The 57,671-nt window shown below is 58.6% G+C and carries 48 protein-coding genes and 2 pseudogenes (1 of these 50 running past the window's edge); 40 read left to right on the forward strand and 10 right to left on the reverse strand.

The window, feature by feature from the left end; all coding sequences use genetic code 11:
- Positions 1-85 precede the first annotated feature (85 nt).
- Positions 86-1,480: a class II fumarate hydratase gene (locus IRZ56_RS15520; RefSeq protein ID WP_196145735.1), complete on the reverse strand. Its 1,395-nt coding sequence runs from the start codon at positions 1,478-1,480 to the stop codon at positions 86-88.
- Positions 1,481-1,634: 154 nt separating this feature from the next.
- Here IRZ56_RS15520 and IRZ56_RS15525 point away from each other — a divergent pair, with 154 nt between their 5' ends.
- The 7 genes from IRZ56_RS15525 (at position 1,635) to IRZ56_RS15555 (ending at position 9,517) form a co-directional block, all read left to right on the forward strand.
- Positions 1,635-2,162 (forward strand): DUF2059 domain-containing protein, encoded by a 528-nt coding sequence (locus tag IRZ56_RS15525; RefSeq protein WP_196145736.1) that lies wholly within the window; start codon positions 1,635-1,637, stop codon positions 2,160-2,162.
- Positions 2,163-2,172: 10 nt separating this feature from the next.
- Positions 2,173-2,469 (forward strand): BolA family protein, encoded by a 297-nt coding sequence (locus IRZ56_RS15530; protein ID WP_196145737.1) that lies wholly within the window; start codon positions 2,173-2,175, stop codon positions 2,467-2,469.
- Positions 2,470-2,686: 217 nt separating this feature from the next.
- Positions 2,687-3,619, forward strand: coding sequence for a rhodanese-related sulfurtransferase (locus tag IRZ56_RS15535; RefSeq protein WP_196145738.1), 933 nt, complete (start codon positions 2,687-2,689; stop codon positions 3,617-3,619).
- A 4-nt stretch (positions 3,620-3,623) separates the two neighbouring features.
- Positions 3,624-4,256, forward strand: a complete 633-nt coding sequence (locus tag IRZ56_RS15540; RefSeq protein WP_196145739.1) for a DsbA family protein — start codon at positions 3,624-3,626, stop codon at positions 4,254-4,256.
- Entirely contained in the window at positions 4,249-6,081 is a 1,833-nt protein-coding gene (locus tag IRZ56_RS15545; protein WP_196145740.1) for an ABC transporter ATP-binding protein, read from the forward strand. Before IRZ56_RS15540 ends, IRZ56_RS15545 begins: the two co-directional genes overlap by 8 nt.
- A 149-nt stretch (positions 6,082-6,230) precedes the next feature.
- Positions 6,231-8,687, forward strand: coding sequence for an EAL domain-containing protein (locus tag IRZ56_RS15550; protein WP_196145741.1), 2,457 nt, complete (start codon positions 6,231-6,233; stop codon positions 8,685-8,687).
- Positions 8,688-8,731: 44 nt separating this feature from the next.
- Positions 8,732-9,517 carry a TenA family transcriptional regulator gene (locus tag IRZ56_RS15555; RefSeq protein WP_196145742.1) on the forward strand — a complete coding sequence of 262 codons (786 nt, stop codon included), beginning with the start codon at positions 8,732-8,734 and terminating at the stop codon, positions 9,515-9,517.
- Between the two features lie 99 nt (positions 9,518-9,616).
- Here IRZ56_RS15555 and IRZ56_RS15560 read toward each other — a convergent pair whose 3' ends face one another.
- The 4 genes from IRZ56_RS15560 to IRZ56_RS15575 form a co-directional block, all read right to left on the reverse strand.
- A complete protein-coding gene (locus IRZ56_RS15560) occupies positions 9,617-10,357 on the reverse strand; it encodes a YciK family oxidoreductase (protein ID WP_196145743.1) in 741 nt (246 codons plus the stop codon).
- A gap of 63 nt (positions 10,358-10,420) precedes the next feature.
- Positions 10,421-11,092 (reverse strand): N-acetylmuramic acid 6-phosphate phosphatase MupP, encoded by a 672-nt coding sequence (gene mupP, locus IRZ56_RS15565; protein WP_196145744.1) that lies wholly within the window; start codon positions 11,090-11,092, stop codon positions 10,421-10,423.
- A gap of 2 nt (positions 11,093-11,094) precedes the next feature.
- On the reverse strand, positions 11,095-11,793 hold the full coding sequence (gene ubiG, locus IRZ56_RS15570; protein ID WP_196145745.1) for a bifunctional 2-polyprenyl-6-hydroxyphenol methylase/3-demethylubiquinol 3-O-methyltransferase UbiG: 699 nt from the start codon (positions 11,791-11,793) through the stop codon (positions 11,095-11,097).
- Positions 11,794-11,854: 61 nt separating this feature from the next.
- Entirely contained in the window at positions 11,855-13,177 is a 1,323-nt protein-coding gene (locus IRZ56_RS15575) for a TRZ/ATZ family hydrolase (protein WP_196145746.1), read from the reverse strand.
- A 109-nt stretch (positions 13,178-13,286) separates the two neighbouring features.
- Between IRZ56_RS15575 and mtnA the strand changes: the two genes are divergently transcribed.
- The 28 genes and pseudogenes from mtnA to IRZ56_RS15715 all read left to right on the forward strand — a co-directional run bounded on the left by mtnA (position 13,287) and on the right by IRZ56_RS15715 (position 46,974).
- On the forward strand, positions 13,287-14,363 hold the full coding sequence (gene mtnA / locus IRZ56_RS15580) for an S-methyl-5-thioribose-1-phosphate isomerase (RefSeq protein WP_196145747.1): 1,077 nt from the start codon (positions 13,287-13,289) through the stop codon (positions 14,361-14,363).
- A 288-nt stretch (positions 14,364-14,651) separates the two neighbouring features.
- Positions 14,652-17,423 (forward strand): DNA gyrase subunit A, encoded by a 2,772-nt coding sequence (gyrA, locus tag IRZ56_RS15585; protein ID WP_196145748.1) that lies wholly within the window; start codon positions 14,652-14,654, stop codon positions 17,421-17,423.
- Positions 17,424-17,665: 242 nt separating this feature from the next.
- The gene (serC, locus tag IRZ56_RS15590; RefSeq protein ID WP_196145749.1) at positions 17,666-18,751 is read left to right on the forward strand and encodes a 3-phosphoserine/phosphohydroxythreonine transaminase; all 1,086 of its coding nucleotides are present in this window, start codon (positions 17,666-17,668) and stop codon (positions 18,749-18,751) included.
- A complete protein-coding gene (gene pheA / locus IRZ56_RS15595) occupies positions 18,751-19,845 on the forward strand; it encodes a prephenate dehydratase (RefSeq protein ID WP_084854915.1) in 1,095 nt (364 codons plus the stop codon). Before serC ends, pheA begins: the two co-directional genes overlap by 1 nt.
- A gap of 334 nt (positions 19,846-20,179) precedes the next feature.
- Positions 20,180-22,387 (forward strand): bifunctional prephenate dehydrogenase/3-phosphoshikimate 1-carboxyvinyltransferase, encoded by a 2,208-nt coding sequence (locus IRZ56_RS15600; protein ID WP_328311697.1) that lies wholly within the window; start codon positions 20,180-20,182, stop codon positions 22,385-22,387.
- Positions 22,384-23,070 carry a (d)CMP kinase gene (gene cmk / locus IRZ56_RS15605; RefSeq protein WP_196145751.1) on the forward strand — a complete coding sequence of 229 codons (687 nt, stop codon included), beginning with the start codon at positions 22,384-22,386 and terminating at the stop codon, positions 23,068-23,070. Before IRZ56_RS15600 ends, cmk begins: the two co-directional genes overlap by 4 nt.
- A gap of 124 nt (positions 23,071-23,194) precedes the next feature.
- Entirely contained in the window at positions 23,195-24,871 is a 1,677-nt protein-coding gene (rpsA, locus tag IRZ56_RS15610; RefSeq protein WP_084854918.1) for a 30S ribosomal protein S1, read from the forward strand.
- Between the two features lie 324 nt (positions 24,872-25,195).
- Positions 25,196-25,498: an integration host factor subunit beta gene (gene ihfB / locus IRZ56_RS15615; RefSeq protein WP_196145752.1), complete on the forward strand. Its 303-nt coding sequence runs from the start codon at positions 25,196-25,198 to the stop codon at positions 25,496-25,498.
- 20 nt (positions 25,499-25,518) lie between these two features.
- Positions 25,519-25,782 carry a LapA family protein gene (locus IRZ56_RS15620; RefSeq protein ID WP_196145753.1) on the forward strand — a complete coding sequence of 88 codons (264 nt, stop codon included), beginning with the start codon at positions 25,519-25,521 and terminating at the stop codon, positions 25,780-25,782.
- Between the two features lie 560 nt (positions 25,783-26,342).
- Positions 26,343-27,800, forward strand: coding sequence for an MBL fold metallo-hydrolase (locus IRZ56_RS15625; protein ID WP_196145754.1), 1,458 nt, complete (start codon positions 26,343-26,345; stop codon positions 27,798-27,800).
- Positions 27,801-27,998: 198 nt separating this feature from the next.
- Positions 27,999-29,063, forward strand: a complete 1,065-nt coding sequence (locus IRZ56_RS15630; protein ID WP_196145755.1) for an LPS O-antigen chain length determinant protein WzzB — start codon at positions 27,999-28,001, stop codon at positions 29,061-29,063.
- A 177-nt stretch (positions 29,064-29,240) separates the two neighbouring features.
- Positions 29,241-30,590, forward strand: a complete 1,350-nt coding sequence (locus IRZ56_RS15635) for a Wzz/FepE/Etk N-terminal domain-containing protein (RefSeq protein ID WP_196145756.1) — start codon at positions 29,241-29,243, stop codon at positions 30,588-30,590.
- Positions 30,591-30,735: 145 nt separating this feature from the next.
- A complete protein-coding gene (locus IRZ56_RS15640) occupies positions 30,736-31,197 on the forward strand; it encodes an adenylyltransferase/cytidyltransferase family protein (protein WP_196145757.1) in 462 nt (153 codons plus the stop codon).
- A gap of 114 nt (positions 31,198-31,311) precedes the next feature.
- The gene (locus IRZ56_RS15645; RefSeq protein ID WP_196145758.1) at positions 31,312-32,529 is read left to right on the forward strand and encodes an oligosaccharide flippase family protein; all 1,218 of its coding nucleotides are present in this window, start codon (positions 31,312-31,314) and stop codon (positions 32,527-32,529) included.
- 11 nt (positions 32,530-32,540) lie between these two features.
- A complete protein-coding gene (locus tag IRZ56_RS15650; protein WP_196145759.1) occupies positions 32,541-33,698 on the forward strand; it encodes a CDP-glycerol glycerophosphotransferase family protein in 1,158 nt (385 codons plus the stop codon).
- A gap of 11 nt (positions 33,699-33,709) precedes the next feature.
- The gene (locus IRZ56_RS15655; RefSeq protein ID WP_196145760.1) at positions 33,710-34,960 is read left to right on the forward strand and encodes an O-antigen ligase family protein; all 1,251 of its coding nucleotides are present in this window, start codon (positions 33,710-33,712) and stop codon (positions 34,958-34,960) included.
- Entirely contained in the window at positions 34,957-35,772 is an 816-nt protein-coding gene (locus IRZ56_RS15660; RefSeq protein ID WP_196145761.1) for a hypothetical protein, read from the forward strand. Before IRZ56_RS15655 ends, IRZ56_RS15660 begins: the two co-directional genes overlap by 4 nt.
- The gene (locus IRZ56_RS15665; RefSeq protein ID WP_196145762.1) at positions 35,769-36,458 is read left to right on the forward strand and encodes an acyltransferase; all 690 of its coding nucleotides are present in this window, start codon (positions 35,769-35,771) and stop codon (positions 36,456-36,458) included. The genes IRZ56_RS15660 and IRZ56_RS15665 overlap by 4 nt, the downstream gene beginning before the upstream one ends.
- Before the next feature lie 2 nt (positions 36,459-36,460).
- Entirely contained in the window at positions 36,461-37,537 is a 1,077-nt protein-coding gene (locus tag IRZ56_RS15670; RefSeq protein ID WP_196145805.1) for a glycosyltransferase family 4 protein, read from the forward strand.
- Between the two features lie 8 nt (positions 37,538-37,545).
- On the forward strand, positions 37,546-38,661 hold the full coding sequence (locus IRZ56_RS15675; protein ID WP_196145763.1) for a DUF1972 domain-containing protein: 1,116 nt from the start codon (positions 37,546-37,548) through the stop codon (positions 38,659-38,661).
- Positions 38,662-38,940: 279 nt separating this feature from the next.
- Positions 38,941-39,793, forward strand: a pseudogene (locus tag IRZ56_RS15680) (IS5 family transposase).
- Between the two features lie 238 nt (positions 39,794-40,031).
- The gene (locus tag IRZ56_RS15685; protein ID WP_230381222.1) at positions 40,032-41,411 is read left to right on the forward strand and encodes an undecaprenyl-phosphate glucose phosphotransferase; all 1,380 of its coding nucleotides are present in this window, start codon (positions 40,032-40,034) and stop codon (positions 41,409-41,411) included.
- Between the two features lie 24 nt (positions 41,412-41,435).
- Positions 41,436-42,683 carry an O-antigen ligase family protein gene (locus tag IRZ56_RS15690; protein WP_196145764.1) on the forward strand — a complete coding sequence of 416 codons (1,248 nt, stop codon included), beginning with the start codon at positions 41,436-41,438 and terminating at the stop codon, positions 42,681-42,683.
- Positions 42,684-42,738: 55 nt separating this feature from the next.
- Positions 42,739-43,284, forward strand: coding sequence for a dTDP-4-dehydrorhamnose 3,5-epimerase (gene rfbC, locus IRZ56_RS15695; protein ID WP_196145765.1), 546 nt, complete (start codon positions 42,739-42,741; stop codon positions 43,282-43,284).
- Positions 43,285-43,588: 304 nt separating this feature from the next.
- Entirely contained in the window at positions 43,589-44,659 is a 1,071-nt protein-coding gene (gene rfbB, locus IRZ56_RS15700) for a dTDP-glucose 4,6-dehydratase (RefSeq protein WP_196145766.1), read from the forward strand.
- Positions 44,656-45,552 carry a dTDP-4-dehydrorhamnose reductase gene (rfbD, locus tag IRZ56_RS15705; protein ID WP_196145767.1) on the forward strand — a complete coding sequence of 299 codons (897 nt, stop codon included), beginning with the start codon at positions 44,656-44,658 and terminating at the stop codon, positions 45,550-45,552. The genes rfbB and rfbD overlap by 4 nt, the downstream gene beginning before the upstream one ends.
- Positions 45,553-45,557: 5 nt before the next feature.
- Positions 45,558-46,439, forward strand: coding sequence for a glucose-1-phosphate thymidylyltransferase RfbA (gene rfbA / locus IRZ56_RS15710; RefSeq protein WP_196145768.1), 882 nt, complete (start codon positions 45,558-45,560; stop codon positions 46,437-46,439).
- Positions 46,440-46,626: 187 nt separating this feature from the next.
- Positions 46,627-46,974: a ComEA family DNA-binding protein gene (locus IRZ56_RS15715; protein WP_196145769.1), complete on the forward strand. Its 348-nt coding sequence runs from the start codon at positions 46,627-46,629 to the stop codon at positions 46,972-46,974.
- A 46-nt stretch (positions 46,975-47,020) separates the two neighbouring features.
- Here IRZ56_RS15715 and IRZ56_RS15720 read toward each other — a convergent pair whose 3' ends face one another.
- Positions 47,021-47,188, reverse strand: a complete 168-nt coding sequence (locus IRZ56_RS15720; protein ID WP_084854939.1) for a DUF2897 family protein — start codon at positions 47,186-47,188, stop codon at positions 47,021-47,023.
- 182 nt (positions 47,189-47,370) lie between these two features.
- Between IRZ56_RS15720 and pyrF the strand changes: the two genes are divergently transcribed.
- Entirely contained in the window at positions 47,371-48,072 is a 702-nt protein-coding gene (pyrF, locus tag IRZ56_RS15725) for an orotidine-5'-phosphate decarboxylase (protein ID WP_196145770.1), read from the forward strand.
- A gap of 501 nt (positions 48,073-48,573) precedes the next feature.
- On the opposite strand, the gene IRZ56_RS15730 is transcribed toward pyrF, so the two are convergent.
- Positions 48,574-49,575 (reverse strand): NADP-dependent oxidoreductase, encoded by a 1,002-nt coding sequence (locus IRZ56_RS15730; RefSeq protein ID WP_196145771.1) that lies wholly within the window; start codon positions 49,573-49,575, stop codon positions 48,574-48,576.
- A 270-nt stretch (positions 49,576-49,845) separates the two neighbouring features.
- Here IRZ56_RS15730 and IRZ56_RS15735 point away from each other — a divergent pair, with 270 nt between their 5' ends.
- Positions 49,846-50,607 (forward strand): SDR family oxidoreductase, encoded by a 762-nt coding sequence (locus tag IRZ56_RS15735; RefSeq protein ID WP_196145772.1) that lies wholly within the window; start codon positions 49,846-49,848, stop codon positions 50,605-50,607.
- 3 nt (positions 50,608-50,610) lie between these two features.
- Here the strand turns inward: IRZ56_RS15735 and IRZ56_RS15740 are convergent, their stop codons facing one another.
- Both IRZ56_RS15740 and IRZ56_RS15745 read right to left on the reverse strand, forming a co-directional pair.
- Positions 50,611-51,456: a lipopolysaccharide kinase InaA family protein gene (locus tag IRZ56_RS15740; RefSeq protein ID WP_196145773.1), complete on the reverse strand. Its 846-nt coding sequence runs from the start codon at positions 51,454-51,456 to the stop codon at positions 50,611-50,613.
- Positions 51,457-51,550: 94 nt separating this feature from the next.
- The gene (locus IRZ56_RS15745) at positions 51,551-52,804 is read right to left on the reverse strand and encodes an MFS transporter (protein WP_196145774.1); all 1,254 of its coding nucleotides are present in this window, start codon (positions 52,802-52,804) and stop codon (positions 51,551-51,553) included.
- A gap of 212 nt (positions 52,805-53,016) precedes the next feature.
- On the opposite strand from IRZ56_RS15745, the gene IRZ56_RS15750 reads away from it, so the two are divergent.
- The 3 genes and pseudogenes from IRZ56_RS15750 to IRZ56_RS23525 all read left to right on the forward strand — a co-directional run bounded on the left by IRZ56_RS15750 (position 53,017) and on the right by IRZ56_RS23525 (position 56,565).
- The gene (locus IRZ56_RS15750; protein WP_196145775.1) at positions 53,017-54,414 is read left to right on the forward strand and encodes a PLP-dependent aminotransferase family protein; all 1,398 of its coding nucleotides are present in this window, start codon (positions 53,017-53,019) and stop codon (positions 54,412-54,414) included.
- A 1,065-nt stretch (positions 54,415-55,479) separates the two neighbouring features.
- A pseudogene (locus tag IRZ56_RS23520) lies at positions 55,480-55,704 on the forward strand (HAMP domain-containing protein); the annotation flags it as partial.
- On the forward strand, positions 55,702-56,565 hold the full coding sequence (locus IRZ56_RS23525) for a methyl-accepting chemotaxis protein (protein WP_419182934.1): 864 nt from the start codon (positions 55,702-55,704) through the stop codon (positions 56,563-56,565). The pseudogene IRZ56_RS23520 and the gene IRZ56_RS23525, both read left to right, overlap by 3 nt.
- A gap of 123 nt (positions 56,566-56,688) precedes the next feature.
- On the opposite strand, the gene IRZ56_RS15760 is transcribed toward IRZ56_RS23525, so the two are convergent.
- A protein-coding gene (locus tag IRZ56_RS15760; RefSeq protein ID WP_196145777.1) for a benzoate/H(+) symporter BenE family transporter crosses the window boundary here: on the reverse strand, positions 56,689-57,671 show its 3' portion. It continues 208 nt past the right edge of the window; the window shows 983 of its 1,191 coding nt (coding positions 209-1,191); its start codon lies off the right edge, out of view; it ends in the stop codon at positions 56,689-56,691.

The raw sequence follows: 57,671 nt of genomic DNA on the forward strand, positions 1-57,671 counted from the left end.
AGCCGGCTCCCACTGGATCCGGGTTGGCACGCTCGGGGTGGGAGCCGGCTTGCCGGCGATAGGGCCGGTACCGTCAATACATCATCTAACCTTTGGCGCCTGGGGCCAGCATGTTCTCCGGCCTCACCCACTGGTCGAACTGCTCGTTGGTCAGGTACTTCAGTTCCAGCGCCGCCTCACGCAGTGTCTTGCCTTCGCCATAGGCCTTCTTGGCGATCTCCGCGGCCTTGTCGTAACCAATGTGCGGGTTCAGCGCCGTCACCAGCATCAGCCCACGCTCCAGGTGCGCGGCCATCTGCTCGGCGTCCGGCTCGATACCCGCCACGCAATGCTGCTGGAAGTTGCGGCAACCGTCGGCCAGCAGCTCGATCGACTGCAGCAGGTTATGAATGATCACCGGCTTGAACACGTTCAGCTGCAAATGCCCCTGGCTCGCGGCAAAGCCGATGGCGGCATCGTTGCCCAGCACCTGGCAGGCCAACATCGACAGCGCCTCGCACTGGGTCGGGTTGACCTTGCCCGGCATGATCGAGCTGCCCGGCTCGTTGGCCGGCAGGCGCACCTCGGCCAAGCCTGCCCGCGGGCCGGAGCCGAGCAGGCGCAGGTCGTTGGCGATCTTCATCAGCGCCACGGCGAGGGTCTTGAGGGCGCCGGCCAGGGTGGTCAAGGGCTCATGGCCGGCGAGGGCGGCGAACTTGTTCGGCGCGGTGACGAAGGGCAGGCCCGACAGCGCCGCCAGCTCTGCAGCGATGGCCTCGGCGAACCCGTGCGGGGCATTCAGGCCCGTGCCTACCGCGGTGCCGCCCTGGGCCAGCTCGCACACCGCCGGCAGGCTGGCGCGGATCGCCCGTTGGGCGTAGTCGAGCTGGGCGACGAATGCCGACAGCTCCTGGCCGAAGGTGATGGGCGTAGCGTCCATCATGTGGGTGCGGCCGGTCTTGACCAGGTGCTGGTGACGCGCCGAGAGCTCTGCCAGCCCCGCCGACAGCTCGGCGATCGCCGGCAGCAGCTTATGATGCACCGCCTGGGCGGCGGCGATGTGCATGGCGGTAGGGAAGCAGTCGTTGGAGCTCTGGGAGCGGTTGACATGGTCGTTCGGGTGCACCGGCGCCTTGCCGCCACGGCCCTTGCCGGCCAGCTCGTTGGCGCGGCCGGCGATCACCTCGTTGACGTTCATGTTGCTCTGGGTGCCGCTGCCGGTTTGCCAGACGACGAGCGGGAACTGGTCGTCATGTTCACCTGCGAGCACTTCGTCGGCAGCCTGCTCGATGAGCCGGGCGATGTCCGCCGGCAGGTCGCCGTTGCGGTCGTTGACGCGCGCGGCGGCCTTCTTGACCAGGGCCAGGGCGTGCAGCACGGCCAGGGGCATGCGCTCCTTGCCGATGGCGAAGTTGATCAGCGAACGCTGGGTCTGCGCGCCCCAGTAGGCGTCCTCTGGAACTTCGACCGGGCCCAGGCTGTCTGTCTCGATACGGCTCATACTGCGTTCACTCCTTTGTCAGTCCGAAACCGCAGTTTAGGCCCTGAATCGACAGAGCGGTTCCGTCGCTCGTCGCGCCACTTGAGCACTGTGCCCGCTGCGGCGCAGAATGCTCTTCTCTGAGGTAACCCCTCCCTCTCTTGAAGGAAATGCAATGACCCGTCTCCGTGCCCTTTGCGCCGCCGCCGCCGTTACCCTGGCCTTCGCCAGCGGCCAGGTCCTGGCCGCCACCGCCAGCCACAACGCCGCCGCGGAAAAATTCCTGACCCTGGCCAACGCCGACAAGCTGGGCACCCCGGTCTACATGCAGGTCCAGCAAATGTTCGCCCAGCGCTTCGCCCAGACCAAGGCACCTGCCTCCAAGCAAGCCGTGCTGGAGAGCTACCAGGCCAAGGCCAACGCCGCCCTGGACAACGCCATCGGCTGGAACAAGATCAAGCCGGACATGGTCAAGCTGTACACCGACACCTTCACCGAGGCCGAGCTCAAGGACCTGGTCAAGTTCTACGAATCGCCCCTGGGCCGCAAGGTCATGCGTGAGATGCCCAAGGTCACCCAGCAGTCGGCCCAGATGACCCAGGCCAAGCTCGAGCCGGCGGTACCGGTGGTCAACAAGCTGCTCGACGACATGACCAAGGAACTGGACCCGAACGCCGGCAAGGCCGCACCCGCGAAGAAGTGAGTAACGCCCGATGAGCATGCAGCAACGCATCGAACAGCAGCTGGCGCCGCTGGCCACGCAGCACCTTGAAGTGCACAACGAAAGCCACATGCACAGCCGTGGCCAGGAGACCCACTACAAGGCGGTGCTGGTCAGCGAGCAGTTCGCCGGGTTGAACAGCGTCAAGCGCCACCAGAAGGTCTACGCCACCATGGGTGAGCTGATGGGGCAGATCCATGCCCTGGCCATCCACACCTACACGCCTGAGGAATGGGCGGCGGTGGGTGTCGCGCCGGCCTCGCCGGTGTGCGCGGGCGGCGGGCACTGAATCCTTTCGGTCGTTCTGATACAATCCGCGTCATTCCCTGGGGGCCGCTGCGCGGCCCATCGCCGGCAAGCCGGCTCCCACAGGTCCAGTGCAGCGCTTGATGGCTGCGCCGAACCTGCGGGGGCCGGCTTGCCGGCGATGGGCTGTGCAGTAGCCCCCATGCTTTTGTAGAACCCGGTCCGCCCCTTACGAGGGCGACCACCTGGAGAATCGATTCATGACCCAAGCTATCGTCGTGGCGGCGCTGTACAAGTTCGTCACCCTGGAAGACTACGTCGAGCTGCGCGAGCCGCTGCTCAAGACCATGGTCGACAACGGCGTCAAAGGCACCTTGCTGCTGGCCCTCGAAGGCATCAACGGCACCGTCTCGGGCACCCGTGAAGGCATCGACGGCCTGCTCGCCTGGCTGCGCAGCGACTCGCGCCTGGTGGACATCGACCACAAGGAATCCTACTGCGACGAGCAGCCGTTCTACCGCACCAAGGTCAAGCTCAAGAAAGAGATCGTCACCCTGGGCGTGCCGGGCGTGGACCCGAACCACAAGGTCGGCACCTACGTCGAGCCCAAGGACTGGAACGCCCTGATCAGCGACCCCGAGGTGCTGCTGATCGACACCCGCAACGACTATGAAGTGGCCATCGGCACCTTCAAGGGCGCCATCGACCCCAAGACCGAGACCTTCCGCCAGTTCCCCGAGTACATCAAGGCCAACTTCGACCCCAGCAGGCACAAGAAGGTTGCGATGTTCTGCACCGGCGGTATCCGCTGTGAAAAAGCCTCCAGCTACATGCTCGGTGAAGGCTTCGAGGAGGTCTATCATCTTAAGGGCGGCATCCTGAAATACTTCGAGGAAGTGCCTCAGGAAGAAAGCCTCTGGGACGGCGACTGCTTCGTCTTCGACAACCGCGTCACGGTGCGCCATGACCTGACCGAGGGCGAGTACGACCAGTGCCATGCCTGCCGCCACCCGATCAGCGTGGAGGACCGTGCGTCCGAGCACTATTCGCCAGGCATCAGTTGCCCGCATTGCTGGGACAGCCTGAGCGAGAAGACCCGGCGCAGCGCCATCGACCGGCAGAAGCAGATCGAGCTGGCCAAGGCGCGCAACCTGCCTCACCCGATCGGTTACAACTACAAAGCCGAGGCTTGACTGCATGTCCGCACGCCTGCTGTATGTGATGGACCCGATGTGCTCCTGGTGCTGGGGCTTCGCCCCGGTGGCCGAGGCGCTGATCGCCCAGGCCCGTGAGGCCGGCGTGCCGACGCGCCTGGTGCCCGGCGGGCTGCGTTCGGGCAGCAGTGCCCTGGACGCCTCGACCCGTCGCTACATCCTCGAGCACTGGCAGGCGGTCGCCGAGGCCACCGGCCAGTCCTTCCGCTTCGAAGGCGCCATGCCCGATGGCTTCGTCTACGACACCGAGCCAGCCTGCCGCGCCCTGGTGGCCGCCCGCGAGCTCGACGCCGAGCGGGCCTTGCCGCTGCTGGGGGCGATCCAGCGGGCGTTCTACGAGCAGGGTGTGGACGTCACCCGCGCCCCGCAATTGGTGGAGCTGGCCGAGCAGGCCGGTTTCGACCGTGCGCGGTTCGCCGAGGCGTTCTCCAGCGCCGACATTCGCGCCGCCACCGCAGCCGACTTCAGCTGGGTGCAAGACCTCGGCATCGCCGGCTTCCCGACCCTGCTGGCCGAACGCAATGGCCAGCTGGCCCTGCTGACCAACGGCTACCAGCCGCTCGAGCGCCTGCAGCCTCTGCTCGGCCGCTGGCTGCAGCAGGCCGCTTGTGCTTGACCTGCCAGGGTCGTCCGACCCTGTGCCGGGGAAGGCCCCCGCTGTGGCCGATCGATTGAGCTGGGCCGAAATCCGTCGCCTGGCCCTGCACCACAAGAAAGCCCTGTGGACCGCTAACCTGGTGGCGGTGCTCGCCGCCTTGTGCAGCGTGCCGATCCCTTTGCTGCTGCCGTTGCTGGTGGACGAAGTGCTGCTGGGCCATGGCGACGCCGCGCTCAAGTGGATGAACCACTTCTTGCCCGGCAGCTGGCAGGTGGCGGCCGGCTACATCGGCCTGATGCTCTTCGCGACCCTCTGCCTGCGCCTCGCCGCGCTGGCCTTCAACGTGGTCCAGGCCAAGCTGTTCGCGGGCCTGGCCAAGGACATCGTGTACCGTTTGCGCATCCGCCTGATCGAGCGACTCAAGCGCATCTCCCTCAAGGAATACGAAAGCCTGGGCAGCGGAACCGTGACCACGCACCTGGTCACCGACCTGGACACGCTGGACAAGTTCGTCGGCGAGACCCTGAGCCGCTTCCTGGTGGCCGTGCTCACCCTCACCGGCACGGCGGCCATCCTCATCTGGATGCACTGGCAGTTGGCCATGCTGATCTTGCTGTTCAACCCGCTGGTGATCTACTTCACCGTGCAACTGGGCAAGCGGGTCAAGCATCTGAAGAAGCTGGAGAACGACAGCACCGCGCGTTTCACCCAGGCGCTGGCCGAAACCCTGGATGCCATCCAGGAAGTGCGCGCCGGCAACCGCCAGGGGTACTTCCTCGGCCGCCTCGGCCTGCGGGCCCGCGAGGTGCGCGACTATGCCGTGGCCTCGCAGTGGAAGAGCGACGCCAGCGGCCGTGCCAGCGGGCTGCTGTTCCAGTTCGGCATCGATATCTTCCGTGCTGCGGCCATGCTCACGGTGCTGTTCTCCGACCTGTCCATCGGCCAGATGCTGGCGGTGTTCAGCTACCTGTGGTTCATGATCGGGCCGGTGGAACAGCTGCTCAACCTGCAGTACGCCTACTATGCTGCCGGCGGCGCCCTGAGCCGGCTCAATGAATTGCTGGCGCGGGCCGACGAGCCCCAGTACCCGGCGGCCGTGGACCCCTTCGGTGGGCGTGATACGGTCGGCATCGAGGTGCGCGACCTGCGTTTCGCCTATGCCGAGGAGCCGGTGCTGGAGCACCTGAACCTGTCCATCGCCGCCGGCGAGAAGGTGGCGATCGTCGGTGCCAGTGGCGGAGGCAAGAGCACCCTGGTGCAACTGCTGCTGGGCCTGTACAGCGCCCAGGCCGGGACCATTCGTTTCGGCGGCGCGAGCCTTCAGGAGATCGGCTACGAGACCCTGCGCGAGAATGTCGCGGTGGTGCTGCAGCACCCTTCGCTGTTCAACGACAGCGTGCGCGCCAACCTGACTCTGGGCCGCGACTGCAGCGACGAGGCCTGCTGGCAGGCCCTGCGTATCGCCCAGTTGGACGCCACCATCGCCGCCTTGCCTCAGGGCCTGGACAGTGTGGTGGGGCGCTCCGGCGTGCGTCTGTCGGGCGGCCAGCGCCAGCGCCTGGCGATCGCCCGGATGATCCTGGCCGAGCCCAAGGTGGTGATCCTCGACGAAGCCACCTCGGCCCTGGACGCCGCCACCGAGTACAACCTGCATCAGGCCATGGCGCGCTTCCTGAGTGGGCGTACCACGCTGATCATCGCCCACCGGTTGTCTGCGGTTAAACAGGCCGACCGGGTGCTGGTGTTCGACGGTGGACATGTGGCCGAGGATGGCGACCACCAGCAGCTGATCGCCGAGGGTGGGCTGTATGCCAAGTTGTATGGGCATTTGCAGCAGACCTGAACACCTCCTGTGGGTGCGAGCTTGTCCCGCGATTGGCCGCGCAGCGGCCCCTACCAGGCTCTAAAATACCCGTCGAACCCCTGGCAAATGGCCTACGCTGTGCTTGTCTGGGTCGACATACGCCTTTCTGCCTCGGTGACAAGGATTACATGAAGGGAAATCGGACTTTCGAAACGCCGAAGTTGCTGGGCATCACCTGGCCCTTCGTCGCCGTTGTGATTTTCCAGGTGCTGCTGGGCAGCATGAGCCTTTATGCCATGTCTGCCGTGCGCGCCTATGTGGCGGGCGAAAGCCTGTGGTCCAAGGCCCAGAAAGACGCCATCTACTACCTCAGCCTGTACGCCGACACCCGCGACGAGCGCACCTATCAGCGCTACCTGCAGGCGACCGAGGTGCCCAAGGGCGACCGCGAGTTGCGCCTGGCGCTGGACCAGTCCAACCCGGACGAGGAGGCCGCGCGCAAAGGCATCCTGCAAGGCGGAAACCACCCCGACGACGTTGCCCGGATCATCTGGTTCTATCGCAACTTCCGCCACATCAGCTACATGGAAACGGCCATCGCGTACTGGGACATCGGCGATGACTACCTGCGCCAACTGGACGTGGTGGCCAACGAAATGCGCGCAGGTTTCACCCAGGGCCAAGTCACCCCGGCCGAAGTGAATGCCTGGCGGGCCCGCATCGTTGCCATCAATGAAGGCGTGACGCCGGCCGCCAGGGCTTTCAGCAATGCCCTCGGAGAAGGTTCACGCATGCTGCTGCGCGTGCTGCTGATCACCAACCTGGCCACGGCCCTGTTCTTGATCAGCATCGCCTGGCGCCGTTCGAGCAAACTGCTGGCCCAGCGCCAGGCATTCGCCCACGCTCTACAGGCCGAGCGCGAGCGCGCGCAGATCACCTTGCAGTCGATCGGCGACGCGGTGATCACCACCGATGTCGACGGCATCATCGTCTACATGAACCCCGCCGCCGAACTGCTCACCCACTGGCCGGCCGGCCAGGCCCAGGGGATGCCCCTGGCAGCGTTGTTCAGCCTGGTGGACGAACATGCCGAGCACGACAACCGCACCCTGGTCGAGCAGGTGCTCAGCGGCAGCCTCAAGGGCGGTTCCGAGCATGGCCGGCTGATCCAACGCCTGGATGGCAGCACGGTGTCGATCAACCTGGTGGGGTCGCCGATCTACAGCGACAACAAGGTCACTGGCCTGGTGCTGGCGCTGCACGACATGACCCAGGAGCGCCAGTACATCGCCAACCTGTCCTGGCAGGCGACCCACGATGCCTTGACCGGCCTTGCCAACCGCCGCGAGTTCGAATACCGCCTGGAACAGGCGCTCAATGGCCTGACCCGCCAGGCCGGGCGGCATTCATTGATGTTCCTGGACCTGGACCAGTTCAAGCTGGTCAACGACACCAGCGGCCATGCCGCCGGCGATGAGCTGTTGCGGCATATCTGCGCGGTGCTGCAGGCGGGCCTGCGCGAAGGCGACACCCTGGCGCGCCTGGGCGGCGACGAATTCGGCGTGTTGCTGGAAAACTGCCCGCCGGAGCAGGCCGAGCGCATCGCCGAGCAACTGCGCCAGGCTGTGCAGACCCTGCATTTCGTGTGGAAGGGCCGGCCCTTCGTCACCACCGTGAGCGTCGGCCTGGTGCACCTCGCCCAGCCGGCCGGCACCCTGGAGGCCTCCCTGCGTGCTGCCGACATGGCCTGCTACATGGCCAAGGAGAAGGGGCGCAACCGGGTGCAGGTGTACCACCCCGACGACAGCGAACTGTCCCTGCGCTTCGGCGAGATGGCCTGGATCCAGCGCCTGCACGTGGCCCTGGAGGAAAACCGCTTCTGCCTGTATGCCCAGGAGATCGCCCCGCTGACCGCCATCGAAGGGCCGGGGCACCTGGAGATCCTGCTGCGCCTGCATGACGAAAGCGGCCGTACCATCCTGCCCAGCAGCTTCATCCCCGCCGCCGAGCGCTACGGCATGATGACCGCCCTGGACCGCTGGGTGGTGCGCAACGTGTTCCAAATTATTCGCCAGGCGCTGGACGAAGGCCGTGATGGGCCTCTGGCGATGTGCGCCATCAACCTGTCGGGCTCGAGCATCGGCGACGACAAGTTCCTGGAGTACCTGCAGCGCTTGTTCGAGGAGTTCCGCATACCGCCGCGGCTGGTGTGTTTCGAAATAACCGAGACCAGCGCAATCGCCAACCTGGGCAGTGCCATTCGCTTCATCAACGAATTGAAGGGCCTGGGTTGCAAGTTCTCCCTGGACGACTTCTGTGCCGGGATGTCGTCGTTCGCGTACTTGAAACATCTGCCTGTAGACTTCTTGAAGATCGACGGAAGTTTCGTCAAAGACATGCTCGATGACCCCATCAACCGCGCCATGGTCGAGGTGATCAATCACATCGGCCATGTCATGGGCAAGCGGACCATCGCCGAGTTCGTCGAGACGCCGTTGATCGAACAGGCGTTGCAGGAGATCGGCGTGGATTATGCCCAGGGTTACCTCATCGAGCGGCCGCAGGTGTTCACCTGCGACAGCCTGCAGCGCCAACGAATAGCCGCAAGGCCCCTGTTGCACCGGGCGCCTGGGACCTTTCGTTAAAAAGGAGCCGTCCGGATGATCACGTGATTCAAGGAGCTTGAAAAGTGATTGATACATTCGTTCGGATCGGTCCTCTGATGGACCCTGCAAGCTACCCCGCCTGGGCCCAGCAACTGCTCGAAGACTGCCGCGAAAGCAAGCGGCGGGTGGTGGAACATGAGTTCTACCAGCGCCTGCGCGATGGCGAGCTCAAGCAGCAGACCATTCGCCAGTACCTGATCGGTGGCTGGCCGGTGGTCGAGCAGTTCTCCCTGTACATGGCCCACAACATCACCAAGACCCGCTATGCCCGCCACCCCGGCGAGGACATGGCGCGGCGCTGGCTGATGCGCAACATCCGCGTCGAACTCAACCATGCCGACTACTGGCTGCACTGGTGCCAGGCCCATGGCGTGAGCCTGGCCGACCTGCAGGCCCAGGAGGTGCCGCCGGAGCTCAATGGCCTCAACGACTGGTGCTGGCGGGTGTGCGCCACCGAGTCGCTGGCGCTGTCGATGGCCGCCACCAACTACGCCATCGAAGGCGCGACGGGTGAGTGGGCGGCTTTGGTGTGCTCGACCGACACCTATGCCCAAGGCTTCCCAGACGCGATTCGCAAGCGGGCGATGAAGTGGCTGAAATTGCATGCCCAGTACGATGATGCGCACCCCTGGGAGGCGCTGGAGATCATTTGCACGCTGGCCGGGGAGAACCCGACCTTGGGGCTGAGGAACGAGCTGCGCAGGACCATCTGCAAAAGCTATGACTGCATGTTCCTCTTCCTCGAGCGGTGCATGCAGCTGGAAAATCGCCAGCAAGGGCGGATGAGGCCCGCATTGGCGGCAGGCTGACGGCCCAATCGCCGGCAAGCCGGCTCCCACGGGTTCCTGAGTGGCACGATCGGGGTGGGAGCCGGCTTGCCGGCGATTGCATCAGCCCAGGCAGAGCCCTTATTGAGCGTTGAACGCCTGCCCATTCACCCCGGTGCTGTCCGGCCCCATCAGGTACAGGTACACCGGCATGATCTCTTCAGGCAGCGGGTTGTTCTGCGGGTTCTCGCTCGGGTAGGCCTGGGCGCGCATGGCCGTGCGGGTTGCGCCCGGGTTGATGCTGTTGGCGCGCACCGGCGCCACGCCTTCCAGTTCGTCGGCCAGGGTCTGCATCAGGCCCTCGGTGGCGAACTTCGAAACCCCATAGGCACCCCAGTACGCGCGGCCCTTGCGCCCGACGCTGCTGGAGGTGAACACCACCGAGGCGTCCTCGGACAGCTTGAGCAGCGGCAGCAGGGTGCTGGTGAGCATGAAGGTGGCGTTGACGTTGATGTGCATCACACGCATGAAATTGTCGCCCGAGAGCTGCTCCAGCGGTGTACGCGGGCCAATGATCGAGGCGTTGTTGAGCAGCCCGTCGAGGCGCCCGAACTGCTCCTCGATCATCACCGCCAGCTCGTCGTACTGGTGGGGCAGGGCGGTTTCCAGGTTGAACGGGATCACCACCGGTTGCGGGTGGCCGGCGGCCTCGATCTGGTCGTACACCTCGTTGAGGTTGGCCTCGGTCTTGCCCAGCAGCAGCACCGTGGCGCCCAGGGCGGCATAGGCCTTGGCGGCGGCGGCGCCGATGCCACGGCCGGCGCCGGTGACCAGGATGATCCGGCCTTTGAGCAGGTCTGGGCGGGCGGTGTAGTCGAACATTGTGTATTCCCTGTATCTATGAAGCGACGCGAGCCCTTTGGGGAGCGGTGTCGGTCGGTCAGGTCAGCAGCCGCACAGGGCGCTGTCGATCACCTTGCGCAGGTCCAGCGGGTGGTCCACCACCACATCGGCGCCCCAGTTGTTGGGGTTGTCCTGTGGATGAATATAGCCATAGCGCACCGCCGCCGTGCGGGTGCCGGCGTCGCGGCCGGACTCGATGTCGCGCAGGTCGTCGCCCACGAACAAAACGCTGGCCGGGTCCAGGTCCAGGGTCTTGCAGGCCAGGATCAGCGGTTCGGGGTCGGGCTTGCTGTTTTTCACGTGGTCCGGGCAGATCAGCAGGGCCGAGCGCTCGGCCAGGCCCAGGCGCTGCATGATCGGCTCGGCGAAGCGCACCGGCTTGTTGGTGACCACGCCCCACAGCAGGTTGCCTTTCTCGATGTCCTCGAGCAGTTCGGCCATGCCGTCGAACAGCTTGCTGTGCACCGCGCAGTCGCGCTGGTAGCGCTCCAGGAACTCCAGGCGCAGGGCTTCGAAGCCTTCGGCGTCCGGGTCCATGGCGAAGGTGGCCGCGACCATGGCGCGGGCGCCGCCGGAAATCACGTCGCGGATGCGCTGGTCGTCGATGGCCGGCAGGCCGCGGTCGGCCAGCATGGCCTGGCAGATGGCGATGAAGTCTGGCGCGGTGTCCAGCAGGGTGCCATCCATATCGAAGAGTACGGCTCGCAAACGCATGCTCATTCCTCGCGCAGGGTCTGGATCATGTAGTTGACGTCCACGTCGCTGCTGAGCTTGTAGTGCTTGGTCAGCGGGTTGTAGGTCAGGCCGATGATGTCCTTCACCTCAAGGCCTGCGACGCGGCTCCAGGCCCCCAGCTCGGACGGGCGGATGAACTTCTTGAAGTCATGGGTCCCGCGCGGCAGCATCTTGAGGATGTATTCGGCGCCGACGATGGCCAGCAGGTAGGCCTTGGGGTTGCGGTTGATGGTGGAGAAGAATACCTGGCCGCCGGGCTTGACCAGGCGATGGCAGGCGCGGATCACCGAGGACGGGTCCGGCACATGCTCGAGCATCTCGAGGCAGGTGACCACGTCGAACTGGCCGGCCATTTCCTCGGCCATGTCCTCGGCGGTGATGCGCCGGTACTCCACTTCCACGCCCGACTCCAGCTGGTGCAACTGCGCGACCGCCAACGGCGCCTCGCCCATGTCGATGCCGGTGACGCTGGCACCGCGCAGGGCCATGGCCTCGCTGAGGATGCCGCCACCGCAGCCCACGTCCAGCACCTTCTTGCCGGCCAGGCCTACGCGCTCGTCGATCCAGTTGACCCGCAGCGGGTTGATGTCGTGCAGCGGCTTGAACTCGCTCTCGCGGTCCCACCAGCGGTGGGCCAGGGCTTCGAACTTGGCGATTTCGGCGTGGTCGACGTTGCTCATGGAACAGTCCTCTGAATCTTCGATAAAAGTGCTACTGGCGCCAGCCTAGGCTGGCAGCCGGTCATTCGTTGCCTGCGATGCGCGCGCCCCAGGCGCGGGCGGTGGCCGTCAGGGCCGGTTCGTCCATCTGGGTCAGGCAGCGGTCGTCGAGCAGTGGCTGGCCGGCGACCCAGACGTGCCGCGCGCAGTCGCGGCCGGTGGCGTAGATCAGTTGCGAGACCGGGTCGTGCACCGGCTGCTGGGCCAACCCCGACAGGTCGAAGGCCACCAGGTCCGCAGCCTTGCCCGGCTCCAGCGAGCCGGTGACGGCCTCAAGGCCTAAAGCGCGGGCGCCATTGAGGGTGGCCATGCGCAGCGCCCGGTGGGCGTCCAGGGCCGTGGCGGAACCGGCCACCGCCTTGGCCAGCAGGGCCGCGGTTCGGGTTTCGCCGAGCAGGTCCAGGTCGTTGTTGCTGGCCGCGCCATCGGTGCCCACTGCCACATTGACGCCGGCCTGCCACAGGCGTTCCACCGGGCAGAAGCCGCTGGCCAGCTTGAGGTTCGATTCCGGGCAATGCACCACGCTGGTGTCGCTTTCTACCAGCAGGGCCAGGTCTTCGTCGCTGACCTGGGTCATGTGCACCGCCTGCAGGCGTGGGCCCAGCAACCCCAGGCGGGCCAGGCGCGCCAGCGGGCGCTCGCCGCTGTCGGCCACGGCCTGCTCGACTTCGCCGGCGGTCTCGTGGATGTGCATGTGCAGCGGTGCATCCAGCTGGTCGGCGATGACGCGGATCTTTTCCAGGTTCTCGTCGCTGACGGTATAAGGCGCGTGCGGCCCGAGGGCGACGCTGATGCGCGGGTGGTGGCGCAGGTCGTCGAACAGCTCGATGGCCAGGTGCAGGCCTTCGTCGGGAGTGCGGGCGCCGGGGATGGGAACGTCCAGCAACGGCACGGCGATTTGCGCGCGGATACCGCTGCGGTGCACTCGGTCGCAGACCTCCCGGGGGAAGAAATACATGTCGGCGAAGCAGGTGACGCCGCCCTTGAGCATCTCGGCGATGGCCAGGTCTGTGCCGTCGCGCACGAAGGCTTCGTCGACCCAGCGCCCTTCGGCTGGCCAGATGTGCTCCTTGAGCCAGGTCATCAGCGGCAGGTCGTCGGCCAAGCCGCGCAGCAAAGTCATGGCCGCATGGCCGTGGGCGTTGATCAGCCCCGGACACAGCAGGCAATCGGGCAGCTCGCGCACCTCCCGCGCTGCGGGCGCCCGGTCGCGTGGGCCAAGCCAGGCGATCAGGCCGTCGCGGATGCCCAGCGCGTGTTCCTTGAGCACCACCCCGGCCGGCTCCACGGGGACCAGCCAGCTCGGCACGAGCAGCAGGTCGAGGGGGGAGGGGGCTGTGGGCATGCGTGGGGCACCTGGTTCTGTTAAATAGAACGCGCAGTATACCCGAGCGCCCGTGACAGAGGCTCGCTATAATCGGCCGCTTTTGATCAGCGAACGACGGGGAGAGGCGATGCGCGAGCGACTTTTGGCGGCGGAGAAGGTGACCGGCATCCAGTGGCGGGATGGCACCTTGCGTCTGCTCGACCAGCGCCTGCTGCCTGCGCGTGAGCACTGGCTGGCCTGCACCGACGTGGACGCGGTGGTCGAGGCGATCCGCCAGATGGCGGTGCGCGGGGCCTCGGCCATCGGCATCAGCGCCGCCTATGGCCTGGTGCTTGCCGTGCGCCAGCGCCTGGCCGAGGGCGAGGATTGGGAGCATGTGCTGGAAGAAGACTTCCTCGCCCTGGCCGAGGCCCGCCCCACCGCGGCCAACCTGTTCTGGTCGCTCAACCGCATGCGCGAACGCCTGCAGCGGCTGCGTGCCGACGAGGACGTACTGGCGGTGATGGAGGCCGAGGCGATGGCCATCCACGAAAGCGACCGCGAAGCGAACCTGACCATGGCTCAGCATGGCATCGAGCTGATTCGCCGGCACCAGGGCAACGCCCAGACCCTGCTCACCTACGGCAACGCCGGTGCCCTGGCCAGCGGCGGTTTCGGCACCGCGCTGGGCGTGATCCGGGCGGCCTACCTGGAAGGCATGGTCGAGCGGGTGTACGCCGGCGAGACCCGCCCGTGGCTGCACGGCTCGCGCCTGACCGCCTGGGAGCTGGCCCATGAAGGCATCCCGGCGACCCTGTGCGCCGACTCGGCCATGGCCCACCTGATGAAGACCAAGGGCATTACCTGGGTGGTGGTCGGTGCCGACTGCATCGCCGCCAACGGCGACGTGGCCGGCAAGATCGGCACCTACCAGCTGGCCGTGGCTGCCATGCACCATGGCGTGCGCTTCATGGTGGTGGCGCCGAGCACCACCATCGACCTGAACCTGGCCACCGGTGAGGATATCCCGCTGGAAGAGCGCGAAGCCGATGAATTGCTGGATGTGGGCGGCAACCGGGTCGCGGCCGAAGTCGAAGTGTGCAACCCGGTATTCGATGTGACTCCGGCTGACCTGGTCGATGTGATCGTGACCGAACGCGGCGTGGTCGAACGGCCCGATACGGCCAAGATCGCCCAGTTGATCTGTCGCAAGCGGTTGCATTGAGTGTAGGGCGGGGGCGATTTGTCGGTTTTGAGATCGCGCGCCGCGCGATCTCCCAGGCGACACAGCATTCAATCCGACCCCTGCCATATCTCCCACGCATCCCGCCTTTGTGATACCATCCGACAGTTTCCAGGCCCGCTCGTTGAAGCGGCCTTCATTGCGCAGATCCATGGCTCAACTCATTGATTTGTCGTAAGTCGTCGCACCACTGTGCGTTGCGGCGACGAGCTTCGTTCGTCCTACGAGGGAAACGACGAAGTTTCACCAGAAAAAGGAATCAGGCTTCTCATGGGCGAACTGGCCAAAGAAATCCTCCCGGTCAATATCGAAGACGAACTGAGACAGTCTTACCTCGACTACGCGATGAGCGTGATTGTCGGGCGTGCACTGCCCGATGCGCGTGACGGCTTGAAGCCCGTGCATCGCCGCGTTCTCTACGCGATGAGCGAACTGGGCAACGACTGGAACAAGCCGTACAAGAAATCCGCCCGTGTGGTCGGTGACGTCATCGGTAAGTACCACCCCCACGGCGACACGGCGGTCTATGACACCATCGTGCGCATGGCGCAGCCGTTCTCGCTGCGCTACCTGCTGGTCGACGGCCAGGGCAACTTCGGTTCGGTGGACGGCGACAACGCCGCGGCCATGCGATACACCGAAGTGCGCATGGCCAAGCTGGCCCACGAGCTGCTGGCCGACCTGCACAAGGAAACCGTCGACTGGGTGCCCAACTATGACGGCACCGAGCAGATCCCGGCGGTCATGCCGACCAAGATCCCCAACCTGCTGGTCAACGGTTCCAGCGGTATTGCCGTGGGCATGGCGACCAACATCCCGCCGCACAACCTGGGCGAGGTCATCGACGGTTGCCTGGCGCTGATCGACAACCCTGAGGTGTCGATCGACGAGCTGATGCAGTTCATCCCTGGCCCCGACTTCCCTACCGCAGGCCTGATCAACGGCCGCCAGGGCATCATCGAGGCCTACCGTACCGGCCGTGGCCGCATCTATATGCGCGCCCGTTCCGAAATCGAGGACATCGACAAGGACAAAGCCGGCGGTCGCCAGCAGATCGTCGTCACCGAGCTGCCGTACCAGCTGAACAAGGCGCGGCTGATCGAGAAGATCGCCGAGCTGGTCAAAGAGAAGAAGATCGAAGGCATCACCGAGCTGCGCGACGAGTCCGACAAGGACGGCATGCGCATCGTCATCGAGCTGCGTCGCGGCGAGGTGCCGGAGGTGGTGCTCAACAACCTCTACGCGCAGACCCAGCTGCAGAGCGTGTTCGGCATCAACATGGTCGCCCTGATCGACGGCCGCCCACGCCTGCTCAACCTCAAGGACCTGCTCGAAGCGTTCGTCCGTCACCGCCGCGAAGTGGTGACCCGCCGTACCGTGTTCGAGCTGCGCAAGGCCCGCGAGCGTGGCCATATCCTCGAAGGCCAGGCGGTCGCGCTGTCCAACATCGACCCGGTCATCGCCCTGATCAAGGCCTCGCCGACCCCGTCCGAGGCCAAGGAAGCGCTGGTCAGCACCGCCTGGGAATCCAGCGCCGTGCAGGTCATGGTCGAGCGCGCCGGCGCCGACTCGTGCCGCCCGGAAGACCTTCCGGAGCAGTACGGCCTGCGTGACGGCAAGTACTACCTGTCGCCGGAACAGGCCCAGGCCATCCTGGATCTGCGCCTGCACCGCCTGACCGGCCTGGAGCACGAGAAGCTGCTGGCCGAGTACCAGGAGATCCTCGAGCAGATCGGCGAACTGATCCGCATCCTCAGCAGCGCCGAGCGCCTGATGGAAGTGATCCGCGAAGAACTCGAGGCGATCCGCGCCGAATACGGCGATGCCCGTCGCACCGAGATCCTCAACGCCACCCACGACCTCAGCTACGGCGACATGATCCCCGAAGAAGAGCGCGTGGTGACCATTTCCCACGGCGGCTATGCCAAGACCCAGCCGTTGTCCGCCTACCAGGCCCAGCGCCGCGGTGGCAAGGGCAAGTCGGCCACCGGCGTGAAGGATGAGGACTACATCGAGCACCTGCTGGTCGCCAACAGCCACGCCACCCTGCTGCTGTTCTCCAGCAAGGGCAAGGTGTACTGGCTCAAGACCTACGAAATTCCCGAAGCGTCCCGCGCCGCCCGCGGTCGCCCGCTGGTCAACCTGCTGCCGCTGGAAGAGGGTGAGCGCATCACCGCCATGCTGCAGATCGACCTTGAGGCCCTGCAGCAGAACGCCGACAGCGACGAAGAGCTGGAGGACGCCGACGACACCGTGCTCGAAGGGGAAGTGATCGAGGCCGAGGAAGTCGACGAGGAAGACGGCGACACCCCTGAGTGGGTAGCCGAGCCGACCGGCGCTTATATCTTCATGGCTACTGCTTTCGGTACCGTCAAGAAGACCCCGCTGGCCCAGTTCGCTCGTCCGCGTACCAGCGGCCTGATCGCCCTGAAGCTCAAGGAAGGTGACACCCTGATCGCCGCGGCCATCACCGACGGCGCCAAGGAAGTCATGATGTTCTCCGACGCCGGCAAGGTGATCCGCTTCGCCGAGAGCGTGGTGCGTGAAATGGGCCGTACCGCCCGTGGCGTACGCGGCATGAAACTGGGCAAGGGCCAGCAGGTGATCTCCATGCTGATCCCAGAGTCCGGCGCGCAGATCCTCACCGCCTCCGAGCGTGGCTTCGGCAAGCGGACCCCGCTGTCCAAGTTCCCGCGTCGCGGTCGTGGTGGCCAGGGCGTCATCGCCATGGGTACCAAGGGGCGCAACGGCCTGCTGATCGGCGCCATCCAGGTGCAGGAAGGCGAGGAGATCATGCTGATCTCCGACCAAGGCACCTTGGTGCGCACCCGCGTCGGCGAGGTGTCCAGCCTGGGCCGTAACACCCAAGGTGTGACGCTGATCAAGCTGGCCACCGACGAGACACTGGTGGGCCTGGAGCGTATCCAGGAGCCGTCGGAGGAAGAACTCGACGAGCTGCTCGACGGGGACGAGGAGGGCGTCGAGGCCGAAGCGCCAGACAATGATGAAGCTGCTGGCGCCGAAGAGGCCCAGCAGGAGTAAGCAAGCGTAAAACCCGAGCGGGGCGACCAAGGTTGCCCCGTTTGACTGATTAGGCCAGGCCATTGGGGCCGCTGCGCGGCCCATCGCCGGCAAGCCGGGCTCCTACAGGTTCAGCGCGAGCTTCCCTGTGGGAGCTGGCTTGCCGGCGATGGCCTGCAAAGCAGGCCCATGGTAGGCGACACAGTTTTAACTGGTTGGTACCGAATTAAGAATTTGTACCATTTGGCAGAGCGAGAGTGGATGTGAGCAAACGAGCCTTTAACTTCTGCGCAGGCCCTGCCGCGCTTCCAGACGCTGTCCTGCAGCGTGCCCAGGCCGAAATGCTGGACTGGCGTGGCAAGGGCTTGTCGGTGATGGAAATGAGCCATCGCAGCGACGACTACGTGGCCATCGCCGAGAAGGCCGAGCAGGACCTGCGCGACCTGCTGTCCATCCCCTCCAACTACAAGGTGCTGTTCCTCCAGGGCGGCGCGAGCCAGCAGTTCGCCGAGATCCCGCTGAACCTGCTGCCCGAAAGCGGCACTGCCGACTACATCGAGACCGGTATCTGGTCGAAGAAGGCCATCGAGGAAGCGCGTCGCTTCGGCCACGTCAACGTCGCCGCCAGCGCCAAGCCCTACGACTACCTGGCCATCCCGGGCCAGAACGAGTGGAACCTGACCCACAACGCTGCCTACGTCCACTATGCGTCCAACGAGACCATCGGTGGCCTGCAGTTCGACTGGGTGCCGGAAACCGGTGACGTGCCGCTGGTGGTGGACATGTCGTCCGACATCCTCTCGCGCCCGATCGATGTGTCCCAGTACGGCCTGATCTATGCCGGTGCGCAGAAGAACATCGGCCCCAGCGGCCTGGTGGTGGTGATCGTGCGTGAAGACCTGCTTGGCCACGCCCGCAGCAGCTGCCCGACCATGCTCGACTACAAAGTCGCCGCCGACAACGGCTCGATGTACAACACCCCGGCCACCTATTCCTGGTACCTCTCGGGCCTGGTGTTCGAATGGCTCAAGGAGCAGGGCGGCGTCGAGGCCATGGAGCAGCGCAACCGTGCCAAGAAAGACCGCCTGTACGGCTTCATCGATGCCAGCGAGTTCTACACCAACCCGATCAGCCACAACGCCCGTTCGTGGATGAATGTGCCGTTCCGCCTGGCCGACGAGCGCCTGGACAAAGCCTTCCTGGCCGGCGCCGACGCCCGTGGCCTGCTCAACCTCAAGGGCCATCGCTCGGTCGGCGGTATGCGCGCCTCCATCTACAACGCCCTGGGCCTGGAGGCGGTCGACGCCCTGGTGGCCTACATGGCTGAATTCGAGAAGGAGCACGCTTGATGTCCGAACAGGAGCTCAAGGCACTGCGGGTACGCATCGACAGCCTCGACGAGAAGATTCTCGAGCTGATCAGCGAGCGCGCCCGTTGCGCCCAGGAAGTGGCCAAAGTCAAGACGGCCTCCCTGGCCGAAGGCGAGAAGCCGGTGTTCTACCGCCCTGAGCGTGAGGCTGCGGTGCTCAAGCGCGTCATGGAGCGCAACAAGGGCCCGCTGGACAACGAAGAGATGGCGCGGTTGTTCCGCGAGATCATGTCGTCCTGCCTGGCCTTGGAAGAACCGCTCAAGGTCGCCTACCTCGGCCCCGAAGGCACCTTCACCCAGGCTGCGGCCATGAAGCACTTCGGCCACGCCGTGGTCAGCCGTCCGATGGCGGCCATCGACGAAGTGTTCCGCGAAGTGGCGGCTGGTGCCGTCAACTTCGGTGTGGTGCCGGTGGAAAACTCCACCGAGGGTGCGGTCAGCCATACCCTGGACAGCTTCCTCGAGCATGACATGGTGATTTGCGGCGAAGTCGAGCTGCGTATCCACCACCACCTGCTGGTGGGCGAGAACACCAAGACCAACAGCATCACCCGTATCTATTCCCACGCCCAGTCGCTGGCCCAGTGCCGCAAATGGCTGGACGCCCATTACCCGAATGTCGAGCGCGTGGCGGTTTCCAGCAACGCCGAGGCGGCCAAGCGGGTCAAGGGCGAGTGGAATTCGGCGGCCATTGCCGGCGACATGGCGGCGAACCTGTACGGCCTGACCCGCCTGGCCGAGAAGATCGAGGACCGCCCGGACAACTCCACGCGTTTCCTGATGATCGGCAACCAGGAAGTGCCGCCGACCGGCGACGACAAGACCTCGATCATCGTGTCGATGAGCAACAAGCCGGGTGCGCTGCATGAACTGTTGGTGCCGTTCCACGAGAACGGCATCGACCTGACCCGCATCGAGACCCGCCCGTCGCGTAGCGGTAAGTGGACGTACGTGTTCTTCATCGATTTCGTTGGTCACCACCGTGATCCGTTGATCAAGGCGGTGCTGGAGCAGATCAGCCAGGAGGCTGTGGCGCTCAAGGTGCTGGGGTCGTATCCGAAGGCGGTGCTTTGATCGAGATCGCCGGGGCCGCTTCGCGCCCCATCGCTGGCAAGCCAGCTCTCACAGGTACAGTGCAAGTCTTCAGATTTGTGCAGCCCTTGTGGGAGCCGGCTTGCCGGCGATGGGCTGCAACGCAGCCCCACTCCCGCAGGGCGCGTACACGTCCCCTGTAGGAGCGGGCTTGTCCCGCGATGGGCTGCAAAGCAGCCCCACTCCCGCAGGGCGCGTACGGTCCCCTGTAGGAGCGGGCTTGTCCCGCGATGGGCTGCAAAGCAGCCCCTAACATCCGCCGTTCTGAACAGGATTCGCGCTAGTGGTTGATGTAACAGCAAGCAAATCCGGCCCTATCATCGGCCGCCTGGTGGTCGTGGGCCTGGGCCTGATCGGCGGCTCCTTCGCCAAGGGCCTGCGCGAAAGCGGCCTGTGCCGCGAAGTGGTCGGCGTCGACCTGGACGCCCAGTCGCGCAAGCTGGCCGTGTCCCTGGGCGTGGTCGACCGCTGCGAAGCGGACCTGGCCGCCGCCTGCGTCGGTGCCGACGTCATCCAACTGGCCGTGCCCATCCTGGCCATGGAAAAGGTCCTCGCCCACCTGGCACGCCTGGACCTGGCCGACGCCATCATCACCGACGTCGGCAGCGCCAAGGGCAACGTCGTGCGCGCCGCCCGCGAAGCCTTCGCCGAACGCCTGCCGCGCTTCGTCCCAGGCCACCCGATCGCCGGCTCCGAGCAGAGCGGGGTAGAGGCCTCCAACGCCACCCTGTTCCGCCGCCACAAAGTCATCCTCACGCCGCTGCCGGAAACCGACCCCGCCGCCCTGGCCCTGGTCGACCGCCTATGGCGTGCGCTGGACGCCGATGTGGAACACATGCCGGTGGAACGCCACGACGAAGTCCTGGCCGCCACCAGCCACCTGCCGCACCTGCTGGCATTCGGTTTGGTCGATTCCCTGGCCAAGCGCAATGAAAACCTGGAGATCTTCCGGTACGCTGCGGGAGGCTTCCGCGATTTCACGAGAATCGCCGGCAGCGACCCGATCATGTGGCACGACATCTTCCTCGCCAACCGCGAGGCTGTCCTGCGCACCCTGGATACATTTCGCAGCGACCTCGACGCCTTGCGCGACGCGGTCGATGCAGGGGACGGGCACCAGCTGCTGGGTGTGTTCACCCGCGCTCGGGTTGCCCGCGAGCATTTCAGTAAAATCCTGGCCCGCCGGGCCTATGTGGACGCTATGAACGCCAACGATCTGATTTTCCTGGCCCAACCTGGTGGCCGCCTGTCCGGACGGATCCGCGTTCCGGGTGACAAGTCGATTTCCCACCGCTCGATCATGCTTGGCTCGCTGGCCGAAGGCACCACCGAGGTCGAAGGTTTCCTCGAAGGCGAGGATGCACTGGCGACCCTGCAGGCCTTCCGCGACATGGGGGTGGTCATCGAGGGCCCGCACCACGGCCGCGTGACCATCCATGGCGTCGGCTTGCACGGCCTCAAGCCGCCACCGGGGCCGATCTACCTCGGCAACTCCGGCACCTCCATGCGCCTGCTGTCGGGCCTGCTGGCCGGCCAGCCGTTCGACGTGACCATGACCGGCGACGCGTCGCTGTCCAAGCGCCCGATGAACCGCGTGGCCAACCCGCTGCGTGAAATGGGTGCGGTGGTCGAGACCGGCCCTGAAGGTCGCCCGCCGCTGACCATCCGTGGTGGCCACAAGCTCAAGGCCCTGGACTACACCCTGCCGATGGCCAGTGCCCAGGTGAAATCCTGCCTGCTGCTGGCCGGCCTGTACGCCGAAGGCACCACCACCGTCACCGAGCCGGCCCCGACCCGCGACCACACCGAGCGCATGCTGCGTGGTTTCGGCTATGACGTGCAGACCAATGGCCCGGTGGCCTCGCTCAAGGCCGGCGGCAAGCTCAGCGCCACCCGCATCGAAGTGCCGGCCGACATCTCCTCGGCTGCCTTCTTCCTGGTCGCGGCCTCCATCGCCGAAGGCTCGGAGCTGGTGCTCGAGCACGTGGGCATCAACCCGACCCGTACCGGCGTGATCGACATCCTGCGCCTGATGGGCGGCGACATCACCCTGGAAAACCAGCGTGAAGTCGGCGGCGAACCGGTGGCCGACCTGCGCGTGCGCGGTGCCAAGCTCAAGGGTATCGACATTCCCGAAGCCCTCGTACCGCTGGCCATCGACGAGTTCCCAGTGCTGTTCGTCGCCGCGGCCTGCGCCGAAGGGCGCACCGTGCTGCGTGGCGCCGAGGAGCTGCGGGTCAAGGAGTCGGACCGCATCCAGGTCATGGCCGACGGCCTGCTGACCCTGGGCGTGAAGTGCCAGCCGACCCCGGACGGCATCATCATCGACGGCGGCCAGATCGGCGGCGGCGAAGTCCATGGCCACGGCGACCACCGCATCGCCATGGCCTTCAGCGTCGCCTCGCTGCGTGCCAGCGCGCCGATCCGCATCCATGACTGCGCCAACGTCGCCACCTCGTTCCCCAACTTCCTGGCGCTGTGCGCCGAAGTCGGTATCCGCGTCGCAGAAGAGGGCAAGCCGTGAATTCCCAAGCGCCGGTCATCACCATCGATGGGCCAAGCGGCTCGGGCAAGGGCACCGTTGCCGGCATCCTCGCCCGCGAGCTGGGCTGGAGGCTGCTGGACTCCGGCGCCCTGTACCGCCTGCTGGCTTTCAACGCCACCAACCACGGCGTCGACCTGACCAACGAAGAGCTGCTCAAGGCCCTGGCCGCCCATCTGGATGTGCAGTTCATCGCCGCACAACCGGGTAAGCTTCAGCAGATCATTCTCGAGGGTGAGGATGTCAGCAACGTGATTCGCACCGAAACAGTCGGCGCCGGCGCCTCCATGGTCGCCTCCCTGCCGGCGGTGCGCGAAGCGCTGCTGCAGCGCCAGCGCGCCTTCCGCGAAGCCCCCGGGTTGATCGCCGATGGCCGCGACATGGGCACCGTGGTGTTCCCGGACGCGCCCTTGAAAGTGTTCCTCACCGCCAGTGCGGAGGAGCGCGCACGACGTCGTTATTTGCAGTTGAAGGGCAAAGGCGATGATGTTAGTCTGGCGAGTCTGCTGGATGAGATCCGTGCGCGCGATGAGCGCGACACCCAGCGTGCGGTGGCCCCGTTGAAACCAGCGGCCGATGCCATCCAGTTGGACTCCACCGAGTTGTCCATCGAGCAGGTGTTGCAACGTATCAGGAGCGAGCTCGCCCAGCGCGATTTGCTCTGATAACCAGGGAAGCAGGCAGGGTCACCAGTCAACGTCCTGCCGGCTTTCCTTTATATGAACGAAACCCACATTGTCTGGAATGTGGCTATGGGCGTCTGTTTCGCCCGAATCTACAGGAATTAAAATGAGCGAAAGCTTTGCAGAACTCTTTGAAGAAAGCCTGAAAACCCTCAATCTTCAGCCGGGCGCGATCATCACCGGTATCGTTGTCGACATCGACGGCGACTGGGTTACCGTTCACGCTGGCCTGAAGTCCGAGGGCGTCATCCCGCTCGAGCAGTTCATCAACGAAGCTGGCGAGCTGACCATCAAGGTCGGTGACGAAGTTCACGTTGCGCTGGACGCGGTCGAAGACGGCTTTGGCGAAACCAAGCTGTCCCGTGAAAAAGCCAAGCGCGCCGAGTGCTGGATTGTTCTGGAAGCAGCTTTCGCCGCCGAAGAAGTGGTCAAGGGCGTTATCAACGGTAAGGTTAAGGGCGGCTTCACTGTCGACGTTAACGGCATCCGTGCGTTCCTGCCGGGCTCCCTGGTCGATGTCCGCCCTGTGCGCGACACCACCCACCTGGAAGGCAAAGAGCTGGAGTTCAAGGTCATCAAGCTGGACCAGAAGCGCAACAACGTTGTCGTTTCCCGTCGCAGCGTGCTGGAAGCCGAGAACAGCGCCGAGCGCGAAGCCCTGCTGGAAACCCTGCAGGAAGGCCAACAGGTCAAGGGTATCGTCAAGAACCTCACCGACTACGGCGCCTTCGTGGACCTGGGCGGTATCGACGGCCTGCTGCACATCACCGACATGGCTTGGAAGCGCATCAAGCACCCGTCGGAAATCGTCAACGTTGGTGACGAAGTCGACGTTCGCGTCCTGAAGTTCGACCGTGAGCGCAACCGCGTTTCGCTGGGTCTGAAGCAAATGGGCGAAGATCCGTGGGTAGCTATCACTGCCCGCTACCCAGAAGGTACCCGCGTACAGGCTCGCGTGACCAACCTGACCGACTACGGCTGCTTCGCTGAGCTGGAAGAAGGCGTTGAAGGTCTGGTACACGTTTCCGAAATGGACTGGACCAACAAGAACATCCACCCGTCGAAAGTCGTTCAGGTTGGCGACGAAGTGGAAGTCATGGTTCTGGACATCGACGAAGAGCGTCGTCGTATCTCCCTGGGCATCAAGCAGTGCAAGTCCAACCCATGGGAAGACTTCTCCAGCCAGTTCAACAAAGGTGACAAGATCACCGGTACCATCAAGTCGATCACCGACTTCGGTATCTTCATTGGCCTGGACGGCGGCATCGACGGTCTGGTTCACCTGTCCGACATCTCCTGGAACGAGTCCGGCGAAGAAGCCGTACGTCGCTTCAAGAAGGGCGACGAGCTGGAAACCGTCATCCTGTCGGTCGACCCAGAGCGCGAGCGTATCTCCCTGGGTATCAAGCAACTGGAAGACGATCCGTTCTCCAACTTCGTTGCTCTGAACGACAAGGGCGCTATCGTCAAGGGTACCGTCAAGGAAGTTGACGCCAAAGGCGCCATCGTCACCCTGGCCGACGACATCGAAGCTACTCTGAAGGCTTCCGAAATCAGCCGTGACCGCGTTGAAGACGCGCGTAACGTCCTGAAGGAAGGCGACGAGATCGAAGCCAAGATCATCAGCGTTGACCGCAAGTCCCGCGTCATCAGCCTGTCCATCAAGTCGAAGGACGACGCTGAAGAGCGCGAAGCTATCCAGAGCCTGAAAAACGCTCCGGAAGCTGCTGCCGACACAACCATGGCCGCGCTGCTGCGCGAAGCGATGGCCAAGCAGAACTAAGTTCTGTTTGATCGGTAAAAAGGGGCGACCTTCGGGTCGCCCCTTTTTTTTGCCCTTCCCACGCTACCCCCCCCCTGTGGGAGCGGGCTTGCCCCGCGATAACGCCCGCCCAAGCGCCACTGTTCACGTCCCTTCCACGCCCAGCCCGCGCAGCCAGCCCATCACCCAGCCTCCCTACGCTCAAGTCCCTCTACCACTCGGGTTCGCGCCCCACCCATTCTTGAATTTTTTTATCAAGTCAAGATCCACCCTGTTCAAATCTCCCAGAGCGTGCTACAAACTGGTTAAGCAATGATCTAGCTGCTTGATAACGAAGGGAAAAATATGACGAAGTCGGAGCTGATCGAACGTATTGTCACCCATCAAGGGCTGCTCTCGTCCAAGGACGTGGAGTTGGCCATCAAGACCATGCTTGAACAGATGTCCCAATGCCTGGCCACCGGCGATCGCATCGAGATCCGCGGCTTTGGCAGCTTTTCCTTGCACTACCGCTCACCCCGCGTAGGTCGCAACCCCAAGACCGGTCAGTCGGTGAGCCTTGAAGGCAAGTACGTACCGCACTTCAAGCCCGGCAAGGAACTGCGTGACCGCGTTAACGAAGACGAACAAGAACACGCCCACACCTGAGGGGCAGAAGGAGCAGTCTGATGCGTAACCTCAAGCGCGCCTTGGCGGCGTTGTTCGTGCTGCTGTTGGCGGCCGTGGTGCTGTTCTTCGTTTTGGAGAACCAGCAAACCGTCTCCCTGGTCCTGTTCGGCTGGGCCGCCCCCGCCGTCCCAGTCGCCGTCTTGGTCATCGCCGCCCTGGTCATCGGCCTCGCCGTCGGCCCACTGCTCGGCGCCTACGGCGTGCTGCGCAGCAAGCGCAAAATCCGCGCCTCCGCCCGCCAGGCCGCCCTGTCCGGTAACTGACACCACCTCCCGCACAGCCCAAACCCACCTCGACTCCGTGGGTGCGGGCTTGGCCTCTCCCATCCCCCAACATTCCCCTGGCCCCACAATTCCCCATCAATCAAAGACTTCCTGCACTCTCTAGCGCTGCCCCCTGAAAGACAACCCACCCCTTCGGCTGCGCTTCCAAGCAGAAAACCAACGGCTAACGCTGCTCTTATGGGAGATCACCCAGCCCTTTGAGCTGCGCTGTCGCGCAGAGAACAAACAGCCGGTGCTGATCCTCTGTGGTAGATCACCCAGCCTTTCGGCCTGCGCTGATACAGAGAACAACGCACCTCTGTGGGAGCGGGCTTGTCCCGCGATCAAGGGCGAAGCCCTTGCCAGGCAGCATCAATATCGCCCCCTGCCCAATCGCAAAACAAATCGAACCGCCGCACCACTCAGCCGCCCATGACAAACACCCACCAAACAATCTAGGAAGCGTCCTACACCAACATGGGAAATCTACGCTGTAACTGCATCCAAACCCCATGGACTAATAGCCCACCCCACATCCTGACAGGGAAGCTTTCACCGGTATGGACTACCCCAGCCTCTCACACCACGGCGGCACCCGCAGCATCACCGGCTCCTGCCACCAGCTCCACCTCGACGCCACCACCAGCCTGTTGATCGACTGCGGCCTCGAACAAGGCGCCGACGCACCCCCGGGCGACACCCAAGCCACCCCCGTCGGCTTCGACATCACCGGCATCCAGGCCCTGATCATCACCCACGTCCACCTCGACCATGTCGGCCGCATCCCCGCACTCTTGGCCGCAGGCTTCCACGGCCCGATCCTGTGCAGCGAACCCTCCGCAAAACTCCTGCCCCTCATCCTCGAAGACGCCTACCGCCTCGGCATCTCCAACGACCCCGCCGAGATCGCCCGCTTCCTGGAAATCATCCGCCGCCGGCTCGTCCCGCTGCCGTACGAGCAATGGCACAGCGTCACCAGAACTCCCACCCTCGAATGCCGCATCCGCCTCCAGCGCGCCGGGCATCTGCTGGGTTCTGCCTATGTCGAATGCGACGTCCGCTACCCCCAACGAACAAGCGATACCCGCGTCGTCTTCTCAGGCGACCTCGGCGCCCCCGGCAGCCCGCTCTTGCGCCCGGTACAGCCACCCGAACGCGCCGACATCCTGGTGCTCGAAAGCACCTACGGCGACCGCCTGCACCCTGACCGCAGCGAACGCCAACAGCGCCTGGAAGCCGCCATCGACCGCGCCCTCGCAGACCAGGGCACCGTCCTCATCCCTGCGTTCAGCCTCGGCCGAACACAGGAACTGCTCTACGAGCTGGAAGACATCCTCCACCGCAAGGCCCTCCTGACCGAAACAGAAAACCCCGGCACCGACCCGCTGGACTGGTCGCAACTGCCCATCATCCTCGACTCCCCATTGGCCCAGCGCGTAACCCAGGCCTACCGCGAGCTGCACGACTACTGGAACAGCGAAGCCAGACAACGCCTAGGCAAAGGCCGTAAGCCCCTGGGCTTCAGCCAACTGATCTGTGTCGATACCCACGCCAAGCACCAACAGGTAGTCAATTACCTCAAGAGCACCGGCCGACCCGCCATCGTCATCGCCGGCAATGGCATGTGCTCGGGCGGGCGCATCGTCAACTACCTGAAAGCCATGCTCGACGATCCCCGGCATGAAGTGATGTTCGTGGGCTACCAGGCCAGGGGTACGCCGGGTGCGGTGATCCAGGCCAGCCGTGGCGCGCAGAGGCCTGCATGGGTCGAACTGGATCAAGTGCGCTATGAAATACGTGCGAAGGTGATGACGCTCGAAGGGTATTCGGCGCATGCGGACCGGGCAGGGTTGGTGCAGTTTGCCCTGGGCCAGGGTGAGCCAACGAGGCGTGTTGTGCTGGTGCATGGAGAGGGGAGGGCGAAGCAGGCCTTGGCCGGAGCCTTGCGGCAACGCTACGAGGCGTTGGGATGTGAGCTGACCGTCACAATCCCGGGGTGCCGTCTGGCGGCCCTGTGAATTTTGGTCGGAAACCGGGGAACTTCTTTGGTCGGGTTCCCTCTACTGCTGATTAATGCTTAAGGCGTAAGGCGATTCTTGAGCGTGTTGGCAAATTGACGCTACGCTTCAGTTGAGTGGCTCGCGTGACCGACAGACGGTCGGTTGATGGGCTACCGGAGCATGCGGATAGACGTGACCCAAGGAAAAACAGAATAGATGCGCAACGAACCTGAGCGCCTGAGTAGTACTGGTGACGAGATTGACCTTTTTGAGCTGATCGAGGGGTTGTGGAAGCAGAAGGTGCTGATAATCGTGACGACCGTGGTCGTGACGGCGATTGCGGTGGCGTATGCGTTTCTGGCTAAGCCTGTGTATGAGGCGAAGGTTTTTGTTCAGCCGCCTACACAGAATGACATCGCGCAGTTGAACTATGGGCGTGGTGGGACCTCTGGTTTGAATATGCTTTCTGTTAAAGATGTTTATGAAATCTATTTGCGAAATCTCCAATCTGAATCATTGCGGCGAGAGTTCTTTCGAAGCGTTTATTTGCCGAGCTTAAATAAGGAAGAGCGTAACGGGTCGCAAGATGAATTGTATGGAAAATTTCAAGAAGTATTGTCCTTGGGGCTAGCATCCAAGGATACACCGAGTCGTTTTTTTGTAAAGGCGAAATTGTCGAATCCTCAGCTAGCTGCTGAATGGGTAGTTCTCTATCTTGAAATGGCTGGGCGCCGAAGTAGTATTGAAGTAGTTAGGGATGTCAAAGCGGATGCGACAGTTAAGGCCAATAACTTAGAGCAGCAAATTAACGCAGCTCTTGAAAGCGCTCGAAAACAGCGCGAGGACCAAATTATTCAACTGTCCGAAGCCTTAAAGATAGCCAGGTCTATCGGATTAGAGCGACCACCGATTATTTCAAATAGCCTAGCAAATGAAGTGTCTGCAGGAATGGATGGTTCATTGACCTACATGAGAGGTAGCAAAGCTTTAGAGGCCGAAATAGATAACTTGAGGAAGCGCATATCTGATGATCCATTTGTTAAAAACCTACGACAACGACAAGAGGCGCAGGCCTTCTACCGATCACTGGAAATTGATCCCAGCATTATTCAAGTATATCGGCAGGATGGGGCTATTGAGTCTCCCGATAAGCCAGTAAAGCCGGAGAAATTGCTGATCGTGGTATTGGGGGCGTTGGTGGGAGGGGGATTGGGAGTGGCGCTTGGTCTGTTGCGATACCTCACAACAGGTCCTGGCGTGCGCAAGGAGAAAGAAGAGTGAGGTGCTAACGGCCACTCGATAGCGTTTTGCTGGCGTCCGAGATTCTGAACTGTCACAATGCTAGCCTTTGGTCCGCACGGACAGGGATAGTTCCAGCTAGTAGGCTCTAGCTGCGCGCGATGGCGGATGACTTTTCCTGTCAGGGCGGATGATTTCCGTTGACAGAAAGGCTGCTTCATGATAGGCATTCATCCGAATCTGCATGCGACTCCTCACACCGAAATAGATTTTTTGGCAATGCTCCGATCAGTTTGGCGGCAAAGACTTTTGATCGGGGCTGTTGCTGTTTGTTGTACGATCACCGCAACAATGTATGCATTCAGTACGACCCCAGAATATGAAGTCAGTACTGTACTGCGACCTGCGGCCATGAAGGATTTAGACGAATTGAACCGAACACGGGTCTACTCGTTACCTCCGAATGAAGCATTGAGGCGCGTCGGATCGGCGCTTGATTCCTATGATACCCGCTTGGGGTATTTTCGTTCTAGCTCTGCACTACAAACAGCGTTCATGAAAAATGATCGCACTTTGGAGCAGGCATTCGAAGATTTCAACTTTAAAGCATTAAGGCTTATTCAGCCTGATCCAAAAAAAAATAATATTTTAAAAGAGTTTGTTGGATTGGAAATGCGCTATCCGGATGGATTGGATGGAAAATCTATTTTAAATGGCCTTGTTCAATATGCCATCGAAAGTGAGCGGCAACAAATATCTAAAGATCTCCAGGTAATTATTCAAAATCGGATAAAGGAAATTGAGGCTAAGTTAGAAGTGGCGCGTGTTGACTACTCGTCGAGTAAGGATACTCGCATCGCTGAGTTACTTGAGGCCGACACATTAAAACGAGCCAAATTGAATGATGAGCTTCGTGCATTACGCCTGCAATTAAAAGTGCGTCGCGATAATCGCATTGCACAGCTTAACGAGGCGATAGGTATCGCTCGAACACTTGGTTTAAAACGCCCTTCCACACCCTCTAGCATGGGGCAGATCGGAATAGAGTCTGCTGGCAATATCATTCGCACGGAAGTAACCAATCAACAGATCCCTCTTTACTTTATGGGAACTGATGCATTAGAGGCTGAGCAACGAGCTTTGCGAAATCGTAACTCTGACGACTTTATGGAGCCTAGAATTGCAGAGATTCGCAAACAGTTACTACTTTTGGAAAATAATCGAAATGTTCAGGTTCTTCAGTCTAGACAAAATGAAGAACTTTTCCTTAAAGGTATTGAAAAACTCAGGGCGGAACGTGCGCGACTAGCTAGCATTAGTACTGACATGAGTGCTCTTCAATTAGCAACAGTTGATCGGGTTGCTGTTGATCCTATAAGTCCAATTTGGCCTAAAAAAGGTATGATATTGATACTGGGGCTCACGGTTGGTTGTGGCTTAGGTATTGTATTGGCAATGTTGCGATTCGTCATGCTAAATACATCGGGTGGTGTTAGAACAATAGAGAAAGTTTCCTCTTCTACAATTGAGTCTAAAGGGATCCATAAAGCGATTGCTATCGAGCAATAAGGTCGCATGAACTTTTTTGTAGAGAATCCGTAAGTTCGACAAGCCCATGTTTTAATGATTTTTATTTGTCGCGGACACAGTGATTCCACATGTCCAAATATTTGATAAAGCTAAAAATCGTCGGTGAGTATTTTTCGGTGATATGATGAAAAAAATAGTTTTAACTTATGGCACTTTCGATCTTTTCCATGTGGGGCATCTTAATCTCCTAACCAGACTTCGTGAATTAGGTGATTATTTGATTGTCGGGGTTTCGACGGATAAGTTTAACGAGGGTAAGGGGAAAAAAACAATTGTTAGTTTCGAAGATAGGCTAAAAATTGTTGCAGGACTTAGGTGTGTTGACTTGGCTATCCCAGAGGAAAGCTGGGATCAAAAAACTAAAGATATAGAAAAGTATGGAGTTTCGATTTTTGGTATGGGACATGATTGGGAGGGACATTTTGACTTTCTGAAAGATCAATGTGAGGTTATATATTTACCACGAACTGATGGGGTTTCTAGTACAGCCATAAAAAAGACGCTCCAAGCGTTAGATAAATCGCATGTGTCTGATCTGAAAAAAGCATTAGATTTGATTTCTTCCATTGTTGAGCGATTTGATTAACGAGGGGTGCAAGTTTTTAAGGTCCTATGAATTTATACATAAATGGATGTGCAATTTGATTTTTGCAATTGATTTTCAGTCTATAAATTTATTTCGCTTTAAGAGCTTGTTCTAATGGCTAGATCAAAGACGTTGACTGGTAACGCGATCGCGCTTCTGCTAATGCAGTTGGCAAATTATGTCTTGCCTTTTGTACTTATTCCGTTCTTAACGAGAGCTCTCGGAATTTCTCTTTATGGCGTTGTAGCATTCGGCATAGGGGTCGTACAGTTAAGCTGCATAATTACTGATTTTGGGTTCAACTTATCTGCTACTAGGCAAATTGCAATAAAGTCAGCTAAAAAAAATCTGGTTAAAAAAATAGTTGGTGCTGTCTTGCTATGTAAGTTTTTTTTGCTAATCCCAGTAATTATATGTGCGTTGATTATTCCGTATATAATACCGCAATATAATACGTACCATCTATTTTTTTTAGTGATGGCAGTAGCGATATTTTTTCAGACGTTTCAACCAATTTGGTTGTTTCAGGGTATTGAGAAAATGGCCTTGATAACCATCTTTATGGTTTCAAGTAAATTAATGTATGTGGCCTTAGTACTATGCTTCGTTAAGTCGTCAGCCGATTACTTGTGGGTTGCTGTTGCGTACGTTATATCTCAAGCAATCGGTACGCTATTAGCCTTTTTGTTTATGTGGCGACTGAAATATTTACCTATCTGGCCGCAAGCCCGATTTATTAAATTAATTTTTCTGCAGTCGGTAGATTTCTTTTGGTCACGTGCTGCTGTAGCTACCTATACAGTTGGTGGAGGTCTCTATTTAGGTATTGTCGCCGGTCCCATTGGACTTGCTCTATACTCAGCAGCGGAGCAACTTTATAAAGGAGCTCAAGCTTTGCTTCAACCACTAATCCAAGCTTTGTTTCCATATATGGCGAAAACAAAAAATATTTATCTTTTTAAGAAAATATTGGTAACGAGTTTTTCTTTATGTGTCTTAGGTGTAGTTATTGGGACGTTGACTGGAGAGTTTTGGCTGAGTTTGATTTTTGGTGACGAGTTCTCAAAAAGCTACCCTGTTTTGGTGATCTTCATGATTACCTTTATGATATCCACTCCTTCCGCATTATTGGGCTATCCACTTTTAAGCGCACTGGGGGACTCAAAGTCTGCCAATCGAAGCGTACTGGTGGGTGGTGTCTGCCAACTGTTGATGTTTATTATATTGTATCTTGTGGGAAATAAGGAATTATTATATGTTGCCGGGGCGATAATGTTTTCCGAGCTTGTGGTTTTATGTTATAGAGTAGTAAAATCTAAAAAATTCTTATAGAAATTGCAATAATGGGGCGCGCATTGAAAATTAAAAAATTACTTTTGGCCTTATTGAACCTTCCTATTTACGTGGTTCTGCAAAAAATCCCCAAGAAAGACAATTTGTGGATATTTGGGTCCTGGTTTGGTATGAGATATTCAGATAGCCCGAAATATTTGTTCGAATACATAAATAAAAATACAAATTCTGATGCTGTTTGGTTAACGAAAGATAAACACACACTTCGTCTTATTCGCGCTAAAGGATATCGAGCATATAAGACTTATAGTTTGCTGGGGTATTATCTTTCGGCGCGAGCAAAGTTTGGGGTTGTATCTACGTCTCCTGAAGATATTAATTTTTATATAAGGCCTAAATTAATAGTCAATCTATGGCATGGTAATCCACTGAAGAAAATAGGCTACGATGATAAAATAAACAATAACTCAGTACCTAAAGAGCGGAGCTTTTTTAAAAAGCTTATCATGCCTTACGCTCAGTTGCGGCCATATTCCATTGTAACGGCAAGTTCGGAGGAGGAGAAAAAAAATCTTATCACAGCATTTAGAGTCGATAGTGAAAAAGTGCTAGTTACCGGCTTGCCGCGGAATGAGGTTTTTTTTAACGAAAGTCTCAAAGAAAAAGAGTTTAAAGTGCTGTATATGCCGACCCATAGGGGCGAAGGGGAATTTGATGTAACAAACTTTTTTGCTCGCGATATGGATTTTATTAATGAGCACTTAAATAAGTTAAATGTTAAGTTGTACGTTAAGCTTCACTTTTATTACCGATCTGTAAGAGTTGAAAATAAAAGCAACATTATATTTGTTGATGATGCGGAAATATCCTATGATATCTATCCGCTTCTCTCTAGTGCGGCCATATTAATTACTGACTACTCAAGTGTTTATTTTGATTTTTTATTAACTGAAAAACCCATCATCTTTGCGCCATTTGACCATGAGGCTTACCTATCGAAGGAGCGAGAGCTTTACTATGACTACGATAGTGTTACTCCCGGACCAAAATGTTCGAGCTGGCAAGAAATTATAAATTGGATTGAATGCTTCAAATCTAACCCGTCGCTATACAGTGAAGAGAGAAAGTCTGTCAAGGACTTATTTCATGCATGTCAAAGCGGAAAATATAGCGAGAATGTATATGATAAAGTTTCAACTTTGAGATAGTGAGTATATTTATGTTCTCTGCTCGATTGGAAGCAGCTTTAAAGGCCTTGATGATGGCTTTCTTGATATGGCTCATGTGCGAGTCCTATATACTAGTTGCTGCTTATGAAGTAGGGCCGAAAATATTTATTGCTATTTTTCAGGCAAGCAAATATTTCTTGATTATCTTGGTTCCCGTTGTATTGCTACTAAACTGTGGCTTAGATCGCTATTGGGTTAGATTCTTACTGTTATATGCCTTCATTATTGCTATTTTTACACTTGTTTCTATTATAAGCGGGCGATCACTTTCTCTAATTTTACTTTCTTTGAAAAATATATACCTTTGGGGCTTTTATTTTTTTCTCATTGTCAGTTCTCGAGTGCAGTTTACCGCAGGGGATCTGAAGCTTGCCAATTGGGTGGTTGTAATATTTGCCATCATAAATGTGGTCTACTCTTTGTATGTGGCTAATATCTATGAAGGCGATCCTAATGTATTTTATTTTTATGAGTTTTATGTTGGAAAAAATTTATTTTCCATTTGGAATTTTGTAAAGGACGATGAGGTTCGAGCTTTTGGCTTAATGGGCTCTCCATTAACATTGTCCCAATCTCTAATGTTACCAGCTATTTTTTGCTACTCAGCAATTTTTTTCCGAAAACCACAAGTGACTTCAATAGCGTATTTTTTAGCGCTGATTATTATTTTGTTAGGGTTGTATCTAACAAAAACTAGAAATCCCGTTCTGGCTTTTATACTTGCTGTAACCATAGTAGCACTTGGCCGAAACTGGAAAGGGAGAGGTAAATATCTTTTAACGTTTGCTCTTCTCTATATCTCCAGTTTTTTACTGGTTTTGGAGGTTAATAGTCGGGGAGGGGGGGACTTATCTTCTCAGGCGCGGATACCTATGCTAATGCAATTCATAGATCATATAGTCGCGAGACCATTCGGATATGGCATTGGTAGTACAGGCGTGGCAGCCCCAGGCTATGATTTTTTCTTTGAGTCCTCATTTTCAACAATTCTGATGGATCTTGGTCTTGTAGGTGGATTGGTTGTAATATTGATGTTCTTTAAAACTGTAATGCATATCAAAGATTTTATATGTTTTGAGAGAAAACAGGATAACTGGTTGTTTATTAGTAGCATGGCCTCTGCATTCTCTTTGCTATTTGTCACTAACTTCTCAAATATATTCGATTCTAGCTTGTTCTTATATGCAACACTATTTGCAGTTGCAGTAAAGCAAAAAAAAATGGTGGGAGCGTACGAATGAAAATTGCTGCTGTAATAGTCTTATACAAAAAGTCGTATGTCGATTCGATTGCATTGCAAAGCCTTCTTAAGATGTTTGATGATAGAAACAATGATATCGACTTTCATCTGTACGTATGGAATAACTCACCTGAAATAAATGATGTGCTCATCCATTCTAAAGTTACCTGGCTTGAGGGCAATAATTCAACCCTACCTAAAATCTACAATGATGTGGCGGCGCTTGCTTTTGCTGATGGAGCTGACGCGCTGTTATTGTCGGACGATGACACTGATTACAGTACATACGACTTGGAGCATACTTGCTCTGTATTAAGAGGTAGGGAGGTTTATACCGAGCCCTTCGGCTGTATAATTCCCAATATTTCTGCGGCAGGGAAAATTGTTAGCCCTGGGCGTAGATTTTTATTTAAAGGCTATGTGATCGATCAAGTTACCGAAGGGGTTGTCTCATCCAATAATTTGCTAGCTATAAATAGTGGCATAGTAATTACAAAGGATTTTTATGAGCGAAATAATATGTTGTATGACGAGCGACTAAATTTTTATGGTACAGATACCGACTTTTTTATTCGTTATGAGTCATTCTATGAATTTATCTATGTGTGCCCATCTGTTTTAAAGCATAGCCTCTCAGAGCAGTCTATTGAAACTGCGGATAGAGCTCTCTTTCGATGGAGAGATAATTTGTATGCCATTAATATTATGTTTGAAAAAAGGTCGCGTGCTTTTAAAATTGCGATGCGCAGCTATTACTTCTTACTGCGGTGTAAACTGGCTGTTAGTTACCGAGATATAAGGTTTTTGAAGTGAAAATAATTAAAAATATAGTGAACTACTTGGCCGCACTTATCAAGGGCCGGGACTTCAAAGTTGATCCAGCTGTGGACGATGCATACCTAATAAAAATGCTTTGGTCATATGCGTTTAGCTGTATGCGAGGGCTTTTTAGGCTGAGGGCTTTCGTTCTATTAGGTAAGAACGTTAGTCTTTGGTCAGTGTCGAGTTTAAAATTCGGTAAATCTGTTAGTATTGGTGATGACTGTATAATAAATGCGCTTTCACGCAATGGTGTAGTGTTTGGAAATCACGTATCCATACAGAAGAGGACTATTATTGAATGCACTGGAAGCATCAGACATATCGGTCAAGGTTTAGTGCTAGGTAATAATGTAGGTATAGGCTCAAATTCCTTTTTGGGATGTGCCGGTGGTATAGAAATTAGTGATGATACTATTGTGGGGAACTATGTTTCGTTCCATGCCGAAAATCATAACTATCAGTCCGCAGATTTGCCTATTAGAGATCAAGGCGTATCGCATATCGGAATTAAGGTGGGGCGTGGGTGTTGGATTGGAGCTAAAGCAACCATTCTGGATGGAGCATTGATTGAAGATGGATGCATTATTGCTGCAGGTGCGTTGGTGACGCAAGGCCGATATCTGGCAAACTCTATCTATGGAGGAGTTCCAGCAAAGTTTTTACGGAGTAGGTTTTGAAAATGAAAACCTTTGTTTTTGTTCACTTATTTAATGATAGAAGTGGTAGTCCCAAGGTGTTAGCACATTCTATTAAGGCGCTCCATGCACACGGATATAGTATTGAGTTGTTGACAAGCAATCATCGTGAAGGTTTTCTGGATAATTTACCTGGTAATAGACGCTCAATATTTTATAAGCGTTCGGAAAATAAAGCGTTGACCTTGCTTTTTTATGTTGTTTCTCAGGTATTTCTGTTTTTTTATTGCTTTCGCTATATTCATAGAGATGTAGTATTTTACGTTAATACAATGATGCCGTGTGGAGCGGCAGTGGCGGCGTACTTAATGCGGAAACAGGTTGTTTATCATGTTCATGAAACATCACTACGACCAAGGATTTTAAAAAATACGCTCAGGGCTGTAATTCAAATTTGTGCCTCGAAAGTAATATTTGTCTCCAAATACCTGAGTGCCGTGGAGAGGTTTCGAAGTATACCTCAGGTCGTAGTTTATAATGCATTGGATTGTGTAGAGTTGAAAAACAATTTTCGTCAGAAAGACGGCTGCGATAAATTTAACGTTCTGATGGTTTGTTCGTTAAAGACTTATAAGGGAGTTATCGAGTTCATAAGGCTTGCACGTCATATGCAGGCGTGCGAGGATGTTTTTTTTACGTTAGTACTGAATGCGGATTGTGAGGAAATTGAATCTTCCATTATGTTGCGAGATTTACCTCATAATGTGGCCGTCTACTCTCGACAAGTAGAAGTCTCTAGGTTTTATGAGCGTGCCTCACTTCTTGTAAATCTGTCCAGGCCAGATGAGTGGATTGAGACTTTCGGTTTAACTGTTTTAGAGGGTATGGCGTATCACTTGCCAGTAATTGTCCCCCCTATTGGAGGACCGGCAGAGTTTGTAGAAGATGGAAAGCAAGGCTATCTAATAAGCTCCTATGAGACAGAAAAACTAGCTGATACAATTATGATGTTGGCGGCTGACCGTACGCACTACGAAAACCTCGCCAGGTCTGCATATCAAAAAGCGAACGAATTTGATATGAAAAATTTTGAAAAAAATATAATTAAAGCGGTTCAATAAAACTACTTATGAAAAAAGAATTGTTCATTTTAGGGACTCGTGGGGTTCCGGCTCAGCACGGTGGTTTTGAAACGTTTGCAGAAAAACTTTCGCTCTTTTTGGTAGCTCAAGGGTGGTCTGTTACCGTTTATTGCCAAGAAGAGGGTAAAGGAGCTTCTTGGGAAAGCGAGTGGAGGGGGGTCAAACGTATTCATATACCTGTAAGTCAATCCGGGGCTAAGGGAACGGTACTTTTTGACTGGTATGCCACCAAAAATGCTCTTAATCAGCATGGTTTGTTTTTAACACTAGGCTACAACACCGCGATATTTAACACTCTTCAAAGAGTAAAAGGGCAAGTCAATATAATAAATATGGACGGAATTGAGTGGCGTCGAGATAAATGGGGAGGGATCGCAAAAGCTTGGTTTTGGTTGAATGAGCGAATCGGGTGTTGGGTAGGGAATCACCTGATTGCAGATCATCCGAGAATTGAAGATCATTTATCAACGCGTGTATCTCGCTCTAAGATCACAATGATTCCGTATGGTGGGGACGATGTTGCATCTGGCGATCTTCGTCTTTTAGAGCGTTTTTCGCTCAACTCAGGCGGCTATTCAATAATAATAGCAAGACCTGAGCCTGAAAACTCAATACTTGAAATGGTACGGGCTTTTAGTTCTAAAGAGCGAGGACATATATTATTGGTTTTAGGAAATTACTCACCTGAAAAAAATCCCTACCATCGTTTGGTCATGGATTCTGCAAGTGCGGAGGTTGTTTTTCCTGGTGCTATCTATGAGCCGGCAGTTATACAAGCTTTACGTTTTCACTGCCGCTTCTATTTACATGGCCATCGTGTCGGTGGGACCAATCCTTCTTTAGTTGAGGCTTTAGGGGCAAACTGTGCCATTGTGGCTCATGATAACCCATTCAATCGATGGGTGGCTGAAGAGTCAGCAAAGTATTTTCAGGATGAGGCTGGTTGCGCTAAAGCAATTAGCGATCTATTGGAAGACAGTTCTAGTTTGAAAAAGTTAAAAACTGCTGCTCACCTTAGATTTAACGAGCGTTTCACTTGGAGTAGTGTGCTTAAGGAATACGAAGATTTGCTTGATCTATGGTATGAGAAAACTATGGGTTGAAAACTTTACGAATAGTACTATCATAAACACGCCGCTAGCAGGCCAATGTCACCATGGCGGCGTAATTCGAACTTGCCGTTGTGGCTCGCTAAGCGGGATGGTCTTTCAGTTAACCGAGCAGGCGCTTGATGACGTTGCCCTTCTGGTACTTGGTTTTTTCGAAGAACTGAATCGCCCCTGGTTTCCTAGGCTCTGTATGATAACCTTTGAAACGCCACCAGAGCCTCTGAAAGCCTGATTTTCCGTAGAGTTCTCGCCTTTTAGGCGAAGGATTCTGCCATGCCCAAGCGATACGAACTTTCCGACGCAGACTGGGAAATAGTCGCCGATCTTTTTGCTGCGCATCGGCGCACCGGACGCCCAAGAGCTGATGGTCGCCTGATGCTCAATGGCGTGCTGTGGGTGCTTTGCTCTGGCGCCGCATGGCGAGACATGCCGGAGCGGTTCGGTCCGTGGTCCACGGTTTATCAGCGCTTCCGAGATTGGCGAAACCAGGGCACCTTCAACAAAATGCTCAAGCGCCTACACGTCAAACTCAACGTCCAAGGCCTGATCGACTTGGACACATGGTGTATTGACTCAACCGCAGTCAAAGCGACCCGGGCCTAATCTGGAGCAGGCAAAAAAGGGGACAGAAGAACCAACGGACCACGCACTCGGAAGAAGCCGGGGTGGACTAACAACGAAAATTCATAGGAACTGCGACACCCGAGGTGTGCCATTGCATTTCATCCTCTCCGGTGGCCAAGCCAGCGATATTTCCCATGCTCAGCCTTTGCTGGACGGTGTTCACATTCCCACCGAACGAGGCAGGCCCCGTAAGCGATGCCGCAAGCTGATAGCGGATAAAGGCTATGACGCCGAATCGCTGCGGCAATATTGCGACCGGTATCGCATGCAGCCCGTGATTCCCTACCGAATCATGAAGCGCAAACCGAAGCCTGGATTGCCGCGTCTGTTCGACAAACCCAAGTACCGAGAACGCAACGTTATCGAGGGACTATTTGGCTGGCTGAAGGAGCATCGCCGCTTGGCGACACGCTACTGCAAGCTCGCGAAAAGTTATGCCGCCAAGGTCACGTTGGCCTGCTGGCGGCGGTGTCTACGACAGTACTTTTCGTACAGTGCCTAGACAACTCACTTGAATTGTATTACTTTATTCGGTCGCTCTTATGGGCAGGATTCGAGTTTGGCTTGGAGCTCGTCTAAGACTGGGTATCATATATAGCAGAAGGTCTGGCGCAGAGTTAATTATATATGGAGATATTTATGGGTTGGGTGGATTTATGCGGCTGGTTGGTCTTGTTGTGATTTTCAAAGCATGGCTAAAACAATGTCTTAATATTAAAAAGATTTAGGCCTAACATATAATGCAAGTCAAGCGTATGTATCGACCAACTTTCGCAGAGCGTTACCCGGTAGCTGTTGTTATCGCTTTATTAGATATGCTAATAGTTATTGGTGCGGCATTTTTTGCGTATGAGTACCGATTTCAGCATGTGAACATGCCTGGTAAATATAACACAGCCACTATGTTGGCCGCTATTTTTGTGGTCCTATTTCTTGCCCTTGGTGGGGTTTATGGGTCGCAACGTGGAAGGTCGTTGTGGCGCCAGCTTGGTATACTAATTGTTTGCTGGGGTATGGCCGCAGGGTGCTTGCTTTCATTAGCATTTTTTTTGAAGGTTTCAGAAGACTATTCACGTATCTGGTTTAGTTTAATGTTTTTCTCGGGGGGCATATTGTGTTTGCTCTTTCGGCTTTCCGTTTTTTTCATTCTGCGTCGTCTGCGAGGCAAGGGGCGAAATCTCAAATCAGTTTTATTAATAGGTTCGGGAGGGGCCTCAGCAGGTCAGCTTAATGCTGGGCAGTCTCTAGATGAAGAGGGATTTAGGATCGCTGCAAATCTCCCGTTTGCCAATAGTGATCATTGGTTGGATTCACTGGTCGAAAAGGTAGACGAGTTAGGTATTCATGAGGTTTGGTTATGTCTTTCTCTAGCAGACGGGGGGAGGATTCCAGATGTTCTTTATGCATTGCGGCACCACACGGTCGCCGTTAGATTTATTCCTGAGTGGGGGGATATCCGACTTTTAAATCACAAGGTTAGCTATATTGCAGGCCTGTACTCTCTAGATTTGAGTTGTACTCCCATTGATGGCTTTGCGCAGCTGGTTAAGCGTCTTGAGGATTTGGTGATAGGCAGTATTATTAGTCTTGCAATACTACCTGTTTGTATTTTTATTGCTGCGGCTGTAAGGCTTACCTCTCCCGGGCCTGTGTTGTTTAAACAGTATCGAACGGGAATAAATGGTAAGGTATTTAAGGTTTATAAGTTTCGCTCTATGGTCGTGCATAGTGAAGGCGGGGTGACTCAAGCTAGGCGTAACGATGCCCGAGTAACAAAGGTGGGGGCTTTCTTGCGTCGTACGAGCCTTGACGAACTCCCGCAGTTCTTTAACGTTCTACAAGGGCGTATGTCTATTGTTGGCCCCCGTCCTCATGCCCTTGCCCATAACGAGCATTATAAAGATCTTGTTGAGTCATATATGCAACGACACAAGGTAAAACCAGGGATCACGGGTTGGGCACAAGTCAGCGGGTTTCGCGGTGAGACCGACACGTTGGACAAAATGCAGAAACGGGTTGAGTATGATCTCTGGTATATTGATAATTGGTCTCTGTGGTTGGATTTAAAAATTATTTTCCTAACTGTTTTTAAAGGTTTCGTTAATAAGAACGCGTTTTAGATGCTTGCTTTGGCGAGGGGTGATATGGTTTTCAAGAAGCATGTATGGCAAACGGTTCTTGCTGGTTTTTTAGCGGTAGGGCTCTTTGTTTTGGTGTCTGGGAAGGTTTGGATTCCTTCTGGGAGCGCCAGAAATACCCAGGTATATATTTGGCTGCTTCTTCCTGCGTTGGTCTGGGTATCCTATAAAATCTTTAGGCGCTCTTGTGTTAGTGTGTCTTTTTTTTATCTTCCGTGGGCCCTATTTTTAATCTGGGTTGGAATTAGCTCGCTATGGGCGACCAGTGCGGATGTCGAGGGACTTTCGCTAATTAAGCGAGGGGTATACATAGCTCTCTATTTGGTTGCGTTATATTTATTGTGGTCGCGTGATGAAAATTTGTTGCGCAAAGCATTGTTTTTTTCCATTTTCGTCGTGGCTCTGGGCGCTTTGGTAAGTATAGTTTATCAATATGGTTTTTTGGGTAAAACGTTGGCTTATAGGGGGTTCAGAATTGATAGGCTCGGATTTGGTGATTATGCTAACTATGGGTGGCCGGTTGCCGCTGGTATTTTTCACGGGGCTATCGCTGTTTGGGCGTTAGGGGCTTCGATTGAGAAAGAAGCCTCCTTGAAGAGGTTTTTTTTCTGGCTTCTTGTTTTTGGTGTGCTTAGTATTTATTTGCTTTTGACATATGCTCGGGGAGCTTGGGTTGCTCTGGCAATCGCTACCACGATTAGCGTTGCTCTTCACAATAGCCGACGTGGTTGGGTTGTTTTGTTTCTAGCCGTTCTATGCTCCACTGCGTTGGTTTTTTTATACTGGGATACTCTCGTTTTTGAGGTTGCCGAAAGAGGTCTTACTGGGCGTGAAAATATTTGGAACTACTATTTGGATGTAATGCCGGGGTATTGGCTAATAGGGCATGGTCTTGGAACTCCGTTTCATTACGCCTGGGCCAATGGCTGGGCTGTTTCACCTCACGCTCATAGTTTATATTTGCAACAAATTTTTGATAGTGGCTTAATATCGCTGCTCTTTCTCTTTCTTGGTGTTTTTACTCTTTTTTGGAAGGCATGGCAGTTTCGTGATAATTTCTGGATAAAGCTTGCTGCGCCCGCACTTGTTTTTGCGCTGATAGCCATGCTTACAGATGTTGAGCGGATTTATACTCGTCCTGGAGACTATTGGTCGGTATTTTGGCTTCCGGTTGGTATAATTTTGGCGGTTGTTTCGAGCTCGCACCCTGTTGCAAGTCGTTCGCGCAGTAAGAAAGGCGATCAAACATTGTGATTGGTTATGGGGCTTGCGGGCTATATTAAGTTTGGGAAATTTTTAAGGTTATTTTATGAAATCAACACCTTTAACGATTCCTGATGTGATTCTGTTTGAGCCTAGGATATTCGGCGATGCGAGAGGCTTTTTCTTCGAAAGCTTCAACCAACGCGTCTTCGAAGACGCTGTAGGTAAAACAGTAAGGTTTGTACAAGACAACCACTCCCGTTCCGCCAAAGGCGTGCTACGTGGTCTGCATTACCAGATCCAGAACGCTCAGGGGAAGCTCGTCCGTGTAGTGGAGGGTGAAGTCTTCGATGTTGCTGTCGATATGCGCCGATCCTCCCCAACCTTCGGACATTGGGTGGGCGCCCATCTGTCTGCGGAAAACAAGCATCAACTTTGGGTGCCAGAAGGTTTTGCACACGGTTTCATCGTACTCTCCGAAACTGCTGAGTTCCTCTATAAGACCACGGACTACTACGCCCCTGATTACGAACGTTGCCTGGCTTGGAATGATCCACAAGTTGCCATTCACTGGCCACTGGTCGAGGAGCCTTTGCTATCCGACAAGGACAAGCTTGGGAAGTCTTTGGCAGAAGCGGATGCATTCGATTGAATTAGTTGTTCTGCGGACTGCTCAGCCGTCATCCAGCAATAGAGGCCAGACCTTCAGGTCTGTGCTTGAGCAAGGACGGTTTGTACGTCCTGGATTCAACATTCCCGTGCTGTTCAAGGTACAATTCTGCCTGTGAGGCGCTCAGCTCCCGAGCTATACCCTCCGCCGAATCATGACCAGACGTACGCACGTTGAGACCCTTCGGGGTCTATAAGAAGACGGCCGTCAGCAGGACGTTAAGCCCAGTGGTTGGGCGCAAGGAAGTCCCGTCATCCCTCTCGCGAAACAACTGAAGATCTGAAAAATGACTATCTTGGTAACCGGCGGAGCCGGCTTCATCGGCGCAAATTTCGTACTGGACTGGGTGGCTCAATCGGATGAGCCGGTGGTCAACCTAGACAAGCTCACCTACGCAGGCAACCTGCAGAACCTTGCGAGCCTGGAGGGTAACCCCCAGCACCAGTTCGTGCAGGGTGACATCGGCGACTTCGAGTTGGTGCAGCGTCTGTTGGCTGAGCACAAGCCACGAGCGGTGATCAATTTCGCTGCCGAATCCCATGTAGACCGCTCGATCCACGGCCCCGAGGATTTCATCCAGACCAATATCGTCGGCACCTTCCGCCTGCTCGAAGCGGTACGTGGCCACTGGAAGGGCCTCGACGGCGATGCCCAGCAGGCGTTCCGTTTCCTGCACGTTTCCACTGACGAGGTCTACGGTTCCCTGGCTGCCGACGAGCCAGCCTTCACTGAAAAGCACCAGTACGAGCCCAACAGCCCGTACTCGGCGAGCAAGGCTGCGAGCGACCATTTGGTTCGCGCCTATCACCACACCTACGGCCTGCCGGTGCTGACCACCAATTGCTCCAACAACTATGGCCCGTACCATTTCCCCGAGAAGCTCATTCCTCTGATGATCGTCAACGCCCTGGGCGGCAAAGCGCTGCCGGTGTATGGCGACGGCCAGCAGATCCGTGACTGGCTGTACGTCAAAGACCACTGCAGCGCCATCCGCCGTGTGCTGGAAGCGGGCAAGGTGGGGGAGGTGTACAACGTCGGTGGCTGGAACGAGAAGCCGAACCTGGAGATCGTCAATCGCGTTTGCGCCTTGCTCGATGAGTTGCGCCCTCGTGCAGACGGCAAGGCCTACAGCGAGCAGATCAGCTTCGTGACCGATCGCCCGGGGCATGACCGTCGTTACGCCATCGATGCTCGTAAACTCGAGCGTGACCTGGGCTGGAAGCCGGCGGAAACCTTCGAGACCGGTATTCGCAAGACCGTGCAGTGGTACTTGGACAACTGGCAGTGGGTCGAGAACGTGCAGTCCGGCAACTACCGTGACTGGGTCGAGAAGAACTACAGCGGGCGCAACGCATGAAGATCCTGCTGCTAGGCAAAGATGGCCAGGTTGGCTGGGAGCTGCAGCGTAGCCTGGCGCCGCTGGGCGAGGTGCTGGCACTCAATTCCCGCAGTGAAGGCTATTGTGGTGACCTGGCCGATCTGCCAGGCCTTGCCCGCACCGTACAGGACTGGGCGCCTGACGTGATCGTCAATGCCGCCGCCTACACGGCGGTAGACAAGGCCGAGTCCGAGCGTGAGCAAGCCTTCCGGGTCAATGCCGAGGCCGTTGGCGTGCTGGCAGAGGCGGCGGCGGCCTCCGGGGCGTTGCTGGTGCACTATTCCACCGACTATGTGTTCCCTGGGCAGGGCGTGACGCCTTGGCGGGAGACGGACGATGTAGGGCCGCTCAACGTGTACGGCCAGAGCAAGCTGGCGGGCGAGCAGGCGATACAAGCCTCAGGCTGCAAGCATCTGGTCTTCCGTACTTGCTGGGTGTACGCCGCGCGCGGCAATAACTTCGCTCGGACCATGCTGCGATTGGCTTCGGAGCGCGACACTCTGGGCGTCATCGATGACCAGTTCGGCGCGCCTACAGGGGCTGAACTGATCGCTGACGTAACTGCGCACGCAATTGTCGCGACCCGTCGTGATGCTGCGTTATCTGGGCTCTATCATCTGGCTGCAGCAGGGGAGACCACCTGGTGTGGCTACGCCCGTTTTGTGCTGGAGCAGGCGGCAGCTGCCGGTGTGGCGCTGAAGGTGTCTGCCGAAGCGGTCAATGCATTGACGACCGACGCCTACCCAACACCGGCCAAGCGTCCTGCCAACTCGCGTCTCGATACACATAAACTTGAGAAAGCTTTCGGCCTGCGGCTTCCTGAATGGCAACAGGGTGTGGCACGGATGCTGACGGAAATACAAGGGAAATAACGGCAATGAAACGTAAAGGCATCATTTTGGCGGGTGGCTCGGGTACTCGCCTGCACCCTGCGACTCTGGCGATTTCCAAGCAGTTGCTGCCTGTCTATGACAAGCCGATGATCTATTACCCGCTGACCACACTGATGTTGGCGGGAATTCGGGACATCCTGATCATTTCCACTCCACAGGACACCCCACGCTTCGAGCAGTTGCTGGGGGACGGTGGGCAGTGGGGCCTGAATATTTCGTATGCGGTACAGCCGTCTCCTGATGGCTTGGCGCAGGCGTTCATCATTGGCGAAAATTTCATCGGCAACGATCCGTCGGCACTGGTGCTGGGCGACAACATCTACTACGGCCATGACTTCCAGCATTTGTTGGCCAATGCCGGCAAGCGCAGCAGTGGCGCCAGCGTGTTCGCCTATCACGTGCATGACCCGGAGCGTTATGGTGTGGTCGAATTCGACGCGGCTGGCAAGGCGATCAGCCTCGAAGAAAAGCCTGCCCAGCCGAAATCCAGCTATGCCGTGACGGGGCTGTATTTCTACGATCAGGACGTGGTCGAGATCGCCAAAGGCATCAAGCCGTCCCCTCGTGGTGAGCTGGAAATCACCGATGTGAACCGCATCTATCTGGAGCGTAACAGTCTGTCCGTGGAAATCATGGGGCGCGGCTACGCCTGGTTGGATACCGGTACCCATGATTCGCTGCTGGAGGCGAGCCAATACATCGCCACCATCGAGCGGCGCCAAGGCTTGAAGGTGGCCTGCCCTGAAGAAGTCGCATTCCGCCAGGGCTGGATCGGTGCCGAGCAGCTCGAAGCCCTGGCTGCGCCGTTGGCCAAGAATGGCTATGGCCAGTACTTGAAGCGTTTGCTGCAAGAAAAGATCTACTGATTCAAAGCGCTTCGCTCCCACTTCCTGTAGGACCATTCCCCAGGAAGTGGGACACACGCCGTAACGTCTAAATCTCGTTACTATTCCCCCTCACGCACCGCTATCCCACCGCCTCCTGAACGGCTAAGTTGTGTCCGGCAGCCAGGAAATGCTGCCTCGTCATTCAACCTCACAGGAGTGCCACCCAATGCGCAACACCATCCTTTCCTACCTGCTGCTCCCGCTGTTCACCGGCCTGTCCTTCTCGCTCAGCGCCGCGCCCAACCCCACCACCGCGCCTGTCACCGAGCTCGCCGCCACCCAGGTGGCCACTTCGGTGGTGGACGCCAAACCTGCCAAGCTCGACCTGAACACAGCCGACGCCCTGACTCTGCAAAAGGAGCTCAACGGCATCGGCAGGGCCAAGGCAGAGGCGATCGTGGCCTACCGCGAGGCCCATGGGCCGTTCACGTCGGTAGACGAGCTGCTGGAAATCAAGGGCATCGGCAATGCGCTGCTCGAGCGCAACCGAGACAAGCTGGTGGTCGCGGAGTAACCGATAGGGGTGATGGCCGGTCCGTAGGGTCGGCCATCAAGGAGTATCAGCGGTCTTTCGCCTCTTTGGCGTCCATTTCGGCATTGCGTTCATGGATCTTCTTCAACTGCTCTTCGGTCAGGGGCAGTTTCTTGGCTGTGTCGCGCAGCAGCAACAGGCCACCCACGATCGAGCCAAGGGCTATGATCAATATCAACCAGGCATACCAGGGCATGATGTTCTCCTTGCAGACCGTGGAGGGCAGCGCTCCTTCAGTTTCGAGCCTGCCGCGTATCCGTTGGTTCAATTATAGGAGCGGCCGGGTGCCGGGCCAATTCTCGTGAGCCGTGGCCCCCAAAGGTGGCGCCACTTCGTTTACAATGCGCGCCGTTTTCGACTTGCCAAGAGACCCTGCCCATGTCCGCCTGCCAGACGCCCCTGATCGTCGCCCTGGATTTCCCTACCCGTGAGGCCGCCCTGAAGCTGGCTGACCAGCTCGATCCAGCCCTGTGCCGGGTGAAGGTCGGCAAGGAGCTGTTCACCAGCAGCGCCTCGGGGATCGTCGAGACCCTGTGCCAGAAGGGCTTCGAGGTGTTCCTCGACCTCAAGTTCCACGACATTCCCAACACCACGGCGATGGCGGTCAAGGCAGCGGCCGAGATGGGGGTGTGGATGGTGAACGTGCACTGCTCCGGTGGCCTGCGCATGATGGCGACCTGCCGTGAAGAGCTGGCCAAGCGTAGCGGGCCGCAGCCGTTGTTGATCGGCGTGACCGTGCTGACCAGCATGGAGCGTGAGGACCTGGCCGGTATCGGTTTGGATGTCGACCCACAGGAGCAGGTGCTGCGCTTGGCGGCCCTGGCCGAGAAGGCGGGGATGGATGGCTTGGTGTGTTCGGCGCTGGAGGCTCCGGCGTTGAAGGCGGCGCATCCGTCGCTGCAGTTGGTGACCCCGGGCATTCGCCCGGCGGGCAGTGCGCAGGATGACCAACGGCGAATCCTGACGCCGCGTCAGGCGCTGGATGCGGGGTCGGATTATTTGGTGATCGGGCGGCCGATCAGCCAGGCGGCGGACCCGGCGCAGGCGTTGGCCGCGGTGGTGGCTGAGATTCGCGGTTGATTTGAGGTTGGGGCCGCTTTGCGGCCCAATCGCCGGCAAGCCGGCTCCCACAGGGGTTCAGTGTTGGCCGCTTGACCCGCGATTAGGCCGGGCTCGATATCACCGTCGCCTGGCAAGGGCTTCGCCCTTGATCGCGGGACAAGCCCGCTCCCACAGGGGGACCAGTGCTAGCCGCTTGTTCTCTTCGCGACAGCGCAGTCTATGGTGTTGGGAAATCTCCCCAGGTAGGGGCCTGCCATAAAACCTGCGGCAGACTGGTCCCTGTGGTGGTGGCTGAGATTCGCGGTTGATTTGAGGTTGGGGCCGCTTTGCGGCCCAATCGCCGGCAAGCCGGCTCCCACAGGGGATCAGTGCTGGCCGCTTGTTCTGTGCGCGACAGCGCAGTCTATGGTGTTGGGAAATCTCCCCAGGTAGGGTGCCTGCCATAGAAGCTGCGGCCGACTGGGTCCGTGTGGGAGCGGGCTTGTCCCGCGATTAGGCCGGCATTGACGGGCACATACCTCAAACCTTGAGCACAAGCTTCCCGAAATTCTCCCCGCTGAACAGCTTGAGCAGCGTCTCCGGGAAGGTCTCCAACCCGTCTACCACATCTTCCTTGCTCTTCACTTCGCCACTGGCCAGCCAGCCGGCGATCTCCTGGGCGGCCTTGCCATATTCCTTGGCGTAGTCCAGCACCACGAAGCCTTCCATCCGCGCGCGGTTGACCAACAGCGACAGGTAGTTGGCCGGGCCTTTGACGGCTTCCTTGTTGTTGTACTGGCTGATAGCACCGCAGATGACCACGCGGGCCTTGAAGTTCAGGCGGCTGAGCACGGCGTCGAGGATGTCGCCGCCGACGTTGTCGAAATACACGTCCACACCGTTGGGGCATTCGCGCTTGAGGCCGGCCAGTACGTCCTCGGCCTTGTAGTCGATGACGCCGTCGAAGCCGAGTTCGTCCTTGAGGTAGCGGCATTTTTCTTCGCCACCGGCGATGCCGACCACGCGGCAGCCCTTGAGCTTGGCGATCTGCCCGGCAATGCTACCGACCGCACCGGCGGCGCCGGAGATGACCACGGTGTCGCCGGCCTTGGGCTGGCCGACGTCGAGCAGGGCGAAGTAGGCGGTCATGCCGGTCATGCCCAGGGCCGAGAGGTAGCGGGGCAGGGGTGCCAGGCGTGGGTCGATCTTGTACAGGCCCTGGGGTTCGCCGGTGAAATAGTCCTGCACGCCGAGCGGGCCGTTGACGTGGTCGCCAGGCTGGAAGTCGGGGTGCCTGGAGGCGATCACTTCGCCGACGCCCAGGGCGCGCATCACCTGGCCCAGAGCCACGGGCGGGATGTAGGACTTGCCTTCGTTCATCCAGCCGCGCATGGCGGGGTCCAAGGAAAGGTAGAGGTTCTTGACCAGCACCTGGCCTTCGGCGGGCTCAGCGGCGGGCACCTGTTCGTAGGTGAAGTCATCGCGGCGTACGGCGCCGACGGGGCGGCGGGTCAGCAGGAAGCGGCGGTTGGTGTGGGACATGAGAGGTTCCCTTCGGCTCGGGTTGGCAGTGCGGGCCCAATCGCGGGGCAAGCCCCAGGGATGATGCTGAGCCCTGTGGGAGCGGGCTTGTCCCGCGATGGGGGCTACACGATTCTTCAGTTCAACCCACTTGATAGCCCCAGGCGCTCTTCGGATCAAGCACCACAGCCTCTGTAAATACACCCCGATCCACCCGGCTGATCCTGCTGCCCAGCCGCTACACGATCTGTCTAGACTCCCTGCACAACAATCAGCATGCAGGAGCCAGCAATGAGCATGACCTTTTCCGGCCAGGTTGCCCTGGTCACCGGCGGCGGGGCGGGTATAGGCCGGGCGACGGCATTGGCGTTCGCTGGCGAAGGTTTGAAGGTGGTGGTGGCCGACCGCGATGGGCCAGCTGGCGAGGCGACGGTGGCGCTGATTCGCGAGGCAGGCGGGCAAGCGCTGTTCCTGGCCTGCGACGTTACCCGTGAGAGCGAGGTGCGCGCGCTGCATGAGCAGGTCATCGAAGCCTATGGTCGCCTGGACTATGCCTTCAACAACGCCGGCATCGAGATCGAGAAGGGCCGCCTGGCCGAGGGCAGCGAGGCGGAGTTCGACGCGATCATGGGCGTGAACGTCAAGGGCGTGTGGCTGTGCATGAAATACCAGCTGCCCCTGATGCTTGCCGCGGGCGGTGGGGCCATCGTCAATACGGCCTCGGTGGCAGGGCTGGGGGCTGCACCGAAGATGAGCATCTACAGCGCCTCCAAGCATGCGGTGATCGGCCTGACCAAGTCCGCGGCGATCGAATACGCCAAGAAGGGCATCCGGGTGAATGCGGTGTGCCCGGCGGTGATCGACACCGACATGTTCCGCCGTGCCTACGAGGCGGACCCACGCAAAGCAGAGTTCGCCGCGGCGATGCACCCGGTGGGGCGCATCGGCAAGGTGGAGGAGATTGCCAGTGCGGTGTTGTATTTGTGCAGCGATGGGGCGGCGTTCACCACGGGGCATAGCCTGGCGGTGGATGGTGGGGCTATGGCGATCTAAGAATCAGTACTGGGCGTTGACGGTGCCTGTGAGAAAGATATCGCGACGCTCCAATCGTCCGATGTCCTGGTGCTTGGCAATCTGGTACACCCGCTCGAATGCCTCCCGGTCGATATGGGGAAAATATTGTGAGAGGGCTTGTTCCACCTGGGTGTCGTAATCGGCTTCGGTGATGTAGCGATAGACTTCGCGGAAATAGAAGAATCCGAACTGGAAGCCCAGCGTTTCACCAAGAAAGTCTGTCGGAACGTGGAAGCTATTTTCCAGATCGATGGCTTGGGGCTGGGCGTCAGGTCGGGTGGGCAACATGATATTGGCAGCCCATAGGTCCATATGAGTAATGCCCAGGCGATGGAGAGCGTGCAGCAATTCGAAAGCGGCCTGGATTATGTTGTCGATCGCCTCTGGGCTCTGGCGCAGTAAGGCCAGCCCATCATGATATTCATCCAAGTGTTGGGTAATCAGGAACAGGTCCTGCACCAGCCCGAGCTTGGAGCGGCTATAGCCATACCCTACCAAAGGTGGTACACGAGCGCCGCGTCGCGAAGCCTCCTGCGTGTTGATCAGTTCTTCGAGCGGCCAATCGAACATGCCATTGCGTTTTGGGCGACCTCTTTGCACGCGCCATTTCTTCTTCAGTGAGTCGAGCTTTTCACGCTTGGTGAAGAATGCTCGCTCCGGGCAATCGAGAGGCGTGCTGATGCGTTTGCTGCGGCTGGCCTGGTCGATCAACCGCTCGAGAGCATGTCGGGTATGGGGACGCAGAGGGGCTTTGAAATGCAGAGTGGTGCGTTGGTGCTTCACGACATGCGGAAAGTCATTGGACCATTCTGGGGTAGTGCGGACCACGCTACATCCTTGTAAGTATCAAAATGCCATTACTCTTTGTAATATTACAGTTATTTCACCTTTGTGGTGCAAATTTTAATTTACATGCGCCCGTCTATAACCTTCGTGGGCGTCGTTCGACGTTGTGGGAGCGCGCTTGTCCCGCGATTGGGCCTGGCCTGCTTTCGCGGTGGTTTGGCAAGGGCTTCGCCCTTGATCGCGGGGCAAGCCCGCTCCCACTCGACATCATCAACGCCACTCCAACCGCCACGCATCCCACCACCAACGCAGCGCCAAACACCACCAGCGCCATACGCGAACCGAGCCGGTCACTGAGCACTCCGGTAACGATCACCGGCAAACTGAACCCGAGGTAGGCCAGCAGGAAGAACCCGGCACTGGCACGGGTTTTCTCGGCGCCAGCCAGGTGGTTCACCGCCGCCAGCCCACCCAGGTAGATGAACCCGTAGCACGCGCTGCTGGCCGCCACCGCGCCGGCCAGCACGGCCACCAAGTGCCCGCTGTCGGCGCCCCACGCCAGAAGGGCATAGCTGCACGGCAGGATCACGAGCCCCAGCAGAGTGGCGCGGGCGCTGGGCAGGCGGCGGGCCATGGGCTGGAACAGCAAGCCGCAGCTGATCACGCAGAAGGTGGAGAACCCTGACCAAGCGCTCAGGCCGTGTTGTCGCAGGATGCCGGGCAGCAAGGCGATCACCAGCCCGACACAGGCCCACGCCAGCAGGATGGCCAGGCCATAGGCCAGGCTGCCGGCGGGGTAGAAAGGCAGGCGCAGCATGGCGCTGCGTTGCGCAGGGCGTGGGTCGGGCAGGCGCCAGACGAGCGCCAGGGCGAGGGCGGCGAGGGCCAGCTGCAGATGGAAGCTGCCGGGCGTCAGGGTCGGGCCGCTTAACAGGAACAGGCTGGTCAGTGCAGCGCCAAGGCCGAAGCCCAGGGAGGTGCTGGCGGTGACCCAGTTGGCGGCGCGGCTGGTATCGCCGCCGGCCATGAGTTCTCCCATGTAAGCGGTGGCGGTCGCCGAGGCCAGGCCGGTGCCAAGCCCAAGGAACAGGCGAGCGATGCCCAGGGTCTGCAGGCCGGGTGCCAACAGCATCAGCACGGTGGCGACCATCGACAGGGCCAGGGCGGCGAGGATCAGCGGGCGCCGGCCGATGCGGTCGGCCAGGCCGCCGAGGGCTAGCAACACCGGCAGCACGCCTAGCACGTAGCCGGAGAAGGCCACGGCGGTGGCGGCCGCGCCTTGGCCGGAGAGGTCGGCATAGGCGATGTACAAAGGGGCCTGGAGATTGACCGCCAGGGTGATCAGGCAGAGGGCGAAGGCCAGGCGGGCCGGGGCTGAGCGGGTGGGCATCTTGGCATCCTTGGTTGTCTGTATGGGCGCAATCGCCGGCCGGCCCCCACAAAGCAACGTATAACTCTTTGATTTTGCGGGCCCTTATGAGAGCCGGCTTGCCGGCGATTGGGCCGTTGAACACAACAGTGCCCCCAGCCCCTGCCATCCACAAGGCACACTCCCACCCCATTTATGCTTAACTGTTCGCACAAAATCAGCGAACACTTGCCATGCCCATCCACCTGGACCGCCAATCCACCACCCCCCTGGTGCAACAGCTCACCGACCAGCTCCAAGCCTGGATCGAACGCCAACGCCTGCGCCCCGGCGCCCGCCTGCCTTCCATTCGCACCCAGGCGCGCACATTGGCGGTCAGCGCATCCTGCGTGATCGAGGCCTACGACCGCCTGGTCACCAGTGGCTGGCTGGAGGCGCGCCACGGCACCGGTTTTTTCGTTGCCGAGCGCAAACCCGGGCTCGAGGTCGAAGATGCCCAACCCTGGGGCGAGGCCGGCGACGGCAGCTGGCGCCAATTCCGCGAAGGGCATGGTGAACTGCTCAAGCTCGGCTGCGGCTGGCTGCCGGGCGCCTGGCGCGCCCACACCGAGCTGGCCCAGGCCATCCGCCAGGTCAGCCGCGGCAGCGTAGAAGACCTGTTCGACTATTGCCCACCCCTGGGCTTGGCCAGCCTGCGCCAGCAGTTGCACAAGCGCCTGGCACGCCTGGACATCCCGGCTGGCCCGGAGCGCATCCTCACCACCCAGGGCGCCAGCCATGCCCTCGACCTGCTGGTGCGCACCCTGTTGCGCCCGGGCGATGCGGTGCTGGTGGAAAGCCCCGGCTACTACAACCTGTTCAACCTGCTGCGTCAGCACCAGGTGCGCATGCTGCCGGTGCCGCGCACGGCCAGCGGCCCGGACCTGGCGGCCCTCGAGCGCCTGCTGGCCGAGCATCGCCCGCGTTGCCTGTTCATCAACAGCCTGTACCACAACCCGACCGGCACCAGCCTGACCCCCAAGGTCGCCTATCGCCTGCTGGAACTGGCGCGGGAACATGACCTGCGGATCATCGAGGACGACCTCTACGCCGACTTCCAGGACGGCCCGGCCACCCGCCTGGCGACCCTCGACAGCGAGCAGCGGGTGATCTACATGGCCAGCTTCTCCAAGACCTTGAGCAGTTCCCTGCGGGTCGGCTACCTGGTGGCCGATGCCGCGCTGGTTGCCCGCCTGGCCGAATTGAAGATGGTCACCGGTATCGGCACCTCGCGCTTCGCCGAGCAGGTGGTGGGGCAGATGCTCGCCAATGGCAGCTACCGCAAGAGCGTGCAGCGCCTGCGGGTACGCCTGGGGCAGCACATGGCCAAGGTGCTGGGGCAACTGGAGGCGTTCGGCTGGGAGGTGTTCTGCGAGCCCTACGGCGGCATGTTCGTCTGGGCCCGGTCGCCGGGGCGAGGCTTCGCCAGCCTGGAGCGCATCGCCTTGGAACACGCGGTGCTGTTGACCCCGGGCAGCGCCTTCGACCCTGAGGGCGCGCCCAGCGATTGGCTGCGCATCAACGTCGCCTACGGGCAGGACCCGCGCGCCCAGGCGTTCTTTCGGTACGCAGGGCGACCTTCAGCAAGCTGAAAGCGACACGGTCATAGCTATTTGACACCATTGTGGTGGCCGGGTCTTGTGGGTGAGGGGTGGGTGTTGCCACTCTTGGCTGAATAAAAAGGGCTGCTTTGCAGCCATCGCGGCACAAGGCCGCTCCTACAGGAGGGCGCGATCCCTGTAGGCGCGGGCTTGCCCCGCGATGGGCCGCACAGCGGCCCTCGAACTCAGGGGGAAAAGGCAATGAGGGCAACCCAACACGGTGTTCTGGCCAACCTGGGCATGGCCCGCAAGCTCGGCCTGGGCTTTGCGCTGGTCCTGCTGCTGACGCTGGCGGTCGCCGCCATCGGTCTCTTCGCCCTCCACGGCGTCGGCCAGCGCTTCGACAGCCTGCGCCAGATGAGCCAGTTCAACACCGACCTGCTCAAGCTGCGCCAGCACGAGCAATCCTTCGCCCTGCGTTCGGACATCAAGGAAGCCGAAGCCCTGCGCAACGACCTGCAGAGCCTGGTCGAACGCGCCGGCAGCCTGCCTGCCCTGGCCGCAGCCCAAGCCGACCTCACCGCCTATGGCCAGGCCTTCGATGTCTTCGTCGAAGCGGTGCAGGCCAAGGAGCTGGCCCTGGACATGGCCAGCTGGTCGGTGTCCAGCGTGGCCAACAACCTCGATGTGCTGCAGATGGGCCTGGCCGACGACGGCACCTACACCCTCAAGCAGTCCCAGGGCCAGCAGGGCAGCGAATTCCTCGAACAGGCCGGCCAGGTGGCCCAGGTGTCGCGGCTGATGCTGCAGGCCATGGACGAGGCGCGGGTGCGCCTGGAGCAGGGGCGCAAAGGCGAGGAGGCGGTCAACGAGGGGCGTATCGCCCAGACCGTCGAGGCCGGGGCGTTGGTCGAACAGCTCAAGGGCTCGGTGGCCGATACCGGCTACCAGAGCGTGCTCGGCGAAGTGGCCGGGCATATCGCCAGCTTCTCTGAAAAGCTCAACGAGTACACCGACCTGCTGGCCAAGGAGCAGGGCATCAAGGCACAGCTTCAGGCACGCGCCGAGCAGGTCACCGCGCGGGTCGACCAAGCCTACGCTGCCCAGGAGCAGGCCATGCAGGGCGAGCTGGCCCGCAAGGCCGTCGCCATCGGCTTGGCCACCGCCCTGGCATTGCTGGTGGGTGTGCTGGCCGCCTGGCTGATCACCCGCGCCGTGGTCGGCCCGCTCAAGCGCGTGATCGCCCGCGCCCAGCGCATCGCCGCAGGCGACCTGGCCCTCGACACCGAAACCACCCGGCGTGACGAAGTTGGCCAGCTGACCTTGGCCATGCAGCAGATGGCGGCGGGGCTTTCCGGTATCGTCAGCGGCCTGCAGCAGGGCATCGAGCAGCTGGCCGGCAATGCCCAGGCGTTGTCGGCGGTGACCGAGCAGACCAACCGTGAGGTCGGCAGCCAGAAGGAAGAAACCGAGCAGGTGGCCACGGCCATGCAGCAGATGACCGCCACCGTGCACGATGTGGCGCGCAATGCCGAAGAAGCGGCCCAGGCTGCGCAGAGCGCCGATGAGAAGGTCGAGTCTGGCCAGCAGGTGGTGCGCCAGAGCATGCAGCGCATCGAGCAATTGGCGGCGGCGGCGGAGACGGCCAGCGCTGGCATCGACAGCCTCAGCGACGAAATTCACACCATTGGCGATGTGCTCGAAGTGATCAAGAGCGTCGCCGAGCAGACCAACCTGCTGGCGCTCAACGCCGCCATCGAAGCTGCTCGGGCGGGCGAGCAGGGCCGTGGTTTCGCGGTGGTGGCCGATGAAGTAAGGGCCTTGGCCCGGCGTACCCGGCAGTCCACCGAAGAAATCGAGCGCCTGGTCGCCAGCCTGCGCGGCAATGCCGCCCAGTCGGTGGCGCAGATTCGCGGCAGCACCGAGCTGGTGCGCTTGGCCGTGGCCGATGCCCTGCACACCGAAAGTGCCCTGGGCAGCATCGCCGCGGCGGTTTCGTTGATCCAGCAGATGAATCAACAAATCGCTGCGGCGGCCGAGCAGCAAAGTTCGGTAGCCGAGGAAATCAGCCGCAGCGTCACGCAGATCCGCGGCAGTGCCGACCAGGCGGCGTTGGCCATGCAGGACAATGCCCGGTCCAGTGTGGAGCTGGCGCAGTTAGGCGATGAGCTGAAAGGGATGGTGGGGCACTTCCGGCTGTAATTGCCGCACCGGCCCTATCGCCGGCAAGCCGGCTCCCACAGGATACTCACCGCTCTTAGGACCCGTGGAGTACCTGTGGGAGCCGGCTTGCCGGCTATAGGGCCGGTACAGGCACCGCTCGGCTCAGGCCTTGCGCGGGCTCAGTATCAGCAAGGTCAACACCCCCGCCACAATCCCCCAGAACGCCGACCCGATGGAAAACAGCGTGAACCCCGAGGCCGTGACCATGAAGGTGATCAACGCCGCCTCCCGCTCGCGCACCTCGCCCATGGCCACGCTCAACCCGTTCATGATCGAACCGAACAACGCCAGCGCGGCGATCGACAGCACCAGCTCCTTGGGCAAGGCCGCAAACAGCGCCGCCAACGTGGCCCCGAACACCCCGGCGATGCCGTAGAAGATTCCGCACCACACCGCCGCGGTGTAGCGCTTGCTCGGGTCTTCATGGGCATGCGGCCCGGTGCAGATCGCCGCGCTGATCGCCGCCAGGTTGATGCCGTGGGAGCCGAACGGCGCCAGCAGCAGCGAGGCCAGGCCGGTGGCCGAGATCAACGGCGAGGCTGGCACCTGGTAGCCGTCGGCGCGCAGCACGGCGACGCCGGGCATGTTCTGCGAGGTCATGGCCACCACGAACAACGGGATACCGATGCTGATGGTTGCCGCCAGCGAGAAGCTCGGGGTGGTCCACACAGGCTTGGCCACCTCCAGCTGGAAGCCGCTGAAGTCCAGCAGGCCCAGGGCGCCGGACAGCGCCGTGCCCACCAGCAATGCGGCCAGCACGCAATAGCGCGGCGACAGGCGCTTGACCACCAGGTAGCTGAAGAACATGCCCAGCACCAGCACGGTACGGTGCTGGGCGGCGACGAAGATCTCGCTACCGATCTTGAACAGGATACCGGCCAGCAAGGCCGAGGCCAGCGACGCCGGGATACGCCGCACCAGGCGTTCGAAGCTGCCGGTCAGGCCGCAGATCAGCACCAGCACCGCGCAGGTGATGTACGCGCCGATAGCCTCGCCATAGCTCACCCCGCCCAGGCTGGTGATCAGCAGTGCCGCGCCTGGGGTCGACCAGGCAATGGTCACTGGCGTGCGGTAGCGCAGCGACA

It is taken from the genome of Pseudomonas guariconensis, from assembly GCF_015680235.1.
GTDB lineage: Bacteria > Pseudomonadota > Gammaproteobacteria > Pseudomonadales > Pseudomonadaceae > Aquipseudomonas > Aquipseudomonas guariconensis_A.

Coding starts and splice junctions, on each gene's coding strand:
- rfbC (WP_196145765.1), top strand. CDS start 42,739: ATGAAATCAACACCTTTAACGATTCCTGATGTGATTCTGTTTGAGCCT.
- rfbD (WP_196145767.1), top strand. CDS start 44,656: ATGAAGATCCTGCTGCTAGGCAAAGATGGCCAGGTTGGCTGGGAGCTG.
- IRZ56_RS15525 (WP_196145736.1), top strand. CDS start 1,635: ATGACCCGTCTCCGTGCCCTTTGCGCCGCCGCCGCCGTTACCCTGGCC.
- IRZ56_RS15535 (WP_196145738.1), top strand. CDS start 2,687: ATGACCCAAGCTATCGTCGTGGCGGCGCTGTACAAGTTCGTCACCCTG.
- IRZ56_RS15730 (WP_196145771.1), bottom strand. CDS start 49,575: ATGTCCCACACCAACCGCCGCTTCCTGCTGACCCGCCGCCCCGTCGGC.
- IRZ56_RS15650 (WP_196145759.1), top strand. CDS start 32,541: ATGGGGCGCGCATTGAAAATTAAAAAATTACTTTTGGCCTTATTGAAC.
- IRZ56_RS15655 (WP_196145760.1), top strand. CDS start 33,710: ATGTTCTCTGCTCGATTGGAAGCAGCTTTAAAGGCCTTGATGATGGCT.
- rpsA (WP_084854918.1), top strand. CDS start 23,195: ATGAGCGAAAGCTTTGCAGAACTCTTTGAAGAAAGCCTGAAAACCCTC.
- IRZ56_RS15660 (WP_196145761.1), top strand. CDS start 34,957: ATGAAAATTGCTGCTGTAATAGTCTTATACAAAAAGTCGTATGTCGAT.
- gyrA (WP_196145748.1), top strand. CDS start 14,652: ATGGGCGAACTGGCCAAAGAAATCCTCCCGGTCAATATCGAAGACGAA.
- mupP (WP_196145744.1), bottom strand. CDS start 11,092: ATGCGTTTGCGAGCCGTACTCTTCGATATGGATGGCACCCTGCTGGAC.
- IRZ56_RS15670 (WP_196145805.1), top strand. CDS start 36,461: ATGAAAACCTTTGTTTTTGTTCACTTATTTAATGATAGAAGTGGTAGT.
- IRZ56_RS15550 (WP_196145741.1), top strand. CDS start 6,231: ATGAAGGGAAATCGGACTTTCGAAACGCCGAAGTTGCTGGGCATCACC.
- IRZ56_RS15625 (WP_196145754.1), top strand. CDS start 26,343: ATGGACTACCCCAGCCTCTCACACCACGGCGGCACCCGCAGCATCACC.
- IRZ56_RS15745 (WP_196145774.1), bottom strand. CDS start 52,804: ATGCCCACCCGCTCAGCCCCGGCCCGCCTGGCCTTCGCCCTCTGCCTG.
- IRZ56_RS15645 (WP_196145758.1), top strand. CDS start 31,312: ATGGCTAGATCAAAGACGTTGACTGGTAACGCGATCGCGCTTCTGCTA.
- ubiG (WP_196145745.1), bottom strand. CDS start 11,793: ATGAGCAACGTCGACCACGCCGAAATCGCCAAGTTCGAAGCCCTGGCC.
- IRZ56_RS15690 (WP_196145764.1), top strand. CDS start 41,436: ATGGTTTTCAAGAAGCATGTATGGCAAACGGTTCTTGCTGGTTTTTTA.
- IRZ56_RS15720 (WP_084854939.1), bottom strand. CDS start 47,188: ATGCCCTGGTATGCCTGGTTGATATTGATCATAGCCCTTGGCTCGATC.
- IRZ56_RS15675 (WP_196145763.1), top strand. CDS start 37,546: ATGAAAAAAGAATTGTTCATTTTAGGGACTCGTGGGGTTCCGGCTCAG.
- IRZ56_RS15530 (WP_196145737.1), top strand. CDS start 2,173: ATGAGCATGCAGCAACGCATCGAACAGCAGCTGGCGCCGCTGGCCACG.
- IRZ56_RS15620 (WP_196145753.1), top strand. CDS start 25,519: ATGCGTAACCTCAAGCGCGCCTTGGCGGCGTTGTTCGTGCTGCTGTTG.
- IRZ56_RS23525 (WP_419182934.1), top strand. CDS start 55,702: ATGGCGGCGGGGCTTTCCGGTATCGTCAGCGGCCTGCAGCAGGGCATC.
- IRZ56_RS15540 (WP_196145739.1), top strand. CDS start 3,624: ATGTCCGCACGCCTGCTGTATGTGATGGACCCGATGTGCTCCTGGTGC.
- IRZ56_RS15640 (WP_196145757.1), top strand. CDS start 30,736: ATGAAAAAAATAGTTTTAACTTATGGCACTTTCGATCTTTTCCATGTG.
- IRZ56_RS15735 (WP_196145772.1), top strand. CDS start 49,846: ATGAGCATGACCTTTTCCGGCCAGGTTGCCCTGGTCACCGGCGGCGGG.
- ihfB (WP_196145752.1), top strand. CDS start 25,196: ATGACGAAGTCGGAGCTGATCGAACGTATTGTCACCCATCAAGGGCTG.
- rfbA (WP_196145768.1), top strand. CDS start 45,558: ATGAAACGTAAAGGCATCATTTTGGCGGGTGGCTCGGGTACTCGCCTG.
- IRZ56_RS15685 (WP_230381222.1), top strand. CDS start 40,032: ATGCAAGTCAAGCGTATGTATCGACCAACTTTCGCAGAGCGTTACCCG.
- rfbB (WP_196145766.1), top strand. CDS start 43,589: ATGACTATCTTGGTAACCGGCGGAGCCGGCTTCATCGGCGCAAATTTC.
- IRZ56_RS15630 (WP_196145755.1), top strand. CDS start 27,999: ATGCGCAACGAACCTGAGCGCCTGAGTAGTACTGGTGACGAGATTGAC.
- IRZ56_RS15520 (WP_196145735.1), bottom strand. CDS start 1,480: ATGAGCCGTATCGAGACAGACAGCCTGGGCCCGGTCGAAGTTCCAGAG.
- IRZ56_RS15575 (WP_196145746.1), bottom strand. CDS start 13,177: ATGCCCACAGCCCCCTCCCCCCTCGACCTGCTGCTCGTGCCGAGCTGG.
- IRZ56_RS15715 (WP_196145769.1), top strand. CDS start 46,627: ATGCGCAACACCATCCTTTCCTACCTGCTGCTCCCGCTGTTCACCGGC.
- IRZ56_RS15635 (WP_196145756.1), top strand. CDS start 29,241: ATGATAGGCATTCATCCGAATCTGCATGCGACTCCTCACACCGAAATA.
- IRZ56_RS15750 (WP_196145775.1), top strand. CDS start 53,017: ATGCCCATCCACCTGGACCGCCAATCCACCACCCCCCTGGTGCAACAG.
- mtnA (WP_196145747.1), top strand. CDS start 13,287: ATGCGCGAGCGACTTTTGGCGGCGGAGAAGGTGACCGGCATCCAGTGG.
- pyrF (WP_196145770.1), top strand. CDS start 47,371: ATGTCCGCCTGCCAGACGCCCCTGATCGTCGCCCTGGATTTCCCTACC.
- IRZ56_RS15560 (WP_196145743.1), bottom strand. CDS start 10,357: ATGTTCGACTACACCGCCCGCCCAGACCTGCTCAAAGGCCGGATCATC.
- pheA (WP_084854915.1), top strand. CDS start 18,751: ATGTCCGAACAGGAGCTCAAGGCACTGCGGGTACGCATCGACAGCCTC.